The organism is Streptomyces sp. NPDC020422 (assembly GCF_044386705.1).
Lineage (GTDB): Bacteria > Actinomycetota > Actinomycetes > Streptomycetales > Streptomycetaceae > Streptomyces.
The window spans coordinates 504,845-561,964 of sequence record NZ_JBIRVJ010000001.1 but is presented as its reverse complement, the minus strand read 5'-3'; the positions used below and the strand labels follow the sequence as shown (position 1 = coordinate 561,964).

General features: G+C 73.1%; 46 protein-coding genes (2 of these 46 only partly in view). 17 read left to right on the top strand and 29 right to left on the bottom strand.

Features of this window, described 5'->3' with window-relative positions; all coding sequences use genetic code 11:
• The 3 genes in view from ACH414_RS02485 to ACH414_RS02475 are tightly spaced (at most 2 nt apart) and all read right to left on the bottom strand, a layout consistent with a single transcriptional unit that may run on beyond the window.
• Positions 1-39: the start of an amino acid ABC transporter ATP-binding protein gene (locus ACH414_RS02485; RefSeq protein ID WP_382534677.1), read on the bottom strand. 726 nt of this gene lie to the left of the window's left edge; 39 of the gene's 765 nt are visible here — the first part of the coding sequence; it begins with the start codon at positions 37-39; its stop codon lies beyond the left edge, outside the window.
• Positions 36-998: an amino acid ABC transporter permease gene (locus ACH414_RS02480; RefSeq protein WP_398940609.1), complete on the bottom strand. Its 963-nt coding sequence runs from the start codon at positions 996-998 to the stop codon at positions 36-38. The genes ACH414_RS02485 and ACH414_RS02480 overlap by 4 nt, the downstream gene beginning before the upstream one ends.
• A 2-nt stretch (positions 999-1,000) precedes the next feature.
• Complete coding sequence (locus ACH414_RS02475) at positions 1,001-1,942, bottom strand: ABC transporter substrate-binding protein (RefSeq protein ID WP_382534673.1); 942 nt, start codon at positions 1,940-1,942, stop codon at positions 1,001-1,003.
• Positions 1,943-2,253: 311 nt separating this feature from the next.
• On the opposite strand from ACH414_RS02475, the gene ACH414_RS02470 reads away from it, so the two are divergent.
• Positions 2,254-3,681, top strand: coding sequence for a pre-peptidase C-terminal domain-containing protein (locus ACH414_RS02470; protein WP_382534671.1), 1,428 nt, complete (start codon positions 2,254-2,256; stop codon positions 3,679-3,681).
• 60 nt (positions 3,682-3,741) lie between these two features.
• Here the strand turns inward: ACH414_RS02470 and ACH414_RS02465 are convergent, their stop codons facing one another.
• The 4 genes from ACH414_RS02465 to ACH414_RS02450 all read right to left on the bottom strand — a co-directional run bounded on the left by ACH414_RS02465 (position 3,742) and on the right by ACH414_RS02450 (position 9,476).
• On the bottom strand, positions 3,742-5,130 hold the full coding sequence (locus tag ACH414_RS02465) for an aspartate ammonia-lyase (RefSeq protein ID WP_398940608.1): 1,389 nt from the start codon (positions 5,128-5,130) through the stop codon (positions 3,742-3,744).
• A gap of 206 nt (positions 5,131-5,336) precedes the next feature.
• Positions 5,337-8,213, bottom strand: a complete 2,877-nt coding sequence (locus ACH414_RS02460; RefSeq protein WP_398940607.1) for a glycoside hydrolase family 3 C-terminal domain-containing protein — start codon at positions 8,211-8,213, stop codon at positions 5,337-5,339.
• A gap of 79 nt (positions 8,214-8,292) precedes the next feature.
• Entirely contained in the window at positions 8,293-8,601 is a 309-nt protein-coding gene (locus ACH414_RS02455) for a hypothetical protein (RefSeq protein WP_382535056.1), read from the bottom strand.
• 59 nt (positions 8,602-8,660) lie between these two features.
• On the bottom strand, positions 8,661-9,476 hold the full coding sequence (locus tag ACH414_RS02450; RefSeq protein WP_398940606.1) for a phytanoyl-CoA dioxygenase family protein: 816 nt from the start codon (positions 9,474-9,476) through the stop codon (positions 8,661-8,663).
• A 143-nt stretch (positions 9,477-9,619) separates the two neighbouring features.
• Between ACH414_RS02450 and ACH414_RS02445 the strand changes: the two genes are divergently transcribed.
• Positions 9,620-10,423: a helix-turn-helix domain-containing protein gene (locus ACH414_RS02445; RefSeq protein ID WP_386562147.1), complete on the top strand. Its 804-nt coding sequence runs from the start codon at positions 9,620-9,622 to the stop codon at positions 10,421-10,423.
• Positions 10,424-10,550: 127 nt separating this feature from the next.
• Positions 10,551-11,555: a LacI family DNA-binding transcriptional regulator gene (locus ACH414_RS02440; protein WP_382534661.1), complete on the top strand. Its 1,005-nt coding sequence runs from the start codon at positions 10,551-10,553 to the stop codon at positions 11,553-11,555.
• A gap of 61 nt (positions 11,556-11,616) precedes the next feature.
• Here the strand turns inward: ACH414_RS02440 and ACH414_RS02435 are convergent, their stop codons facing one another.
• From ACH414_RS02435 to ACH414_RS02415, 5 genes are all read right to left on the bottom strand, one after another.
• A complete protein-coding gene (locus tag ACH414_RS02435) occupies positions 11,617-13,854 on the bottom strand; it encodes a 1,4-beta-glucanase (protein WP_398940605.1) in 2,238 nt (745 codons plus the stop codon).
• A gap of 101 nt (positions 13,855-13,955) precedes the next feature.
• Positions 13,956-14,882, bottom strand: coding sequence for a carbohydrate ABC transporter permease (locus tag ACH414_RS02430; RefSeq protein WP_398940604.1), 927 nt, complete (start codon positions 14,880-14,882; stop codon positions 13,956-13,958).
• Positions 14,879-15,976, bottom strand: a complete 1,098-nt coding sequence (locus tag ACH414_RS02425) for an ABC transporter permease (protein ID WP_398940603.1) — start codon at positions 15,974-15,976, stop codon at positions 14,879-14,881. Before ACH414_RS02425 ends, ACH414_RS02430 begins: the two co-directional genes overlap by 4 nt.
• On the bottom strand, positions 15,976-17,652 hold the full coding sequence (locus tag ACH414_RS02420; RefSeq protein ID WP_398940602.1) for an extracellular solute-binding protein: 1,677 nt from the start codon (positions 17,650-17,652) through the stop codon (positions 15,976-15,978). The genes ACH414_RS02425 and ACH414_RS02420 overlap by 1 nt, the downstream gene beginning before the upstream one ends.
• Before the next feature lie 1,108 nt (positions 17,653-18,760).
• Positions 18,761-19,498, bottom strand: a complete 738-nt coding sequence (locus tag ACH414_RS02415) for a DJ-1/PfpI family protein (RefSeq protein ID WP_382534650.1) — start codon at positions 19,496-19,498, stop codon at positions 18,761-18,763.
• A 150-nt stretch (positions 19,499-19,648) separates the two neighbouring features.
• Here ACH414_RS02415 and ACH414_RS02410 point away from each other — a divergent pair, with 150 nt between their 5' ends.
• From ACH414_RS02410 to ACH414_RS02400, 3 genes are read left to right on the top strand one after another with little or no spacing between them, the layout of a single operon-like run.
• Complete coding sequence (locus tag ACH414_RS02410; RefSeq protein WP_382534648.1) at positions 19,649-20,284, top strand: metal ABC transporter ATP-binding protein; 636 nt, start codon at positions 19,649-19,651, stop codon at positions 20,282-20,284.
• A complete protein-coding gene (locus ACH414_RS02405) occupies positions 20,281-21,159 on the top strand; it encodes a metal ABC transporter permease (RefSeq protein ID WP_398940601.1) in 879 nt (292 codons plus the stop codon). Before ACH414_RS02410 ends, ACH414_RS02405 begins: the two co-directional genes overlap by 4 nt.
• Positions 21,108-21,917 (top strand): metal ABC transporter solute-binding protein, Zn/Mn family, encoded by an 810-nt coding sequence (locus ACH414_RS02400; protein ID WP_386562131.1) that lies wholly within the window; start codon positions 21,108-21,110, stop codon positions 21,915-21,917. Before ACH414_RS02405 ends, ACH414_RS02400 begins: the two co-directional genes overlap by 52 nt.
• Before the next feature lie 52 nt (positions 21,918-21,969).
• Here the strand turns inward: ACH414_RS02400 and ACH414_RS02395 are convergent, their stop codons facing one another.
• Together ACH414_RS02395 and ACH414_RS02390 are read right to left on the bottom strand one after the other, a co-directional pair.
• A complete protein-coding gene (locus tag ACH414_RS02395) occupies positions 21,970-23,628 on the bottom strand; it encodes a class I adenylate-forming enzyme family protein (protein ID WP_386562129.1) in 1,659 nt (552 codons plus the stop codon).
• Complete coding sequence (locus tag ACH414_RS02390) at positions 23,625-25,394, bottom strand: CoA transferase (RefSeq protein WP_398940600.1); 1,770 nt, start codon at positions 25,392-25,394, stop codon at positions 23,625-23,627. The genes ACH414_RS02395 and ACH414_RS02390 overlap by 4 nt, the downstream gene beginning before the upstream one ends.
• Before the next feature lie 119 nt (positions 25,395-25,513).
• Here ACH414_RS02390 and ACH414_RS02385 point away from each other — a divergent pair, with 119 nt between their 5' ends.
• The gene (locus ACH414_RS02385; RefSeq protein ID WP_398940599.1) at positions 25,514-26,707 is read left to right on the top strand and encodes an acyl-CoA dehydrogenase family protein; all 1,194 of its coding nucleotides are present in this window, start codon (positions 25,514-25,516) and stop codon (positions 26,705-26,707) included.
• On the opposite strand, the gene ACH414_RS02380 is transcribed toward ACH414_RS02385, so the two are convergent.
• Both ACH414_RS02380 and ACH414_RS02375 read right to left on the bottom strand, forming a co-directional pair.
• Positions 26,694-27,791 carry a sugar ABC transporter permease gene (locus ACH414_RS02380; protein ID WP_398940598.1) on the bottom strand — a complete coding sequence of 366 codons (1,098 nt, stop codon included), beginning with the start codon at positions 27,789-27,791 and terminating at the stop codon, positions 26,694-26,696. The two genes, ACH414_RS02385 and ACH414_RS02380, sit on opposite strands and share 14 nt — an antisense overlap.
• Positions 27,788-28,918, bottom strand: coding sequence for an MFS transporter (locus tag ACH414_RS02375; RefSeq protein ID WP_398940750.1), 1,131 nt, complete (start codon positions 28,916-28,918; stop codon positions 27,788-27,790). The genes ACH414_RS02380 and ACH414_RS02375 overlap by 4 nt, the downstream gene beginning before the upstream one ends.
• A 303-nt stretch (positions 28,919-29,221) precedes the next feature.
• Here ACH414_RS02375 and ACH414_RS02370 point away from each other — a divergent pair, with 303 nt between their 5' ends.
• The 4 genes from ACH414_RS02370 (at position 29,222) to ACH414_RS02355 (ending at position 31,791) form a co-directional block, all read left to right on the top strand.
• The gene (locus tag ACH414_RS02370; RefSeq protein ID WP_382534635.1) at positions 29,222-29,941 is read left to right on the top strand and encodes a hypothetical protein; all 720 of its coding nucleotides are present in this window, start codon (positions 29,222-29,224) and stop codon (positions 29,939-29,941) included.
• A gap of 154 nt (positions 29,942-30,095) precedes the next feature.
• Complete coding sequence (locus ACH414_RS02365; RefSeq protein WP_398940597.1) at positions 30,096-30,794, top strand: sigma-70 family RNA polymerase sigma factor; 699 nt, start codon at positions 30,096-30,098, stop codon at positions 30,792-30,794.
• A 213-nt stretch (positions 30,795-31,007) separates the two neighbouring features.
• The gene (locus ACH414_RS02360; RefSeq protein ID WP_382534631.1) at positions 31,008-31,466 is read left to right on the top strand and encodes a DUF6325 family protein; all 459 of its coding nucleotides are present in this window, start codon (positions 31,008-31,010) and stop codon (positions 31,464-31,466) included.
• Positions 31,467-31,497: 31 nt separating this feature from the next.
• On the top strand, positions 31,498-31,791 hold the full coding sequence (locus tag ACH414_RS02355; protein ID WP_386562118.1) for an SHOCT domain-containing protein: 294 nt from the start codon (positions 31,498-31,500) through the stop codon (positions 31,789-31,791).
• A 162-nt stretch (positions 31,792-31,953) separates the two neighbouring features.
• Here the strand turns inward: ACH414_RS02355 and ACH414_RS02350 are convergent, their stop codons facing one another.
• Positions 31,954-32,295 carry a HopJ type III effector protein gene (locus tag ACH414_RS02350; protein ID WP_382534628.1) on the bottom strand — a complete coding sequence of 114 codons (342 nt, stop codon included), beginning with the start codon at positions 32,293-32,295 and terminating at the stop codon, positions 31,954-31,956.
• 193 nt (positions 32,296-32,488) lie between these two features.
• Between ACH414_RS02350 and ACH414_RS02345 the strand changes: the two genes are divergently transcribed.
• A complete protein-coding gene (locus ACH414_RS02345) occupies positions 32,489-34,348 on the top strand; it encodes a cellulase family glycosylhydrolase (RefSeq protein ID WP_398940596.1) in 1,860 nt (619 codons plus the stop codon).
• A gap of 52 nt (positions 34,349-34,400) precedes the next feature.
• On the opposite strand, the gene xdhC is transcribed toward ACH414_RS02345, so the two are convergent.
• From xdhC to ACH414_RS02315, 6 genes are all read right to left on the bottom strand, one after another.
• Positions 34,401-35,210 (bottom strand): xanthine dehydrogenase accessory protein XdhC, encoded by an 810-nt coding sequence (gene xdhC / locus ACH414_RS02340; RefSeq protein WP_386562113.1) that lies wholly within the window; start codon positions 35,208-35,210, stop codon positions 34,401-34,403.
• Complete coding sequence (gene xdhB / locus ACH414_RS02335) at positions 35,207-37,573, bottom strand: xanthine dehydrogenase molybdopterin binding subunit (RefSeq protein ID WP_382534623.1); 2,367 nt, start codon at positions 37,571-37,573, stop codon at positions 35,207-35,209. Before xdhB ends, xdhC begins: the two co-directional genes overlap by 4 nt.
• Positions 37,570-39,033, bottom strand: a complete 1,464-nt coding sequence (locus ACH414_RS02330; RefSeq protein ID WP_398940595.1) for a xanthine dehydrogenase small subunit — start codon at positions 39,031-39,033, stop codon at positions 37,570-37,572. The genes xdhB and ACH414_RS02330 overlap by 4 nt, the downstream gene beginning before the upstream one ends.
• Positions 39,034-39,357: 324 nt before the next feature.
• Positions 39,358-39,888, bottom strand: coding sequence for a DUF2267 domain-containing protein (locus ACH414_RS02325; RefSeq protein ID WP_382534619.1), 531 nt, complete (start codon positions 39,886-39,888; stop codon positions 39,358-39,360).
• A 79-nt stretch (positions 39,889-39,967) separates the two neighbouring features.
• Positions 39,968-40,366, bottom strand: a complete 399-nt coding sequence (locus ACH414_RS02320) for a DUF2267 domain-containing protein (RefSeq protein ID WP_382534617.1) — start codon at positions 40,364-40,366, stop codon at positions 39,968-39,970.
• A 100-nt stretch (positions 40,367-40,466) separates the two neighbouring features.
• Entirely contained in the window at positions 40,467-40,901 is a 435-nt protein-coding gene (locus tag ACH414_RS02315; protein ID WP_382534615.1) for an Hsp20/alpha crystallin family protein, read from the bottom strand.
• A gap of 100 nt (positions 40,902-41,001) precedes the next feature.
• Between ACH414_RS02315 and ACH414_RS02310 the strand changes: the two genes are divergently transcribed.
• Together ACH414_RS02310 and ACH414_RS02305 are read left to right on the top strand one after the other, a co-directional pair.
• A complete protein-coding gene (locus ACH414_RS02310) occupies positions 41,002-41,670 on the top strand; it encodes a type III effector protein (RefSeq protein WP_382534613.1) in 669 nt (222 codons plus the stop codon).
• A 188-nt stretch (positions 41,671-41,858) separates the two neighbouring features.
• Positions 41,859-43,181 carry a cytochrome P450 gene (locus ACH414_RS02305; RefSeq protein WP_398940594.1) on the top strand — a complete coding sequence of 441 codons (1,323 nt, stop codon included), beginning with the start codon at positions 41,859-41,861 and terminating at the stop codon, positions 43,179-43,181.
• A 4-nt stretch (positions 43,182-43,185) separates the two neighbouring features.
• On the opposite strand, the gene ACH414_RS02300 is transcribed toward ACH414_RS02305, so the two are convergent.
• Positions 43,186-43,755 carry a hemerythrin domain-containing protein gene (locus ACH414_RS02300; RefSeq protein ID WP_382534609.1) on the bottom strand — a complete coding sequence of 190 codons (570 nt, stop codon included), beginning with the start codon at positions 43,753-43,755 and terminating at the stop codon, positions 43,186-43,188.
• A 222-nt stretch (positions 43,756-43,977) separates the two neighbouring features.
• On the opposite strand from ACH414_RS02300, the gene ACH414_RS02295 reads away from it, so the two are divergent.
• Positions 43,978-44,919 (top strand): hypothetical protein, encoded by a 942-nt coding sequence (locus ACH414_RS02295; protein ID WP_382534607.1) that lies wholly within the window; start codon positions 43,978-43,980, stop codon positions 44,917-44,919.
• Positions 44,920-44,997: 78 nt separating this feature from the next.
• On the opposite strand, the gene ACH414_RS02290 is transcribed toward ACH414_RS02295, so the two are convergent.
• Positions 44,998-48,120 (bottom strand): glycoside hydrolase family 3 protein, encoded by a 3,123-nt coding sequence (locus ACH414_RS02290; RefSeq protein WP_398940593.1) that lies wholly within the window; start codon positions 48,118-48,120, stop codon positions 44,998-45,000.
• Positions 48,121-48,165: 45 nt separating this feature from the next.
• Positions 48,166-50,079 carry a ricin-type beta-trefoil lectin domain protein gene (locus tag ACH414_RS02285; protein WP_386562102.1) on the bottom strand — a complete coding sequence of 638 codons (1,914 nt, stop codon included), beginning with the start codon at positions 50,077-50,079 and terminating at the stop codon, positions 48,166-48,168.
• A gap of 219 nt (positions 50,080-50,298) precedes the next feature.
• Here ACH414_RS02285 and ACH414_RS02280 point away from each other — a divergent pair, with 219 nt between their 5' ends.
• Positions 50,299-51,567 carry a lectin gene (locus ACH414_RS02280; RefSeq protein ID WP_382534601.1) on the top strand — a complete coding sequence of 423 codons (1,269 nt, stop codon included), beginning with the start codon at positions 50,299-50,301 and terminating at the stop codon, positions 51,565-51,567.
• A 4-nt stretch (positions 51,568-51,571) separates the two neighbouring features.
• On the opposite strand, the gene ACH414_RS02275 is transcribed toward ACH414_RS02280, so the two are convergent.
• The 3 genes from ACH414_RS02275 to ACH414_RS02265 form a co-directional block, all read right to left on the bottom strand.
• Entirely contained in the window at positions 51,572-52,792 is a 1,221-nt protein-coding gene (locus ACH414_RS02275; protein WP_386562098.1) for a glycosyltransferase, read from the bottom strand.
• A gap of 117 nt (positions 52,793-52,909) precedes the next feature.
• Positions 52,910-55,192 (bottom strand): alpha-xylosidase, encoded by a 2,283-nt coding sequence (gene yicI / locus ACH414_RS02270; protein WP_382534599.1) that lies wholly within the window; start codon positions 55,190-55,192, stop codon positions 52,910-52,912.
• Positions 55,189-56,205 (bottom strand): acetylxylan esterase, encoded by a 1,017-nt coding sequence (locus tag ACH414_RS02265; RefSeq protein ID WP_386562096.1) that lies wholly within the window; start codon positions 56,203-56,205, stop codon positions 55,189-55,191. Before ACH414_RS02265 ends, yicI begins: the two co-directional genes overlap by 4 nt.
• A gap of 309 nt (positions 56,206-56,514) precedes the next feature.
• On the opposite strand from ACH414_RS02265, the gene ACH414_RS02260 reads away from it, so the two are divergent.
• Positions 56,515-57,120: the beginning of a beta-galactosidase gene (locus ACH414_RS02260; protein ID WP_382534595.1), read on the top strand. The gene runs 1,383 nt beyond the window's last position; 606 of the gene's 1,989 nt are visible here — the first part of the coding sequence; the start codon lies at positions 56,515-56,517; the stop codon falls past the right edge of the window.

The following is a 57,120-nucleotide window of genomic DNA, read 5'->3' as shown; positions in this document are numbered from 1 at the left end:
CTTGCGTACGCCTTCGGCGCGCACCATGGGGGTGCTCATCGGTTCTGCTCCTTGCTGTTCTTGCCGAGCCGTTCCACGGTTCCGCCGAGGAGGCGCCGGAGCGGGGAGACGTGTCCGGCGCGGGCGGTGCCGCGTCCGTAGCGCCGCTCCAGCCATGCCTGGGGCAGGCTGAGGAGGGTGACGAGGGCGAGGTACCAGATGCTGGCCACCACCAGCATGGGGATGACCTGGTAGTTCTGGGCGTAGACGTCCTGGATGTTGGACATCAGGTCGTGGGCGGAGATGACCGAGACCAGCGCCGTCATCTTGAGCATGTTGATGGTCTCGTTGCCCATCGGCGGGATGATCACGCGCATCGCCTGGGGGAGCACGATCCGGCGCATGGTGAGCGCGGGCCGCATGCCCAGCGAGTGCGCGGCCTCGGCCTGGCCGGGGTCGACGGACTGGATGCCGGCGCGGACGATCTCGGAGGCGTAGGCGGCCTCGTTGAGGCCGAGGGCGAGCAGGGCCGCGATCGCCGGTGTCAGCAGGCTGTTCGTCTCGGCCTGGAAGAAGGTGACGTCGGTGAAGGGGATGCCTATCTTCACGTACTTGTAGAGCGCCGCGGCGTATCCCCAGAAGATGATCTGGACGAGCAGGGGGGTGCCGCGGAAGACCCAGACGAAGGCGTTGGCGAGTCCGTACAGCACGGGGCTGGCGGAGAGCCGCATGACGGCGATCAGCGTGCCGAGCGCCAGCCCGAGGAGCATGGCGGCGGCGGTCAGCCAGAGCGTGGTGGCCAGACCGTCGAAGATGAGGTCGGCGAAGAGGTACTCGCCGACGACGTCCCAGTGGAGGTTGTCGTTCTTCGCCAGTGACCCGACCAGTCCGACGAGGGCGAGCAGGGAGGCGACCGCGGCGATCCAGCGCCCGTAGTTGCGGACGGGAACGATTTCCAGGTCGGGCGTGCTCGTCGTACCGGTGGGGGTGTCGTGGGCGGGAGACTTGATGTCGATCATGCTCAGTCCACCGACGCGTTCTTGGTGGCTTCCTTCGACGCGATCGAAGCGACGCCGTACTTGTTGAAGATCTTGACGACGGTGCCGTCGTCGATGAGGGCCTGCAGGGCCTTCTGCACGGCGTCCGTCAGCTCGGGCAGTTGCTTGCTGATCGCGATGCCGTTGGGCGAGGCGTTGTAGCCGCCGGGCGCGGCGGGGTCCTCGACCAGGTCGAAGGCCTTGCCGGCGTCGGCGGTCTTGGCGACCCAGCCGGCGGCGGGCTTGGTCAGCACCTGGGCGACGACCTTGCCCGAGCGCAGGGCGAGCTGGGCGTCGGAGTCCTTGGGGAAGGTCTGGATGTCGATCTTCGCCTTGCCGGCCTTGGCGCAGGCGGCCTGGTGGGACTTGAGCAGGTCGAGCTGGTTGGTGGCGGCCTGGACGGCGACCTGGCGGCCGCACAGGTCGTCCAGAGTCCCGATCTTGGCGGGGTTGCCGTCGCCGACGAGGATGCCGGAGCCGGACTGGGAGTAGTCGACGAAGTCGACGACCTTCTGCCGGTCCTTGTTGTCGGTGATGGCGGACATGGCCGCGTCGAACTTGCCCGCCTGGATGGCCGGGACGATCCCGTCGAACTTCTGCGGGGCGAAGGCGAAGGTCACGCCCAGCTTGGCGCCGAGCGCCTGGCCGAGGTCGTAGTCCAGCCCGGTCAGCGCGCTCCCGCCCTCCTTCACGTACATCTCGAAGGGCGGGTACGGGACGTCCGTCGCCACGCGCACCTCGCCGGCCTTCTTGATCTTCTCGGGGAGCAGCTCGTGCAGCTTCTGGTCCTTGACGACCTCCACACCGGCGACGGCGACCTTGCCGGACGGGGCCGCGGTGTCGTCGCCCGCACAGGCGGACAGGGAGGCGAGCATGATCGCCGCGGCAGCGGCGGCCGCTGCGGGGCGGGCGATAGGAGCGTTCATCGCGTGGAACCTCTCGGTGGTTTTCTGCCGACGGAATCCGGCCGCCAGGCACAGCAGAGAAGTTACATATGGCGAGGCACCTTGACTAGATGTACTTCGCGTTACGTTCACGTAACGCGGCCCATTGAGGGGTCAAGGGTGCCGTTATGACCGCTTTGAACAGGTATTTTCGCGGGCTGCACGATCAGGGAAACGCGAAGTGGCCTTACATCTTCCTGTCGCGCCGCGTTACTTGTATGTTCCGCTACCAACCGGTCGCCCCCTCGGTGGGGCGCCGCGGAATCGATCCCCCTCTTCTCCCTGGAGCGCAGATGCCACTCCGTTCACCCAGGTTCGCCTCGGCGGCCGTCGTCCTCACCGCGATGGCCTCCGTGCTGACGGCGTATCAGCCCGCCCATGCCGCGGCCGACAGGATCAGACTGGGCAACACGGCCGACGTCGGCCGAAGCGCGTGGAACGGGCCGGCCTTCACCATGAACGGCGCCGGCGGCGTCGTCCCCGCCTCGATGACCCGGGCCATCGACGAGATCCGCGGCGGGACCGGAGCCCTCGACGTGGTCGTCCTGGCGGGCTCGGCGCCGACCTCGGGCAGCAAGACCCCCGAGTGCGACGCGATCACCGGGCTCCCCGGGGTCAACTCGTGTACGACGTGGACGCTGACGACAGCGGCCGACGGCAACAACAGCCAGGTCAACACCGACGTCCGCAACGCCGAGTTCGTCTACTTCGCCGGCGGCGACCAGTGCCGCTACGCCTCCTGGAAGGGGACCGCGCTGGAGGCGTCCGTGGAGTCGGTGGTCGCCAAGGGCGGCGGATCGGGCGGCGGCAGCGCGGGGCACCACATCAACAGCCCCATCGTCTACGACGCGTGCAACGGCAGCGTCACCAGCGCCGAGGCGCTCGCCAACCCCTACGACCGGTCCATCAGCTTCACCACCGGCATGTTCGAGTGGCCGAACTACGGGGCAGTCGTCAACGACTCGCACTTCGTCACCCGGGACCGCATGGGCCGGACCATGGCGTTCCTGGCCCGATCGGTCAAGGACGGCCTCGCGCCCGGCGGTGCCGCCTGGGGCGTGGGCGTCGAGGAGGGGGGCGGCTCCCTCTTCCTCGACCGCAACGGCATGGCCACCCAGTACGGCAAGGACGCGTACGTCGTCCTCGCCGACCACCAGCCCGAGCAGGCCGTCGACAGGAAGCCGCTCACCTACTCCGGCTTCAAGGTCTGGCGCCTGACGCCCGGCTCGACCTTCGACTTCAAGAACCGCCCGACGTGCGGCTACTACCTGCGGAGCGTCACCAACGGCGTCGCCGACCCGAACCTCTACAGCGGCACCCCCGTCACCGACTGCGGCAGCCAGGGCGCCGGGACCGCGCTCGCCGAGAGCGAGCCGAACGACACCCGGGACACGGCCGACGACGCGAGCGGGCTCGCCTCCCCCGCCTCCCTGACCGGCGGCATGAAGTCGAGCGCCGACCGCGACTACTTCAAGCTGTCCGTCGGCGCCGGGCAGACCGTCTCCGTGAACTGCGCCGTGCCCTCCGCCTACGACGCCGACCTCTACTGGCTCGACGCGAACGGAAGCACCCTGGAGCGCTCCGTCAACAACGGCGCCGGCACGGACGAGTCCCTGTCCTTCACCCGCACCGCTGCCGGTACGGGCACCTACTACCTCGACCTGGAGGCCTACAGCGGCTCCGGTTCGGCGACGTACACCTGCACCGTGACGAAGAGCTGAGCCCCCCGCGTCCTGCGCGGCCGCACCGCCCGCCGGCAGGACGGCCCCGTTCCCGGTGCCTCACCTGGGCCGCGCAAGACGCAGGGGGTCGAGCAGAAGGTCGAGCCCCTCCTCCGGGAGGACCCCGTCGCGCACCGCCAACTCCCGCACGGGAACGCCCGTCTTGCGGCACTCGCGCGCCAGGGACGTGGCCCGCTGGTACCCGATCACGGGGTTGAGCGCGGTCGCCAGACCGGCGCTCTTCTCCACCAGGCCGCGCAGGCGTTCCTCGTCGGCCTCGATGCCGACGACGCAGCGCGCGGCCAGCAGGCGGCAGGCCGCGTCGAGGCGGTTGACGGAGTTGAGCAGGTGGTGGGCCATCAAGGGCTCGAAGGCGTTCAGCTGGAGCTGGCCCGCCTGGGCCGCCGCGGCGACGGCGGCATCCGCTCCGACCACGTCGAAGCAGACCTGGTTGACGGCCTCGGGCAGCACCGGGTTGACCTTTCCCGGCATGATGCTCGACCCCGCCTGCAGCTCCGGCAGCCGTATCTCGCCGAGCCCCGCCCCGGGGCCGGACGCCAGCAGCCGGAGGTCGTTGCACACCTTGGACAGGCGCAGGGCGAACTGCCTCAGGGCTCCCGAGAGGCGGAGGAAGGCGCCCACGCCCTGAGTGCTCTCGACCAGGTCGCGGGCGGCTCGGACCCGGGCGGCCGAGACGGTGCGGAGGTGGTGCACGGCGAGATCGGCGAAGCCCTCGTCCGCGTTGAGGCCGGTGCCGATCGCCGTTCCCCCCAGATTGACCTCCAGCAGGGAATCGGCGGCCAGGCGGACGAAGTCGGCGTCGTCCCGCACGGTGAGGGCGAAGGCGTCGAACTCCTGGCCCAGCGTCATGGGCACCGCGTCCTGCAGCTGCGTGCGGCCGAGCTTGACCGTCTTCGCGAACGCCCCGCCCCGCTCGACGAAGGCGTTGCCCAACACGGTCATCCCGTCCAGCAGGTGTCCCGTGGCGGAGTGGAGCGCGAGCTTGACGGCGGTGGGGTACACGTCGTTGGTGCTCTGGGAACGGTTCACGTCGTCGTGCGGGTGCAGGTGCTCGTAGCTGCCGCGCGCGTGCCCCAGGAGCTCCAGGGCGCGGTTGGCGATGACCTCGTTGGCGTTCATGTTCGCCGACGTGCCCGCCCCGCCCTGGAGGACGTCGACGACGAACTGGTCCAGCAGCCGGCCCGCCCTGATCTCCCGGCAGGCGGCCACCACGGCACGCGCCCTCTCCTCGGGAAGGGTGCCGAGGTCGAGGTGAGCGAGGGCGGCCGCCTCCTTCACCGCGGCGAGCGCCGCGACGAGCTCGGGATGCACGGAGAGCGGCAGGCCCGTGAGGGGGAAGTTCTCCAGCGCGCGCAGCGTGTGAATGCCCCAGTAGACGTCCTCCCCGATCTCCCGCACACCGATCAGGTCCCTCTCCTCGCGGCGCATCTTCGGTCCTTCGCCCTCGACATCCCGGCTCCTGCCGTACGCCTTAGAGTTTCGTGCATTACAGATGCGATGCACAAGTGGGTCCACGAAATGCCTATTACTTACTCGCCGGTGTTCGACGACGACCGTCGGCGCGTGACGGCGGTGCCCGCCGTGGTGCGCGGCTTGTTCTTCGGCTCCCGGGGTGGGGGGCGACTCCGCCGGGGCTAGCCGAAGCGGAAGGAGGAGAGGCGGAAGTCGCCGTGCAGGGTCAGGTGCAGGTCGTGGACGCCCTTCGGCGGGCCGTCCAGTTCGCCCGCGACGGTCCCCCACGCGTAGCGGTCACCGGTGCGGGGGACGTCGAGCTCGGCCAGCACCCGGTCGCCCACCCGGACGACCAGCCGAGCCGCGCCGGGCCCTGCGGCCTCGCGGGCGGTCTCGGCCTCGATCCGCAGGGCCCCGGAGAGGTCGACGTCGCGGAAGAGGAGCGTCCCGGGCCGGTCGGGATCGGTGGGCGTGACGGCGTCGCCTTCGGCCCGGGTGGCGTCGACGATGGTGACGTCCGCGTAGTCGTCGAAGTCGACGGCCAGGGTCCGTCGTTCCACCACGGCCCGGGGCGCCGAGGCCGTCCCGGTCACGGTCAGCGGTGCGGTGAGGACCGGGTGCCCGGCGGAGCGTGCGACGACGATCTCGTAGTCGCCGGGCTCGACGGTGAACGCGGAGGTGGCGACGTCCCAGTGGGCGAGCCGCTCGGCGGGCAGGCGGAACGTCACCTCGCGGCTCGCCCCGGGGTCAAGACGCACCTTGCGGAAGTCGGCCAGGCGCAGTCCGGGCGCCTCGTGGCGGGCATCCAGCGCCCGGACGTAGAGCTGCACCACCTCGCTGCCGGCCCGGACACCGCTGTTGGCCAGGGTCACCGTGACGTCGACCGCGCCGTCCCGGCCGGTCGACGCCCGCGACAGCCGCAGGTCGCGGTAGGAGAAGTCGGTGTACGACAGGCCGTGGCCGAAGGCGTAGCGGGGCGCGGTGGCGTGGTACTGGTAGGTCCAGCCCGCCTTGATGATGTCGTAGTCGAGCGGGTCCGGCAGCGGGTCGTCGCCCCGGTACCAGGTCTGCGGAAGGCGCCCGGCGGGGTCGGCCGCGCCGATGAGCACGGCGGCCACCGCGTGGCCCGTCTCCTGTCCTCCGTGCGAGGTCCACGCCACTGCGGGCAGGTGCGCGTGGGCCCAGTCGACGGCGTACGGATAGCTGCTCATCACGATCAGCGCCGTTTCCGGGCGGACGGCCGCGACCGCACGCAGCAGCTCCTCCTGACCCTGGGGCAGGCGGATGTCCGCGCGGTCCTCGGTCTCGCGGCCGTTGATCAGGGGGTGGTTGCCGAGGACGACGACGGCGGCGTCCGCCGTCGCGGCGGCCCTGCGTGCCTCGGCGGCACCGTCGCGGACGAGTTCGCGCCGCCAGCGTTCGGCCGCGTCGGCGCTCTGGGCGGTGACGGTCACCCGGCCGTCGGCCGGGTCGACGGCGGCGTAGCGCCCGGTGTGGACGGAGCGCAGCAGCACGGTGTCCGCGCCGGCCGGTTCGAGGCGGAAGGTCTCCTTGACGAACCAGCTCTTGATCAGCGTGGTGTCGGCGGACAGGGTGTCGTCGTCCCGGAGGCTCAGATAGCGGCCGGTGTCGGCGGCGCGGAGCGTGAGGGCGCCGGCGCCCCAGTCCGTCACGTCGAACGCCGACGTGCCGAGGGGCTCGCCCGTGGTGCGTGAGCGCAGGATGATCCGGTCGGAGCCCTCCACGTGGACGACCTCGGCACCGTGGGCGCCGACGGCCTCGGCGAGGCCCGTGGCCACGCCGACCCGGTAGGGCATGGTGCCGCTGTACCAGTCCTCGCACAGGGTGTCGGCGAGGGGGCCGATCACGGCGATCCTGGGAGTGCGCGCCGGGTCGAGCGGCAGCAGGCCGTCGTTCTTGAGGAGTACCACCGACCCGGTCGCCGCGTCCCGCGCCAGGGCGCGGTGCTCGGGGCAGTCGACCGCCTCGGGGCCGATTCCGGCGTACGGGTCGAGGTCCGGGTCGAACTCGGCCAGGCGGAAGCGGAGTTCGAGCTGGCGGCGCACCGCGCGGTCCACGTCGGCCTGGTCCATCAGGCCGCGCTCCAGGGCCTCGCGCAGGCGGCCCACCGGCGTGGCGCTGTCCTCGGAGTGGTCGGTGAAGCTGTCGATGCCGGCCTTGAGGGCGGCGGCGTGGGACTCGGCGTGGTCGTCGAAGTAGTGCTCCGGGTCGACCAGGTTGGAGGGGGCCTCGGCGTCGCTCACCACGAACAGCTCGTGCCCGGTGGGCCCCGCCCAGCGGCGCAGCTCGGTCTCGATCAGCGGACTGACGTGGCAGGGGCGCCCGTTGACCAGGTTGTACGCGGCCATGGCGCCGGTCGCGGCGCCGGAGGCGACGACGGGCCGGAAGGCGGCCAGGTCGTACTCGTGGAGGACGCGCGGGCGCAGTCCCGAGGAGGTGGTGCAGCGGTCGTCCTCGTTGTTGTAGGCGAGGAAGTGCTTGAGGACGGGAGCCGCCCGCAGGTAGGTGGGGTGGTCCCCGGCCAGGCCCCGGCAGTACGCCTCGCCGAGCCGGGCGGTGTGCACCGGGTCCTCGGAGTAGCCCTCCTCGTTGCGCCCCCAGCGCGGGTCGCGCAGCAGGTTCAGGACGGGCGCCCAGGCCTGCAGGCTGTGGGGGCCGTCGCCGTTGGCGGGCCTGCGGTGGTGGTGGAAGGCCCGCAGCTCGGTCGAGACCGCCTCGGCGACCCGGCGCACCAGGTCCTCGTCCCAGGTGGCGCCGAGGCCGACGGCCTGCGGGAAGACCGTGGCCGTCCCGAGCCAGGAGACGCCGTGCAGGGCCTCGCTGCCGGTACGGAAGGCGGCGAGGCCGAGGCGTGGGACGGCCGGCACGTACTGGTGCAGCATCGCGATGCGCTCGTCGGGCGTGAGCCGCGAGAGCAGGTCGTCGACGCGCTTGTGCAGGGGCAGCGCGGGATCGCGGAAAGCCGGCGGCTCGGACGGCTCGGACGCGGACGGATCGGATGCGGACGGCTCGGATGCGGACGCGGACGCGGAACTCACGTGGAAACCCCTCGGGCGAGCTGGTGACGGTGACCGTTCATCGAAGCGCTTCGACGGTGGCACTCGGTTGCCTGACCTGTCAATGAAAGCGGCGGAGAAAGTGCGGGGACCCGGGCTGCGCCCGCACATCGACGACCCGTTCGAAGAAGAACTCGTGCTTGAGGAAGGAGACGTCGTACTCGTGACCCGGGTATGGCGGGATCAGCTGGGCGGCCTGGAACAACCGCCAGCCGTCCCGCAGCGCGGCCACCCCCGACTCGTACGGCGGCTCGTCGCCGTCGCCGGTGGTGGGCGAGGTGCGGCCGGTGCCGTCGTAGCGCGACCAGCCGACGACAGGGGAGTCAAGCGCCGAGCTCGCCAGGTACAGCACGAGCACCTGCTGCCGCAGCACCGGTTCGGCGGCGGCGCCCTCGGTGTCCGTCGGCGCGGGCCGGATCGCTTCGGGCGTCATGCCGGCTCCCCCTTCGGGCGGTTGGAGACCCGGGTCACCCAGTGGTCGAGGTCGAAGCCGTCGTCGCCGGTCAGCTCCCGCCACAGCAGGATGCGGTTGTACCGCTCCAGCCGGCCGGTCGCTCCCTCGTACCACGGGAACATCGCGTCCAGCTCCGCGCCCACGCGCGGGTCGTGGAGGTCCGAGGTGTCCCACAGGCGCCGTTGCCGCACCCGGGGATTGAAACGGATCTTGAACATGTGGCGGAGGACGTCGCTGTCGTTGCGCCGGCCCCCGTGCCAGATTCCGTGGTGCAGAAGCACCACCGTGCCGGCCGGGCAGACCAACCGGTCCTGGCCCCGCAGGTTCTGATAGCGGCCGGTGTCCGATTCGTTGATCCTGCGCAGATGACTGCCCGGGACGCTGAGCGTTCCGCCCATCTCCAGCGTCACGTCCTGCGGGTAGTACATCAACTGGACGTCGAAGGCGTCCGGTCGGACGTCGATGACGGCGTCCCCGTGCAGTGGCTGCGCGGCACCTCCGTGCGGCTCGCGGGTGTGCACGAAGTGGTGGTCCACCCACGGCTCGGGGCCGACCAGGCTGCGCAGGGCCCCCGCCACCCGCGGCAGTTCGAGCAGCCGCCGGACGAAGGAGCCCTTCGCGTAGGCGTGGGACAGCGGTGTCCCGTACGGCACCGGCGGCACCCCGGCCGCCAGCACCGCCAGGCCCTCGGCGTTCATCTCCGCCGGAACCACCGCGTCCATCCGGAGTGACCCGCGCGCCACGAAGCGCGCCATCTGCACCGAGTTCAGCAGTTCTCGTCCGTTCTCCATGACGGCCACGCTAGGTCGCGGCCGTCGCGCACCGCGTGGGCCGCGTTCACCCTCCCGTGGTCGGTTTTCACTTCCCCTCCCCCACGCACATCGATGAAGAGGCGCCCCGGTCCGGCCTGTCCACCGTGATAGAACACGTCCCCATGCACACGGTCCTCGCCCATCTCGACGACCCTCCCGCTCTCGCCGCCGTCGGGGTGGGCGTGCACGGTCCGGCCGGCCAGGTGGACGTGTTCTCGCTGCCGGACCTGTGGCAGCTTCATCTGTACGGCTACGAGGCCGACTTGACGGTCGACGGCACCGCGCACGCGATCCGCCCCGGGCGGGTCAGCCTCGTACCGCCGGGAACCGAGGTGCGCTACCGCTACCGGGGCCGCTCCGAGCACCTCTACGCCCACCTCCGCCTGAGCTCGACGGGAACAGCCCACAACATCCCGGTGATCCAGCGCGCCGGCGCCGAACTCCACCTGCTCACGGGCCAGTTGCGGCAGGCATTGGCCGCCTGGCCGCACACCCCGGCCCGGGCCACCGCCGAGGTGTGGGCCGCCCTGTGGCGGATCGCCCGGCTCACCCCGCCCCGGGAGCAGAGCGCCCGGGCCGTGCATCCTGCGGTGGCGGCCGCCACGGCCCTGATAGAGGCGCGGCTGGCGGAGTCCCTGACGGTGCCGGAGATCGCGAAGGCGGCCGGCGTCTCCCACAACCACCTGACCCGGCTCTTCCGTGCCGCCACCGGGCACACCGTCGTCGGCTACATCCGGGCCCGCCGGATGGAACGCGCGCGTCATTTCCTGCGGGCCACGACGCTCTCCATCCCCGCCGTCGCCGCCTCGGTCGGCATCCCCGACCTCCAGGCGTTCAACAAGGCCTGCCGCCGTGAACTCGGGGCGTCACCCCGCGGCATCCGCGCCGAAGGCCACCCCGCCCCAGGCGAGGGCACGCCCCCGTAGCCCTGAGTCGAAGCGCTTCAACGAAAGAATGGACAACGCACCCGGCTGGGGCTAATGTCGGCGTACATTTCGCGCGGGGACCGTACACTCGCATGATCGAAGCGCTTCACGAGGCTGGGAGAGCTGGATGGTAACCCTCGCCGAGGTCGCCCGGCACGCCGGAGTGTCGGCGAGCACGGTGAGCTACGTCCTCAGCGGCAAGCGGCCCATCTCCGCGGCCACCCGGTCGCAGGTCGAGCGGAGCATCCGCGATCTGGGTTACCACCCGAACGCGGGCGCGCGGGCCCTGGCCGGCAGCAGGTCGAGCATCATCGCGCTGATGGTCCCCCTGCGCACCGACATGTACGTGCCGGTGATGATGGAGATCGCCATCGCGGTCGCCACGACGGCCCGGACGCACGGGTACGACGTCCTGCTGCTGACCGGCGAGGAGGGCCCCGAGGCCCTCCGCCGCGTCACCGGCAGTGGGCTCGCCGACGCAATGATCCTCATGGACGTCGAGCTCGACGACGAGCGGTTGCCCTTGCTGCGCGGCACCGACCGGCCGTCCGTGCTGATCGGGCTGCCCGCCGACACCTCGGGACTGACCTGCGTCGACCTCGATTTCGGGGCCACCGGCGCGTTGTGCGTCGAGCACCTGGCGGACCTGGGCCACCGGGACATCGCCGTCATCGGCGAAGCGCCCGCGGTGTACGAACGCCACACCGGCTTCGCCGTGCGCACCCTCGACGGACTCCGCTCCCGGGCGCGCGACCTGGACGTCAGGGTGCTGCACCGGCCGTGCGGCGGCGGCTACGACGCGATGGCCGCCACCCTCGCCCGCATCCTCGACGAGCGGCCGGGCACCTCCGGGTTCGTCGTGCAGAACGAGCAGGCGGTCGAGCCGCTGCTCGCCCTGCTCCGCCGGGAGGGCCGCGCCGTCCCCGAGGACGTGTCCGTGGTCGCGATCTGCCCGGAGCAGGTGGCCGCCCAGGCGTCGGTGCGGCTGACCTCGGTCTCCATCCCCGCGCAGGAGATGGGCCGACAGGCGGTGGAACGCCTGGTCGCCAAGCTCGACGGCCACGGCACCGACGACGTCACCCTCATCGCACCCGAGCTGACGGTGCGGGCGAGCACGGGATCGGCGCCCTGACACGGGGATCGGCGCCCTGACACGGGAACGGCGACACGCACGGGGCGGCGCGAGGTCGTGATCAGGCGGGCTGCCCGTACTGCACGCCGCGCCCGTTGGTGCCGAGGTAGACGCGGCCGTACACGCGCGGATCGCCGGTGACGACGCGCCCGGTCCAGCCCCACTGGTGCCCGTCGTCGTTGATCCGCACCCAGCTCCTCCCCCCGTCGTCGGAGCGGTGGACGGCGTGGGGGCCCTCGGTCGCGCCGACCATGTAGACGGCCGGATAGGCGGCGCCGGGGGCGGCCTTCCCGAAGCCCAGGGTGTGCGAGGCCCGGCAGCTGCCGACCCTGGCGAAGGTGGCTCCCCGGTCGGTGGAGCGGTACAGCCCGGCCTCCTTCGCACTGAGCCACAGATCGCCGGAGCGTCCCGGTGCCGCCGTCAGCTGGAACTGCGCGTCGCCCGCGGGCAGTCCGGTGGCCGCGGCGCCGAAGGTCAGGCCGCCGTCGGTGCTGGCGTGGACCGTGCCGGCCGTCGTGTCGTAGGCGTAGAAGAGCATCGGTTCCACGGGGTCCGCGACCAGGACGGCGCCCCTGGGGACGGACGTGGCCTCGGACCAGGAAGCGCCGTTGTCCGTCGAGCGGTACGCCGGGTTGGCGCTGCCGTTCGAGGACCCGAGGGACCACAGAAGGACGCTTCCGTCGGCGTTGGTGACGATCGGGCCGGGCGCGTCCGCGGCCGCGGGCGGCTGTGACGCGAAGGGCGACCAGGTCCGGCCGCCGTCGTTCGACCAGGCGCCGTTGGCGCTCCCGCTCCAGCCGGTGCGCACGACGTACGAGGGGCGGGCCGCCGCCTGGGCGAGTCCCGTCGTCGAACCGAACACGGGGTTCGAGGCCATCCCGCGCGAGGGGGATGCCGTCAGCGAGTCGTGGTACATCACTCCGACGTCTCCGTTGCCGCTGATCAGATGCGCCTCTCCGGCCGGCGGCGAGATCAGGTGCAGGACGGAGGTCTCCTCCAGACCGCGGATCTGCGGCGCCCAGTGCCGGAGGTCGCGCGTGCCGTACAGGGTCGCGCCCGTGCCGTAGACGACGTGCCCGGAGTCGAACGGGTCGAGGGCCAGGGCCTGGATCCACCAGCCGAACTTGGGCTTGTCGCCACCCCACGTGAGGTAGGGGGTCTCGGAGACGTCGAGGACGGCGTCGTCCTTCAGACTCGTCCAGGTGCGGCCGCCGTCGGTGGAACGGAAGACGGTGTCGATCTCGGCCCAGCGGTTGTTGGTGGACACGACGAGCGTCCCGGGCCGGCGCGCGTCGACGGCGACGCCGCCGTAGCCGAAGGCGTCGGTCCCGCCGTCGCTCGTCGTACCGCCGGGCTGCACGGGGGTGACCTCGGTCCACCTGCCGCTCGGCGTCAGCAGCTTGTGCACGCTGCCGTCGGACTGGCCGTTGGGCCCGGGGGCGTTGGCGTACGTCACGTACAGCTCCCGGGTGAGGCGGTCGTACGCGGCGCGGATCGGCACCCGCGCGGCGGCGCCGGTGGGCTGCCCGGGGACGGGCTCCCAGTTCCTTCCGTCGGCGGTGCGGTACAGGTTGGGGTGGTCGGCGGTGCCGTCGGAGTCGCCCCAGCCGGCGTAGACGGTACGGCCGGCGGCGACCAGGAGGGTGATGCCCTGACCGGTGGCGCTCGGGGTGGCCGGGAAGTCGGCGGGCTGCCACGTGGCTCCTCGGTCCGTCGACCTGAGCAGTCCGTCGTGCCGGGTGCCGAGCCACAGCGTGTCGCGGTCACGCGGGTCCACGAGGAGCCGTTCACCGCAGCCGCGCCCGTCCTCGTTCGCGCCGAGTTTCACGGCGAGGTCCGTGCGCTGCCAGGTGGCGCCCCGGTCCTCGGACCGCAGCACGGCCCCGTTGCCGGCCCAGGGCTGCGTGTACGTGCCGAGTGCCAGGTACAGCCGGTTCGGGTGGGCCGGGTCGACGGCCATGGCCTCGACGCCGAGGAGGTTCCAGTCGTCCCAGCCGAGGTGGTCGGTCAGCGGGATCCAGCGGTCGGTGCGGTCGTCCCAGCGATAGGCGCCCCCGATGTCGGTCCTGGCGTAGGCGAGCCCTCGTACCGACGGGTGGAAGAGCACCCCGCTGACGAAACCGGTGCCGCCCATGACGGCGGTGCGCCACCGATAGCCGCTCCCGGCCGCGGCCGAGGGGGCGAGGGCCGAGGGGGCGGCGGCGTGCGCCCGGCCCGGGACCGCGGGCAGGGAGGCGACCGCGGCCGCGGCGGCGGAACCGGCGAGAACGGAGCGCCTGCTGAGGTGGAATGTGCTCATGACATACCTCGGTTCCTGACGAAAGCGGGAGAGTGGGCGGGGATCAGGGCGCGGGGCCGCGTCGGTGCGCGGCCGCGTCGCGGGGGCAGGACCGGGCCGCGTCAGCCCTTGACGGCTCCGGTGAGCATGCCCTTCTTGAAGTGGCGCTGGACGAAGGGGGAGGCGACCGCGACCGGGATCAGCGCGAGGACCATGACGGCCATCTGCAGCCCCAGGGAGGAGAGTTGTCCGGTGCGGACGGCCTGCTGGAGGCCGGTCGGCGCCTCGGTGTTCTTCTGGACCAGCTGGATCAGCACGTTCTGCAGCGGCATCATCTCCTGGTCGGACAGGTAGATGGAGGCGTTGAACCAGGCGCTCCAGTAGCCGACCGCGTAGAACAGCGAGATGACGGCCAGCACCGCGCGCGACAGCGGCAGGACGATGGTCAGCAGGATGCGCAGCTCGCCGGCCCCGTCGATGCGGGCGGAGTCGATGAGCTCGGGCGAGATCCCCATGAAGAAGGCCCGCAGGACGAGGATGTTGAAGACGCTGACGGCGCTCGGCAGGACCAGGGAGAGATAGGTGTCGGTGAGGCCCAGCGACTGCACCAGCAGGTACGTCGGAATGAGCCCGGCCCCGAAGAACATGGTCGCCATGATGGTCATCAGGAGGAAGCGATGGCCCAGGCTCCTCGGCCGCGACAGTCCGTAGGCCGCGAGCACCGACACCGTCATCGAGAACAGCGTGCCGAAGAGCGTGACACCGACCGAGACCATGATGGCCCGGCTGACCTGGCCACCGCCGAGCAGTTCCGTGTAGTTGACGAAGGTGATGCCCTGGGGGACCACGACGAGGCCGCCGGCCCGGTCGATGACGGGCTTCGGCGAGAGGCTGGTGACGATCACGATCCAGAGCGGACCGAGCACCCCGAGGCAGCAGAGCACGAGGAAGCCGCCCTTGGCGGTGAGGCCCGCCTTGCTCGGCGGCTCCTCCCACACGGGGCGGGCGGGCGCCTTGAGGCTGCGGACGAGCCGGGTGTCGGGACTCACTTCTTGTACACCCCCTGCTCGCCCAGCAGGTGCGCGAACTTGTTCGCACCCAGGACGAGGCACACTCCGATGAGCCCCTTGGCCAGGCCGACCGCGGCCGCGTAGCTGAAGTCGCCGTTCTGGATGCCCACGTTCCACACGTAGGTGTCGAGGACCTCGCTGGCCCCCGCGCCGACCGCGTACCGCTGGAGCAGGAACTGCTCGAATCCGACGCTCAGCGCGTCGCCCACCCTGAGGACGAGCAGCAGGGCGATCACCGGGCGCAGCGCGGGCAGCGTGACGTGCCACATGCGTCGCCAGCGTCCCGCCCCGTCCATGGCGGCGGCCTCGTACAGGTCGGTGCTGACGGCGGACAGGGCCGCGAGGAAGACGATGATCCCCCAGCCGGCGTCCTTCCACACGGCCTGCGCGGTGACCAGGTACTTGAAGAGGTCCGCGTCGGTCATCAGGTCGAAGCCGCTCCACCCGTGCTTCTCGAGGGTCTGCGCGATGACGCCGGCGCCGCCGAGGATCTGCTGGAAGACGGTGACGACGAGGACCCACGAGAAGAAGTGCGGCAGATACATGATCGCCTGCGCCACGGCCCGCACCCGGGGCCGGATCACGCTGTTGATGAGCAGCGCGAGGACGATGGGGACCGGGAAGAACAGCGCCAGCTGGAGCACGAACAGGACGACCGTGTTCTTCGTGGCGCTCCAGAACAGCGGGTCCTGGAGCATCCGCGAGAACTGCTCCACGCCCACCCACGGGCTGTGGAGGATCGCCGTGATGCCGTTGCCGGAGACGTAGGGGTCGTAGTCCTGGAAGGCGATGACGTTGCCCAGCAGCGGGAGGTAGTTGAAGAGCAGGAGCAGGATGACGACGGGCAGGACCATCAGGATGAGGGCGCGGTCGCGGCGCCAGCGCACCCGCAGGGGAACCCGGTGCGCCCTGCCCGCCCTGCCGACCCTGCTCGTCCTGCGGACCCTGCCCGCCGTTTCCGCCCCGCGCGGCACGCTCCTCGTCACGGCAGCCGCGGCGACCGCGGCCTCCGGCTCCTCGACGGCCGCGGGGGGACGTGTCCCGTCGGGGCGGCTCCCGGCCGTGAGGGCCATCAGTTGCCGCTGCCGTTCTTGTCGAGGAGCTCCTTGTACCAGTCGCGCAGCTTGTCGCCGCCGGACGACTTCCAGGTGGAGATGGCCTGCTGGATGTCGGAGAGCTTCTTGTTGCCGCGCACGAAGTCGATCTCCAGCTGCTCGAACTGGCTGGAGAGGGTGGCGTAGCGGGTCGGCTCGACGATGTTCATGCCGTAGGTGGACGTCTTCCTGACGAAGGCGCCCTGCCGCTGCTGCCACTCGACCTGCATGCGGGTGATCCCGGGCAGGTCGGGGTGGGCGGTGAAGGGGGCCGGGGCCGCCAGCAGCACCCAGGCGTTGTTCACCTCCTGGATGCCCAGATCGTTCTTGACCGGGGCGCCGTTCTCGACCGTGTAGTGGGTGCCCTCGACCCCGTAGTCGACGAACATGCGCTCCTTGGTGCCGTAGGGTGCCGCCGCGAAGTTGGCCGCGGCCAGCGCGTTCTCGACCGTCTCCTTCGAGGCGCCCTTGCGGATCATCGACCAGATGGCGGCGGGCTGGCCGGCGTACAGCGTCGGGCTGCCGCCGTCGGCGCCGAAGTAGTCCATGCCAAAGACCTCGAAGTCCGGGTGGGACTTGGCCTGTTCGGCGGTCTTGCCGTACCAGGAGGACATGTCGTCGTTGTAGACCAGGGTCTGTCCTGAGGTGAACCGCTGGCTCGCGTCGCCGGTGTTCGCCCTGTCGTCGGGATGGACGACGCCCGCGGCGAACAGCTTGCGGACCCACTCCAGGTGTTCGAGGTACTCCGGGTGCTCGATGCGGTACGTCAGCTTGCCGTCGGCGCCGATGTTCCAGCCGAGCGAGCCGGCGGGCGGGACGCCGAAGAAGCCCGCCGCCGACCACCTCAGGTCGCCGCAGGCCCATACCTTCGCCTTGGCGCTGGTGGCCTCCTTGGCCCAGCCGAGGAACTCGTCGGCCGACCTGGGTACCGCGTACCCCTTCTTGTCGAAGACGTCCTTGCGGTAGAAGGGCACGATGCCGGGTACGGGGGCGGCGGGCATCGGGATCCCGCGCAGCGCGCCGCCGAAGATGCTCATGCGCCAGGAGTCGGACGGGATCGCGGCCAGGTTCGGGTACTTCTTGACCTTGTCGCCCGCCAGGTAGGGGCCGAGGTCCATGAACTTCGCGGTGACCGCGTTCGAGATCTTGCCGACCAGTTCCCAGTTCGGCACGACCACCATGTCGGGTATGGAGCTGGAGGCGAGGACGGCACCGAGCTTCTCGCCGTAGGTGGTGCCGTCCTGGTTCTGCCAGGTGATCCTGGTGCCCGCCGCGGCGTCGAGCGCCGTGTAGTACGCGCACCCCGCCTTGGGCGGGGTGCCCCAGAGCGGGGCCATGATGGTGAGCGGGGCGCCGGTGCCGAGTTTGGTCGGGACCGAGGAGGCGAGGGCGTCGAGGTCGACCTTGCCGGTGTACCCCGCCGAGGAGCCGTTCCTCGACGGGATGTCCGGCTTGGCGACCGTGCTGGCGACGTAGGTGGGGAGCAGCTTGTCCGCGGCCTTGCCCGACGTCGCGCCCTCGCGCGAACCGCCGCCCCCCGAGTCGCTGCAGGCGGTCAGCAGCGGCATTCCGCCGGCGACCGCTGCGGTGGCGACCGCCGTGGAGGCGAGGAAGCTTCTCCGGCTCAGTCCGGAGGGGGCGGCGTTCGGCGTCATTGCGTCAACCCTTCGTGGCGCACCTGGACATCCGGCGGTGGGCCGTCGGCTGCGGTGTCGAGACTGGAACTGGCTGAGCTGAAAGCGGGCACCCGACCACGGCGAAACGCTGCGCAGTCGAAGCGCTTCGATGTTGCAGTGAGGTTAAGTGAACACCCAGGGGCGCACAAGAGTCGCCACCAACATTGCCTGTAGCAGGCGGCATATGACGTCCAGTCGACCCTGCGTACGCCCTCCTAGACGCAATGGCACTGCTTTCTCGCCACTCAACTGCCGATCGGAATCGAAGCGCGTCGACGATTCCATTCCGCCCAGGCCCGCGCGCGACGCGCCGGAACGGGTCGCCCCCACTCCGTCGCCGCCGAGGGCCCGAAGGTTGCCGCGAGGGACGCGAAAACCTCCGCCGCGACGTGCTCGCCCCCGCGGGCACGGGGCGGCGGCGCTCGCCGTGACACTGGTCTCCTGGTAGCCGCTCTCGCTCCGGGCGGTCGGCGGGCGGTACGTCGCCTGCCGTCACCGCTTCTTCGGGGAGGCGCCGTGAACCCGCGCCTCGCGGTGCCCGACCTGGTCGTGCGGTATGGGGAACGGCAGGTCGTCGACGGGGAGTCCATCACCGCCGGCGCCGGGGAGGCGGTCGGCCCTTCGGGGTGCGGCACGTCCACGACGACCCTGGCGGTGCTACGGCCGCTCCGCCCGCCCGCGCCGGGTCGGCGCGCTTCGCCGGGGTCGAGCTGACCGGCGCGCGCGAGCGCGAACTCCCGCGCCTTGGGACCCGGTTGCAGCCGGTCTTCCAGGATCCGTACCCCCCGCTGAGCCCGCGCCGCCGGGTGCGGCGTCAGATCGCGGAGCCCCCGCGCGTCCACGGGCGCCGGCCCGGTGCGGACGGCGCGGGGGCCGAGGAACTGCCGGACCTCGTCGGCCTGACCCCGCCCACGGCGACCGGCTCCCGCACGAGCCGACCGGAGGCCGGTGCCGGCGCGGCGCCATCGCCCGTGCGCCGGCGCCCCGTCCGGACCTGCTCGTCCTCGACGAGCCCCCCTCCGCGCTCGACACCGCGCCGCGGGCCGGCATCCTCGACCTGCTGACGGACCTCCAGGTGGACCTGGCCTCAGCCGACCCGGGGCGACGTCCAGACGGTGCCGCGGGCCTCGTACTCCAGCATCTCCTCGAGGTTCGCGGCGGCGTCCGGGCCGAGTTCCCGGCGGACGAGCCAGAGGGCCAGGTCGAGGCCGGAGGTGACGCCCGCGGCGGTGACGAGGTCGCCGTCGTCGACGACACGGGCGTTCTTCAGAGAGCCGCCCTGCGCCTGGAGGTCCGGCTTGGCCTTGTGGTGGGTGGTGCAGGGGCGGCCCTTGGTGAGGCCGGCGGCGGAGAGGAGCATCACTCCGGTGCACAGGGCGCTGACGGTGAGCCCGGGTCGGACGGCGGCCGCCAGGGCGTGGGGCAGGGTGCCGCGGTCGATCTCGGCCCAGACGCCGGGGCTGTCCCGGCGGGCGTAGCCGCCACCGGGGACGACGAGCAGGTCGGCCTCGCCGGGGGCCCAGGGGCGGATGCCGCGGACGACCGTGCCGTAGGCCGCGGTGACGGCGCGGGCGCCGGTGGCGGAGACGTAGTCGACCTCGACCGGGCGCGGGGTGAAGAAGCCGGCGGCGGTAAGGACCTCGTACGGGGCGGCGAAGTCGAGTTCCTCGACGCCGTCGAACATCGCGATGTGGATGCGCAGCGGGCGGGTCGGGCCCGGGCCCGGGGCGGTCGCGGTCGCGGACGCGGGTGAGGCCGCCGTCGCGGCGAGCGCGCCCGCGGCACCGAGGGCGGTGGTGGCGCGGAGTAGTGCCCTGCGGTTCATGGGGGGGCTCCTGGTCCTGGAGTGGCGGGTGACGACGTGACAGGGGTCGGGCGGCGGCACTCGACGGTTCCCGCCGCACCCCGGGAACCCGGCACCCCTCCCGTCCGACTCCTCCGGCGCACGAGCACGGCGGCGACGAAGGGCAACGGGATGGGCGGACTGGACATACGCATGCGGGCGGTCGCCTGCCGGCACGGCCGCAACGAGGCGGTCGCGGACGTCGATCTGGAGATCGCCGCCGGCGAGCGGGTCGCGCTGACGGGGACGAACGGCTCCGGCAAGACGACCCTGCTGCGTGCGGTCCTCGGGCTGCACCGGCAGGTCAGCGGCACCATCGAGGTCGGCGGGCGGGCCGCCCGCACCGCGGCCGAGTGGGCGTGGCGGCGGCGGTCCTGCGCCTGGATCCCGCAGAAGCCGGCGGCCGGCAGGTTCCCGCTGCGCGGGGACGAGCTCCTGGCGAGCAGCGGCGCTCCGGCCGACGCGGCCGGTGCGGCCGAGCGACTGGGGGTCGAAGCGCTCGTCGGCCGGCCCGTGGACACGCTGTCCGGCGGACAGTTGCAGCGCCTGTACCTGGCGCGGGCCATCGGCTGCGTCGCGGCCGGGGCGCAGGTGCTGCTGGCCGACGAGCCGACCGCCGCCCTCGACTTCGCCGGGCAGGAGGAGGCAGCCGATGTGCTGACCGCGCTGCCGGTGACACTCGTCGTCGTGACCCATGACCGGGCGCTCGCCGAGCGGTGCGACCGGGTCCTGGAGATGGCCGCCGGGCGCCTGCGAGAGGTCCGGTGAACACGCTCGCGGCGGCCGACCTCGGCGCCATGCTCCAGCTCGTACCGGTGCAGCGGGCCGGGACCGCCCTGCTGCTGGCGGCCGTCGGGCTTCCGGTGATCGGCGTGATCATCGTCGGGCTGGACATCATGCCGGTGCGCTTCGCGATGATGCACGTGGCACTCCTCGGCATCGCGATCGGTCTGATGACCGGGATCGATCCGATGCTGTGCGCGCTGGCGGCCTGCGCCCTGTCCGGAGCGGGGGTCGCTCCGCTCGCCCGCACGCCCGACGGACTGTCCGGGGCCATGGGCCTGCTGATGAGCCTGGCGATCGCCGCCGCGCTGCTCGTCCTCGCCGTCTCCGGCGTCAACGCCTCGGGCGCGTTCGCGCTCCTGTGGGGCTCGATCCTCTCGGTCGGCACCGCCGACCTGGTCGTCCTCGGCGCGCTCGCCGTGGTCGTCCCGGCCCTCTTCCGGTGGAAGCGCAGGGACGTGGCCCTGCTCCTGTACGACCGGGAGCTCGCCGAGTGCTCGGGCGTACCGGTCCGCTTCCTCACCACCGCGCTCCTCGTGCTCGTCGCCGTCGCGGTGGCCGGCGCGATCAAGCTGACCGGGGCCCTGCTCGTCGACGCGCTCACCCTGCTGCCCGCGCTCGCCGCGCGACGGCTGGGCCGCTCGCTGTGGTCGATCACCCGCTGGGCGGTCGGCATCGGCATCGCCGTCAACCTCACCGGCTTCCTCCTCGCCCTCTGGCTGGACTGGCCTCCGGGCCCGGTCCTCGTCCTCACGGCGGGGGCCGTCGTCCTCGCCGCGCACCTCGTCCCCGAACGGAGAAACAGCTCATGGCGCGCATCCGCGTCCGTACCGCCCGCGTCCCTTCCCTCCTCGCACTGACCGCGGCCCTCCCCCTCCTCGCCGGGTGCGGGAGCGAGGACCCCGCAGGCCCGGCGGAGCACCAGGCGGCGGGGCACAAGCCCGTGGTGGTCGTCACGACCACCTGGGAGGGCGCCTTCGCCAAGGCCGCCGGGGCCGAGGACGTCACGGTGATCGTGCCGCAGTCGGTCCACCATGCGCCCGACTACGACCCGAAGCCCTCCGACCTCGCCGCCGTGGCCAAGGCAGACTTCGTGCTGTACGCGCCGTTCGAGCCGTACGCCGCGAAGATCAAGGAGGCCGCCGGGTCGAAGGCGAGGCTGGTCGAGGTCGACCTCGACAACGACCCGGCGAAGGCGGGTGCCGAAATCACCAGGCTCGGTGGGCTGTTCGGTACGAAGGGCGCCGCAGCACGGTTCAGGACGCGGCTCGACGGGGAGGTCGCCAAGCTGAACGGCGAGCTGAGGTCCGCGTGGCCGGGCGGGAAGAGCCCGTCCGTCGTCGCCCAGGTCTTCAGCGGGTGGGCGGCCCGCCTCGCCGGCGCCACCACGGTGGGGACGTACGGCCCCGAGCCGGTCACCCCGGCCCTCCTGGCCGCGCTGTCCTCGAAGAAGCCCGCGTTCGTCCTCGACAACGCCCACATGTCGACGGGAACCGTCCTGCCCGACACCGGTGCGAAGCAGGTGGAGATCGTCAACTACCCGGGCGAGGACCTGGACCTGCTCGCCGTGTACCGGGGCGCGGCCGCCGAGTTGAAGAAGGCGATGAGCGGGGCCTGACGCCGTGCCGTGAGGGGGAGGGTCGCGCGCAGGCGCGGCCCTCCCCCTTCGTTCATCGCAGGGCCGCCGCGGTGGCCCGCTCGTCCTCGGCCCGGCGTCCGAGTGCGGCCCGGTCCGGCTTGCCCGCGGCGGTGAGCGGCAGCGCGTCGAGGACGATGACGTGCTCCGGGTGCTTGTACCGGTCCAGGCCCTGCGCGGTCAGATACGCGCCGAGGTCGTCCGGCGTCGGACGCACCCCGTTCCTCGTCACCACGCAGGCGACCAGCCGCTCCCCCATCAGCGGGTCCGGGACGCCCACGCAGACGACGTCGCGCACCGCCGGGTGCCCGGCCAGTTCGCGTTCCACCTCGGCCGGGCTGATGTTGGCGCCGCCGCGTATGACGACGTCCTTGAGGCGTCCCACGACGTGCAGCACGCCGTCCCCGTCGAGGTAGCCGAGGTCTCCGGTGCGGACCCAGCCGTCGGGGGTGCGGTAGCGGGCGTCGAGGTCCGGGGAGGCGACGTAGCGGAGCGGGGTCATGGGGCCGCGCGAGACGATCTCGCCGATCCGCCCGTCGGGCAGCGGCTCGTGGGTCTCGGGGTCGGTGACCCGGATCTCCGCGACGCGCGGGTCGGGCCGTCCGGCGACGACGCCGGAGCGGTCGGTCGGCGGGACCTTGTGGTCCAGGCCGGTGTGGCAGTTGACGCCGTCGGCCGATCCGTACAGGTTGACGACCGGGCATCCGAACGCGTCCGCGGCAGCGGTCGCGGTGGCCTCGTCGAGCGGGGCGCCGCCGAGGACGAGCGCGGTCGGGGCGGGGACGCGCTCGCCCGTCCGCTCCATGTGTTCCAGCATCATCCGGATCATGGTCGGGACGCCGAGGACATGGGTGGGCGCGTGCTCGCGCACGGCCGTGAGGGCGGCCTCGGGGGTGAAGTGGTCGATCAGGACGAGGGAGCCGCCGTGGCGCGCGAGGGTGACGGGGGTGCCGTTCGAGCCGAACGCCGAGCCGAGGGGGACGAGGAAGAGGCACCGGGGCGGGGTCCCGTCGGGGATGAGGGAGGCGAGGAAGTTGCCCCGTCCGCCGGCCAGGGCGTTGTGGGAGTACGCGATCATCTTCGGCTCCGCCTCCGAGCCGGAGGAGACGAGGATGCGGGCCGCGCTGTCGGGGTCGGGGCGGGCCGGGACGAAGCCGGTGGGGTCCGTGCGCAGAAGACCCTTCAGGGGAATCGTTCCTGCGGGCGGGGTTCCCGGTCCGGCGGCGATCACGTGCCGGAGGGCCGGCAGCACGGGCAGGAGTGTGACGAGGCCGGCGGCATGAGCCTGACCGCGGTGTTCGGTGGCGACGATGACGGCGACGGCCTCCGCGCGGCGCAGCAGGCACTCGGCCTCCCTCGCCCCTCGTCCGACCGGGAAGGGCAGGGCCACCGCTCCGAGGGCGGCGACGGCCAGGTCGGCGACGACGGCGTCGCGCCGGTTGGGGAGCTGGACGGCGACGACGTCCCCGGGTCCGATGCCCAGCCCGCGCAGCGCCTCGGCCAGACTTCTGACCTTGCGGTCGAGAGCCGTGTAACAGAGCGTGCCGTGGGCGTCGAGGAGCGCGGTCCGGTGCGGATCGGCGATCTGCCGCGCCCGGAACAGGCTGTAGAGGTCGAGGTCCGGGCAGGTGCCGTCCGCCGCCCACGCGCGGCGGAGTGCGAAGGGCAGCAGGTCGGTGAGGGTGACGGTCACGCGAGGCTCCAGGGATCGGGAACGGCGGGGGCACCGTGCGCGTCCCGGCCGATCGGGCCGGACAGGCTCGGGTGGTGGTCGAGGTCGGACAGGTCGGTGGTGACGGCGGTCGCGGTCAGGCCGTGGGAGCGGAGCTGGTGCAGGGCGTCCTCGGTGCACATGCCGGTCAGGTCGTACGCGGAGACGGCCGCCGCGCAGGAGTCGCTCGGCGCGATCCAGCCGTCCGAGGTGCGGAGCGGGTGCCGGAATCCGGCCGGCGGCCGGGGGGCATGCCCGCGCCTGAGCCGTTCCAGGGCCGGGGCGAGCAGCGTGTCGGCCGCACCGAGGAGCGAGGAGTCGACCCGTACGCCGTGTCCGGTGCGCTCGCGCAGGAACAGCCCGGCCAGGACGGCTTCGGCACCGTGCAGTCCGCCGAGGACGTCGAGCAGGGTCATGAGGGAGGGGGCGGGCGGTTCGTCGGCGGGGTGCACGGCCTCGCCCACTCCGGTCCTGGCCTGCACCATGAAGTCCGTGCCCATGGGGGCGTCCTCGATCCGGTCCGCCCAGCCGCCCGTGTAGGCGTAGACGAGGGCGGGGTTGGCGGCGGCGAGGTGTTCGGCGTCGAGTCGGAGCTCGGCCGCCTTGCCCGGCGCCCAGTTGTGCAGGAACACGTCCGCGTCGGCGGCGAGTTCGCGCAGCCGGCGCCGGTCGCCGGGCGACTTGATGTCGATCTCGACGGCCTCCTTCCCCCGGTTGAGGGCGAGCCACCGCGCGGAGACACCCGAGCAGCTGGGCGGCATTCCGCGCAGCGGGTCGCCACCCGGCGGCTCGACCCGGATCACCCGGGCGCCGAGGAGGCCCAGCAGGTGGGCGGCGAGGGGTGCTTGGATGCGGCGGCCCGCCTCCAGGACCGTCAGCCCCTCCAGGGGTCGGGTCGGGGAGACCGGGCGCGTGGCCGCGGGAGCCCCGGGCCGGAGTCGGCGCAGCGACCAGGGATCCGCCCCGTCGTCCTCCTTCGCGCGTTCCGCGAGCGTGCGCAGCGGACACACTTCGGCTCCGGAGGAGGTCGCCGCCTGCCGTATCCGTGCCAGGGAGTGCGTACGGGTGGTCCGGTGCAAGACCTCGGGGAAGGGCGCGCAGGCCGTCGCGTACCGGAACTGGAAGGGCCGCCAGCCCGCCCGTATCGCCTCGGCGGGAGCCCCGAGTGCCCGCCAGAAGTCGGCCCAGGCTCCCGGGTCGAGCGTCTCCAGCTCGAAGACGGTGCCGTCGGCCGAGGTGAACGGCGGCCCTCCGGGCTTGAGTTCGACGGCTTCGGGCTCGTCGGCACCGGAAGCGGCCAGGTACTGGGAGACGGCGAGCAGACCGGCCCGGTCGGCCGTGGTGGTCACGTGGCGGGGGCCGTCGCCGCCGCGGGCCTGGGCGACCAGCGCGGCGAGGAGCCCCTGCGTGGTCAGCACACCGGTGGCCGTGGCCAGGTAGTCGACGCCCAGGCCGCGCGGCGCTCCGTGGCGGCGCCCGTGCACGGCCATCACGCCGGTGACGGCCTGGGTCGTGGCCTCGTCCTCGATCCCGGAGCCGTGGGCGCCCCAGGCGGTGCGGGCCGTGACGGGCGCGAACCCGGCGCCGGCGAGGACGATCCCCTCGGAGTGCGGTTCGCGCGGCCGCCCGCCGAGCCTCCGCAGGTGGTCGGCGACGACGCGGGTCACGGCCCGCGGCCCGGCGATGCCGAAACCCAGTCCGTCGAGCGGGCGGCGAACCGCGGTGTCCGTGGTCGCTGGTGACGCCATGCCTGTCCTTTCGTGGTGGCCCTCGCGATGGTGGGAACTGGCGGGCCGGAACGCGCGACCAATTCCACGGACAGGCAGTCGGAAGCATGTTCTGTCGAGTTCCCAGGACGGAGGAAACAGTGACGGATCATGACGTAAGGGATGCCGACCCGGCCGACCTGTGGGTGAAGCGGGTGTCGCTGTTCGTTCGCGAGCGGGTGTTCCCGTACGAGACGCAGCTCGACGCCGGCGGGGCGCCCGCACGCGACCTGCGGGCGCGACTGCGCGCGGAGGCACGGGAGGCCGGTCTGTGGGCGTTGCCGCTGCCCTCGGAACTGGGCGGCGGCGGCCTTTCGTTGAGTGCGTACGCGCCCGTCGCCGAGGCCGAGGGGGCGAGTGACCACGGTCCCGCGGCGCTGGGGTCGGCGACCCTGCTCGACGTGACCATGCTGGCGCGGCACGGCTCCTCACGGGTGCGCTCGGAGTACCTCCGCCGCCTGGTCTCGGGCGAGCTGCGCACGTGTTACGCGATGACGGAGCCGGACACCCCGGGCACCGAACCGTTCCTCACCGCCACCCGGGCGGAACGACGCGCCGGCGGCGGCTGGACCGTCACGGGACGCAAGTGGTTCGTCTCGAACGCGGCCGACGCGGACCTGGTCACCGTGCTCGTCCGCACCAGCGGCTCCGCCGGGGACCGGGAAGGGCTGTCCCTCGTCCTCGTCCCCACCGGCTCGCCCGGCTTCCGGGTCGTCCGCGAGCTGCCCGTCCTGGGCGCCACCGGCCAGCACGAGATCGAGTTCGACCACGTGGACGTCGGCGAGGACCAGCTCGTGGGCGAGGCCGGACAGGCCCTCGCCATCGCCGGCGAACGCCTGCAACTCGGCCGGACCCTGCGGGCCTTGCGGTGGATCGGCCAGGCCCAGCGGGCCTTCGACCTGCTGTGCCGGCGCGCCGTGGAGCGGCGGGGGGTGCGCGGACCGCTCGCGGACCGGCAGCTCGTACAGCAGCACGTCTTCGAGTCGCTGTTGGCGCTCCGCAGCACCCGTCCGCTGGTGTACGAGGCGATGGCGCTGGTCGCCGAGGGTCGCGACGCGCATGTGGAGGTGGGTCTGGCCAAGACCGCGGCGGCCCGCACGCTCCAGGAGGTCGCCGACCGCGCCGTCCAGGTCTTCGGTGCCGCCGGTCTCGGTCCGGACACGCCGCTCCCCTCCCTGTTCCGGACGGGGCGGACGGCCCGGATCCTCGACGGGCCCGACGAGCAGCACATCTCCTCGGTCGCCCGGCGCGTACTGCGGAGCCGGCAGCCGGGACCGGGCGTCACACCCGTGTGAGGTCGACGCGGCCGAGGAGCGCGGCCAGGCCCAGGGCGAGGAAGAAGTCTCCCCAGACGAGTTCGTGACGGACGGCGGTGCCGCTCCGTGCTTCGTAGCAGCCGTCCAGGAGCATGCCGGCCGGGCGGGCGCCGCCCGGCCGGGTGAGGTGGACGTCCACCAGGTGGTGCAGCACGGCCTCGGCACGTGCCGCGCACGCCGCCGCCCGCCCGGCCCCGGAGAGCCGCGCGAGCTTCAGCAGCGCGACCGCGGCGATGGCCGCCGCGGAGGTGTCCCGAAAGCCCCCGGGGTCGCCGGCCTCCGCGGGCGGGACGGGCGGTCCGTCGAGGAACTCCCCCTGATGGAGCAGGCGTTCCGCGGCCGCGGCCAGCCGGTCCGGACGCCACGGCGTTCCGCCGTCCGCTCGCAGCAGGCCGTCCGCGACCGCCAGCAGCAGCCACGCCTCGCCCCGGGCCCAGCCGGGCGCGGGCTCGGTCTCCGCCGCCCAGCGCCCGCACGCCTCGTCCCAGCGCCAGGCCGGTCGGGGCCGCCCCGGTCCCCCTCCCCACAGACACAGCTCCAGGTGCCGGTGCAGGTGCGCGGCGGCCGCCGTCCGCCCTTCCGGTCCGGCGCACGCCACGAGGGGGACGAGGCCGGGAACGGCGTCGGCGCGGGCCCGTAGCCGTGGGCCGCCGAGGGCCGCACCCCACGGGACCAGGCCGAGCCCCGGGTCCCAGCAGGCGAGCGCGGTCCTCGCCGCACGCTCGCGCAGGGCGGCGGCGCCGTCGTCCTCGGCGGCCAGGGCCGTGCCGTACCAGAGGACGAGGCCGCGGGTCGCGGTGTCGGCCTCGGTCCAGACGGCGAGCCGCGCGGTGGCGGCGGACGCCGCCGATCGGTCCGCGGCGGCGCCGGTGTGCCGGGCGCGCAGCCAGAGCAGCCCGGCCCAGAAGCCGCCGGTCCACGACCCCCGCCCGGTGGTCGTCCAGCGCCCGTCGCCCGGGTCCGCGTACAGCGGGAAGCGGGAGCCCACCTGCGCGGCGGTCTCCGCCACCCGCCCCAGCAGCAGCTCCAGCGCCTCCCCGGCCCAGCCCGTCGGGCCGGTCACGCCGCTCCGCCCCGTCCCGTACGGCGGTCCCCGACCGCCCAGACGAAGGCGACGGCCGCCGCGAGGGCGAACTCCCCCGCGACCACGGCCCATCCGGCGCCGTACCGGCCGCGCTCGGCGAGCAGTCCGAACAGCGGCGGTCCCAGGGCGAACCCGGCGAAGAAGCCGGCCGCGACGAGCGCCGAGTCCTGGCCGGCCCGCCCCGGTGCCGAACGCTGCAGGACGAGGACCATCGACACGGCGTTGCCGGACACCGCGAACACCCCCACCCCCACGGCCCCCGCCCACACCAGCGGCTCGACCCGGCCGGCGGCGGCCAGCAGCACGGCCGCGCCCACCGCACCGGCAGCGAGCAGGCCGGGGAGCCACGGGGCCCGGCCGGGCGTGGCGGCGCGCGACCAGCCGATCCGGCCGGCGATCCCGGCCACGCCGAGGACCGCGACGAGGGCGCCCGCCACCGACGGCCCCATGCCGAGCCGCTGCGCGCCGAACAGCGCCAGGTAGGTGTTGACGGACGCGATGCCGGCGCCGAGGAAGAGCGAGAATCCCGCGAGCCACGGCACGGGGCCGGCGGACGGGGCCGGTGTGGAGACCGGGGCGGAGGTCCTCGGCGGCGGATCGGCCGGCAGCGCCCGCCAGGTCCACAGGGCGGCGGCCGCCGCGGCCACGGCCGCCAGCCACACCGCGCCCCGCCAGCCGACCAGGCCCGCCACCGCCGCGAGGGGCAGCCCGGCCGCGAAGGCGCCGAGCTGCACGCCGGACTGCTTGGCTCCGGTGACGGCGCCCCGCCGCGGGGCCGGGACGGCCGCGAGGATCGCCTTGTTCGTCGCCGGGTTGGCGAGCGCCTGCGGGAGACCGCCGAGTGCGACCGCCGCGAGCAGCAGGCCCGGCCCTGGGGCCGCCCCGATCAGCCCGAGCGCCGCCGCGGAGACGGCGAGCAGCGCGACGAGCGCGCGCCGGGGGCCGACGCGGTCCACGGTCCGGCCGCCGACGGGCGAGAGCAGGGCGGCGGTGCCGAACCCGACGGTGGTCGTCAGACCGAGCAGCGTCTCCGACAGGCCGAGGCCGTCGACGAGTCGTGGTCCGAGCGCCCCGAGCAGGAAGAGCTGCATCATCGAGAAGGCCATGGCCGTCGTCAGCAGTGCGGTCAGCCCGCGCGGCGCGACGCGCTCGGCATCGCCTGCCGTGGCCGCCGCGGCTGCCGAAGCCGCCTCTCTTGCGGACCTCACGCGGTGTCCTCCCTCCCCTGCGACGACGGGTCGGATCGCCGCCGGCACGGAGAAGTCGTCGCGAACGGGCCGGAAGTTCCCGGGGCGTACTTGTGGGACGCGCCACGGTCGCGTACTCATGAGACGACAGGCCGAGGGGGCGGCTGTGCTTGCCGTACCCACCCTCATGCCTCCGGAAAGGGGTGCAAGGATGGGCGCGCCATGACACCAGGCCGATGTTCGCGAGGGGTGCGGGCCGCGTTGTTCGCGGCCGTCTGCGTGCTGCTCGCCGCCACCGGCCACGTCCTGATGTCGGGTCAGCACCTGTCGGGCCGGGCGCTCGGTCTCGCCTTCGCGGGGACGACCGTCGCCGCCTGGACCCTGGCAGGGCGCGAGCGCGACCTCCTCTCGGTCACGGCGGCGGCCGTGACCGTCCAGGGCCTGCTGCACGTGGCGTTCTCCTGGTACGAACAGGACAGCGCCGTGTCGTCGCCCCCCGTGCGGGTCGGGCGGGCAGAGGCGGGCAACGCCGCCGCGGCGCACGCCGGCATGGGGCACGGATCCATGGACCACATGTCCATGGCGCACGGGACCATGGGGCGGGACACCATGGGGCACGGCACCATGGACCTCGCGACCACCGCCCACGACATGACGGACATCTCCTCGTCCGTCGGCATGCTGTCCGCGCACCTTCTCGCCGCGCTCCTGAGCGGTCTGTGGATGGCGTACGGCGAACGGGCCGTCTTCCGCCTCCTGCGGGCGCTGCCCCTCGGGCTCTTCCGTCCCCTGCGACTCCTGCTCGCCGCCGTCGTCCCCGTGCCGGCGCGGGCTCCTCGCCTCCGGCGCTTCCGCGCCGGTGACGAGCGCGCTCCCCGGCGCCTCCTGCTCGCCCATTCGGTCGTCTCCCGGGGCCCGCCAGGGGTGGTCGCTGTCGTCTGACAGCCGGATCCCCGAGCCCGACGGCACGCGCCTCGCGCCCCCGTCGCTCGGGCACCGGTCCTGCCGCGCCGGCAGGCCGTGACCCCTCACCGGAGGGCGCCCCGATCCGCGGCGCGCCCGCCGGATTCCCCTTGCCTCGTAAGGACGTGTGGCGATGACTCCTGCCCATGACCCCCTTCCTCAGGGACCCACCAGAGCGTCCCGCTCGGCGCACGCGCCGGACGCCGACACCGACGCGGCGACCACCCGGCTCGCCCTGGCCGCCCGCGACGGCGACCCCGCCAAGGCCGATCTGTTCGTCCGGGCGCTGCACCGCGACGTGTGGCGGTACGTCGCGTACCTGAGTGCCGACCGCCAGGCGGCCGACGACCTCGCCCAGGAGGTCTTCCTCCGGGCGATCGCCGCGCTGCCCCGCTTCCAGGGGCGGTCCTCGGCCCGCACCTGGATCCTGTCGATCGCCCGGCGGACCGTGGTCGACAGCCTGCGGCACGCCGCCGCCCGCCCCCGGCTGTCCGACCGCGACGACTGGCAGACGGAGGCCGAGCACACCCAGCCGCTCGGGTTGCCCGGGTTCGAGGACGGGATCGTCCTCGCCGAGCTGATGGACTCCATACCCGCCGAACGACGCGACGCGTTCGTCCTGACCCAGCTCCTGGGCCTGCCCTACGCCGAGGCCGCCGAGGCCATCGGCTGCCCGGTCGGCACGGTCCGCTCCCGCGTCGCCCGCGCCCGGAGGTCCCTGGTCGCCCTGCTGCGCGGCGACGAGGAAGCGGCCCCGGCGACCGGCCCGACGGCACCCCGAGCCGCCGAGCCCGCCGGGCGACGGGGCGCGGCGGCACTCGCGCCGGTCTGACGTCCACAGCGGGCGGACGAGGGGCGGGGCCGCCTTCGCGGGGGCTCCCGCGCCTCCCGCGAAGGCGGCCCCGCCCCTCCCCGCACACGCAGGCCCGGCGTGGACGTGCGGGGCGCACCGGCCGGTGCTGGAATGGGGGCGGGACTGCGTCCGGCGCGACCGGCTCGTCCGACGCGACGCGGCCAGTCCATCCCAACTGCGTGTGGAGTGGTCATGAGCGATGAATTCGAGGACATGGGGCCGGTGGACTACCTGGTCATCGAGTTCCCCGGCAACCGCATGACGGGCAAGGGGCTGCCCCTTCTCCTCGATCTGGTCGACAGAGGGATCATCCGCATCCTCGACCTCTCGTTCGTCCGGAAGGACGCCGACGGCAGTGTCGTCGCCGTGGAGCTGCGGGACATCGACGCCGACGGCGAGCTCGACCTGACCGTGTTCGAGGGCTCGTCGTCGGGGCTCCTCGGTCAGGACGACCTCGACGAGGCGGGGACGGCCCTGGAGCCGGGGAACTCGGCAGGCATCCTCGTCTACGAGAACCTCTGGGCCGCGCCCCTCGCGCGGGAACTGCGGCGCGGCGGTGCGCAGCTCGTGGCCGGCGGGCGTATCCCCGTGCAGGCCCTGCTGGCCTCGCTGGACGCGGTGGAGGGAACGGACGGCAGCGCCGCCGCCTGACGCCGACGGACGACAACCAAGGAGGACCGACATGCCAGGACTTCTTCGCGGCGTGGCGCGCACCGCGGTGGTGGCCGGAACGGCGACCGCCGTCTCCAACAGGGTCTCGCGACGCCAGGCGGGCCGCTGGGCGCGACAGGAACCGGCACCGGAGCAGCAGTATGCCCCGCCGCCGCCACCCCCGCCGCCGCCCGCGGCCCCCGCCCCGGCCGACGACATGAGCAGCAAGATCGCCCAGCTCAAGGAACTCGGCGAGCTGAAGGAACAGGGTCTGCTGACCGAGGAGGAGTTCGCGGCCCAGAAGAGCAGACTCCTCGCCTCCTGACGCCTGCGGCGGGGCCCGCGGCGAGCCCGTGGCGAGCCCGCACCCGCCCGGACCGCGGGGCGCCTCATCCGGCGCCCCGCGGCTCTCACCTGCTCATCCGCGAGGGCGGGCGACGGCGCGACGGTCGAGCGGGCGCCGTAGGCGGCGGGGCGCCGCGGCCGCTCAGTTCGTGCGGGTCAGCGGCTGCCCCGCGAAGCTCACACCGGCCAGGCCGTGGGCCATGAGGTTGCGGATGTTGGCGTGGTCGGTGCCGTCCGGCGTCGCCAGCACACCGCGGTAGTGCTCGCCGAACGCCAGCAGCGCCTCTTCGTCGCTCAGCCCTTCCAGCAGGGCGAGCCCCAGCGTCTTGCAGGAGCCCTCGTTCTCGCCCGCGGCGTTCTCCAGGTCCCCGTTGCGGAACGCCTGCGGCCGATACGCGTAGTGCGCGGCGACGAAGGCCAGCGTGTCGGCGAACTCGTGCTCGCCGGACGCGAGGCTCGCACGCAGGGCGTGCAGATCAGTCATGTGGTTCCCCTGGGTTGCGCAGACGATCCGATCGCCGTCCGTGACCGCACGACGATACTCCCTCGTGGCAGGCCCGGCGGAATCGGGCGGCCGGCCGTGCCGGGGTCCCGATCCACCGGCTTCGCCGGCCCGTCCGCCGCGTGCGGCGACCCGGGTATTGACGGCCCGTCAGTTCTTGCGGACAGTGGCGCACATGGCTACCCGTCGACGGACCGTCGTGCTCGCGGTCCTGGCCTCCAGCGTGCTGTGCCTGCTGCCGTCGTTCCCGGGCGCCGCTGCCGCGCGCGGCACCGAGCCCGTCCCGTACGACGCCCGTGCGACCGAGGTGACGGTCGACGGGACCCGGTTCGTGGACGGCTACGGGCGCGAGGTCGTGCTGCGGGGCTTCAACGTGTCGGGCGGGACCAAGCTCGCCGAACACGGGGGGCTGCCGTTCGCCGGTGTCGAGGACGCCCGCAAGGCGGCGCGGGCGCTGCGTGAGCGGGGCGGGGCCAACTCGGTGCGTTTCCTGCTCTCCTGGGCGGCGGCCGAGCCGGCGCGGGGAACGGTCGACGAGGCGTATCTGGCCGCGGCGACGGCGCAGATCCGCGAGTTCCTGGCCGTGGGACTGCGGGTGTACCCCGACTTCCACCAGGACCTGTTCTCCCGCCACCTCTTCGACGCCGACAGCTGGTACCAGGGCGACGGGGCGCCGCGCTGGGTCGTCGAGGCGGGCGGCTACCCGCGCGAGTTCTGCGGGATCTGCGCCCACTGGGGGCAGAACATCACCCAGAACCAGACGGTCAAGGACGCCATGCGGGACTTCTGGACCAACCGCAACGGCGTCCAGGACGCCTTCCTCGACACGGCCCAGGCCACCATGGCGTACCTCGCCGGCCATCTGGATCCGTCCGAGTTCGCGGGTGTCGTCGGCTTCGACCCGTACAACGAGCCCTACGCGGGGCAGTACGCCGGCGGCCAGGACGGCGCCGGCTGGGAGCGGGAGCTGCTCTGGCCGTTCTACGAGCGGTTCCGCGCCCGGATGGACGCGGCGGGCTGGCAGGACAAGCCGGCCCTGGTCGAGCCGAACATGTTCTGGAACTCCAACCTGTCCTTCATGAAGCAGCCGGGCGGGCTGGCCGGCCTGGCCGCGCACGGGCCCCGCTACGTCTTCAACACGCACTTCTACGACCAGGCCCGGATGTCCGGGTTCTTCGACCTGACCAAGGCCCGGGACGGCGCCTACGCCGCGGACTTCGCCGCCGTGCGCGGGCGCTCGGCCGCGCTCGGCGCCCCGGCCGTGGTGAGCGAGTTCGGGCACCCGCTGACCGGCACCGCTTCGGACAAGGCTCCCTCCGTCCTCAAGGGCATGTACCAGGGGCTCGACAGCGGGCTCGGCGGGCGGGCCTGGTGGCAGGCTCCCGCCTCGGCCGGGCCCGTGCTGTCCGCGACGCAGTGGCAGTGGGACGTCCACAGCGGGCGCCACCAGGAGGCGATGAACGGCAACCCGCGGAAGATCCTCACCGAGGGCGACGCCTGGAACGGCGAGGACCTCTCGGCCGTGCGCCTCGACGCCGCCGGCAATCCCGTGCTCCGCCAGGACGCCCGGCTCCTCGACCGGCTCTACCCGACCGCCGTGGCCGGCCGCACCCTCGCCTTCCTGTACGAGGACCGTTCGCGGGACGCGGGCGGCACGCAGAACTGGAGCCCGGTCCCCGCCTCGCTGCCCGCCGTGGCGGGGCTCGTGGGCACGGAGCTGCCGTACGGCGTCCTGGTGTGGCGGGCCGACGGCGGCCGGGCGCCCACGGAGCTGCACCTCCCGGCCGGTTTCGACGCCGCTGCCACCACGGTCGTGTCCGACCTCGGCACGGTCACCGGGCCCGCCGCGGGCGCGCCGTTCGCCGTCGCGCCCGAACCCGGCGGGACCGCGGCCCGCCGGCTGCTGGTGTCCGGGGCGCCCGCGGGCCTCCACGTCGCCCTGGTGAGCGCCGCCCCGGCCACGGCCGAGCAGCGCGGCTCCGCTCAGCGGGAGCTCGTGCGGTGGCTGGCGGGGGCCGGGTTCGGGCAGGGCTGAAACCGCCGCTCGCCGCGCTGCCCGCCGCCGCGGACCCGGTGCGCGGCGGAGCTCACGGGCCTTCCGTCTCGAAGGTGCGCAGCAGGTCGGCGGCGACGCTCACGGCGATGGTCGCCGGTTCCTTGCCGGTGATGTCGGACAGGCCGATCGGGGTCTTGATCCGGTCGACCGCGGCCTCGTCGTGGCCGCCCTCCGTGAGGAGGCGCCCGCGGAAGCGCGCCCACTTGGCCGCCGATCCGATCAGACCGACGGAGCCGAGGTGGGGCGTGCGCAGGGCCGCGTCGCACAGGGCGGCGTCCTCGGCGTGGTCATGGGTCATGATCAGGACGTGGGTGCCGTGCGGCAGCTGTTCGAGGACCTCCTCGGGCAGCAGCGGCGTGTGGTGCACCCGTATCGCCGCGACCGCGTCCTCCAGGGCGGCGAGCCGCTCCTCCGCGAGGACGTCGGCGCGGCTGTCGACGAGGTGGAGGTCGAGGTCCTGGCGCGCCAGGATGCGCGCGAGTTCCAACCCGACGTGCCCGACGCCGAAGATCGCCACCGCCCGTGCCACCGGGAGGGGTTCGAGCAGTACGGAGACCGTCCCGCCGCAGCACTGGACGCCGTGGCGGTTGGTCACCTTGTCGTTGAGGGCGAAATCGAGCAGCTCGGGTTCGGGGGCGGACGCGGCGATCAGCTCCCGGGCGCGGTCGATGGCGACCGCCTCGACGTTGCCGCCGCCGATCGAGCCCCATGTCCCGGTGCGGCCCACGACGAGCTTCGCGCCGGCCTTGCGGGGGGCGTGGCCCCGTACGGTCGCGACGGTCACGAGCACGCCGGGCTCCCGGCGTGCCCGCAGCCGTGCGACCGCGGTGACCCAGGTCACGTCGGGCACTGCTCGGCGTTTCCGCCCCGGTCGGCGTCGCGTGCCGACCGGATCGCCCAGTACACCGCCTCCGGCGTGGCGGGCGAGGCGAGTTCCACGGCGACCCCCGGCGGCCCGAACGCCGCGGCGGCCTGCCGCAGCGCCTCGCGTACGGAGAACGCCAGCATCAGGGGAGGCTCGCCGACCGCCTTGGAACCGTAGACCGCGCCCTCCTCGGTGGCGTTCTCCAGGAGCCGGACGTGGAACTCCTCGGGCATCTCCGAGAAGCTGGGCAGCTTGTACGTGCTCGCCGCCTGGGTCAGCAGCCGGCCGCGGCCCGGCCCGTCACCGGTGTCCCAGCGCAGGTCTTCGAGCGTCAGCCAGCCCGCGCCCTGGACGAAGCCGCCTTCGACCTGGCCGACGTCGATCATCGGGGAGAGGCTGTCGCCGACGTCGTGCACGATGTCCACCCGCCGGATGCGGTACGCGCCGGTGAAGCCGTCCACCTCGACCTCGGCCGCCGCGGCGCCGTAGGAGAAGTACTTGAACGGCGATCCGCGGAAGGTCTTCGCGTCCCAGTGCAGGCCCTCGGTGCGGTAGAAGCCGGCCGCCGACAGCTGCACCCGCTGGAGGTACGCGGTGCGCACCAGGTCGTCCCAGGCGACCTCCCCGTCGGTGCCGAGGGCGCGCGCGACGCCTTCGACGATACGCACGTCCGAGGCGTTCGCTCCGAGCCGGGTGGCGGCCACCTGCGCCAGTCGCTCGCGCAGCTGTTCGCACGCGTTCTTGACCGCCGCGCCGTTCAGGTCCGCGCCGGCGCTGGCCGCGGTGGCGGAGGTGTTGGGGACCTTGTCGGTCCTGGTCGGAGCGAGGCGCACCTTGTGGAGCGGGATGCCCAGGGTGGTCGCGGCGACCTGCAGCATCTTGGTGTGCAGCCCCTGGCCCATCTCGGTGCCGCCGTGGTTGATCAGGACCGAGCCGTCCTTGTAGATCAGCACGAGCGCGCCGCCCTGGTTGAAGGCGGTGAGGTTGAACGAGATGCCGAACTTGATGCCGGTGACGGCGAGTCCGCGCTTGGTGTGCGGGTGCGCGGCGTTGAACGCGGCGATCTCCCGCCGGCGGTGCTCGACGTCGCCGTCGGCGTGGACCTGCCGCCAGACGGTGGTGATCCGCTCGGGGTGGGTGACCGGCTGTCCGTACGGTGTGGTCTGGCCCTGTCCGGGCCGGTAGAAGTTGCGTTCCCGCAGTTCCGTCGGGTCGAGGCCGAGCAGCGGCGCGCACCTGCCCATGATGTCCTCGATCACGAGCATGCCCTGGGGGCCGCCGAAGCCGCGGAAGGCGGTGTTGGAGACCTTGTGGGTCCTGGCGATGCGGCCGGCGACGCGCGCGTTCGGGATCCAGTAGGTGTTGTCGATGTGGCACAGCGCGCGGGCGACCACCGGCTCGGACAGGTCCAGGCTCCAGCCGCCGTCCGCGGTCAGGGTGGCGTCCAGGGCCTGGATGCGCCCGTCGGCGTCGAAGCCGATCCTCCACTCGGCGTGGAAGCCGTGGCGCTTGCCGGACATGGTCAGGTCCTGGGTCCGGGTGAGGCGGACCCGCACGGGGCGGCCGGTCAGCTTGGCGCCGAGCGCGGCGACGGCCGCGAAACCGTGCGGCTGCATCTCCTTGCCGCCGAAGCCGCCGCCCATGCGCAGGCACTGCACGGTGACCTCGTGGCTGGGGACACCGAGGACGTGCGCGACGATCTCCTGGGTCTCCGAGGGGTGCTGGGTGCTGCTCTGGACGAACATCTGCCCGTTCTCGTCGACCTGGGCGAGTGCCGCGTGCGTCTCGAGATAGAAGTGTTCCTGGTCGGAGAAGTCGAACTCGCCCGAGAAGACGTGCGCGGAGTCGGCGAAGCCGGCGTCGACGTCGCCGGTGACCATCACGGGGCGGGCGCCGTGGAAGCTCCCGGCCGCGATCGCGTCCCGCAGGGCGATGAGGGAGGGCTGTTCGTCGAGTTCCACCTCGACGGCCTGTGCGCCGACGCGCGCGGCCTCCAGGGTCTCGCCGAGCACCCAGGCGACCGCGTGGCCGTGGAACATGACCTCGTCGGGGAAGAGCGGTTCGTCGTGCTTCATCCCGGCGTCGTTGACTCCGGGAACGTCGGCGCCGGTCAGCACGCGGACCACGCCGGGGACGGCGAGCGCGGGTTCGGTGCGCAGGGCGGTGATCCTGCCGTGGGCCTTCATGACCTGGACCGGGTGGGCGTGCAGCACGTCCTTGGTGCGGTGCACGAGGTCGTCGGTGTAGAGGGCGGCGCCGGTGACGTGCAGGTGGGCGCTCTCGTGGGGCATCGAGACGCCGACGACGGGCTTCTCGGGGCGTTCGGACAGCCGGCTCATGACGACACCGCCTCGGTGGTTCGCACGTACAGCTTCCTCAGGCTCTGGCCGAGCATCTCGGCGCGGTAGGCGGCGCTGGCCCGGTGGTCGTCCATGGGGGTGCCCTCGGTGCGGAGCACCCGGGCCGCGGCTTCGACGGTCCGCTCCGTCCACGGCTCGCCCTCCAGGGCCGCCTCGGTCGCGTAGGCGCGGATCGGGGTGGCGGCCACGCCGCCCAGTCCGATGCGGGCCTTGCGGACGGTTCCGTCCGCGACGTCGAGCGCGAAGCCGACGGCCACGCTGGAGATGTCGTCGAAGCGCCGCTTGGCGATCTTGTGGAAGGCGGTGACCGGCGCCAGGGGCAGCGGGATGCGCACCGCGCGGATCAGCTCGCCGGGGCGGCGCACGCTCTGCCGGTATCCGGTGAAGTAGTCCGCCAGCGGGACCTCGCGCTCGCCGTCGGCGTCGGCGAGCACCACGGACGCGTCGAGCGCGAGCAGGGCCGGCGGGCTGTCGCCGATGGGGGATCCGGTCCCGAGGTTGCCGCCGAGGGTCGCGCCGTTGCGGATGAGCCGGGACGCGAACTGGGGGAACAGTTCGGCGAGGAGGGGAACGGAGCCGTCGAGGCGGCGTTCGATCTCGGTGAGCGTCAGCGCCGCCCCGATCTCGATGTGGGTGTCCGCGAAGCGCAGTTGACGCAGTTCGGGCAGCCGGTCGACGGCGATGACGCGATCGGCGCGCCGGGCACGGATGTTGACCTCGACGCCCCAGTCGGTGGAGCCGGCGACGATCACGGCGTCGGGGTGCTCGCGCAGCAGTCGCAGGGTCTCGTCCAGGGTCCTCCTGCGCAGGAACGTGCCGGCGTCGCGGGTGTACGTGGTGGCCACCGGTTCCGGCGGGGACTGCGCGCGGCGACGGGCCAGGGGGTCGTCATCGGCGGGCGTGCCGACGGCGAACGCGGCGTCGCGGATGGGGCGGTAGCCCGTGCAGCGGCAGAGGTTTCCGCTCAGCGCGTGGAGGTCGAAGCCGTTGGGGCCGTGCTCGGGTCCGGTGGCGTCGGCCGGTTCGGCGGGGGCCGAGCGGTCGGGGCGGTAGTACTCGGCGGCCATGCTGCAGACGAACCCCGGGGTGCAGTAGCCGCATTGGGATCCGCCGCGGACCGCCATCTCCTGCTGCACGGGGTGCAGCGTGGTCGGAGTGCCGGCGCCGTCGGTGGTGGCGAGGCCCTCGGAGGTGACGAGTTCCTGTCCGTCGAGCGCCGCGGCGGGCAGCAGGCAGGCGTTGACGGCCACCCAGTCGGTGGGCTCGTGCGTGCCCGGGCGGGCGACGAGGACGGCGCAGGCGCCGCACTCGCCCTCGGCGCAGCCCTCCTTGGTGCCGGTGAGGCCGCGTTCGCGCAGGAAGTCGAGCACCGTGGTGTGGGGGGCGGCCGGGGCGATCGGCAGTTCGCTCCCGTTGACCGTGATCCGTGGCTCCGTCACGACAGGCACTCGTTTCGGCGCACGGTCGACGGGGGCATCGTGTTCTTCATTTTTCGGGCAGCTTTCTGTCTGCGGAGGCGCCAGGTGGGGAGAGCGGGCGCAGGAAGGCGCACGGCGGCGATGTGCCGTGCAAAGAAAGGGAAAGACCGGGAAAACCCGCGCCGTGCCGCGGTAGGGCACGTGGAAGAGAAGGGGGCGCTCAGCAGCCGTGGGCGATGCGGCCCGGAACCCAGGCGGTGCACTCGGCGAGGCGACCGAGGTCAGAGTAGGTGAGCATCTGCTGGTCGCCTCCTTCCGGGTGCTACGGGTCGATGTGGACGCAAGTTAGTGGCTCGCGCCACGAGGGTCAAGAGGCCGGCTCGACCTCGGCCGGTCGACGGGCCCGCGGACCGTGCCGCCCGGGCGGGCGGGCAGGAGTTCGGCCTTGCCGAAGAGGAGGGCGTAGCCGGGGGGCAGCTGACGGATCATGCGGTCGGTGAGGTCGGGACCGGCCAGCCGGGCGATCGGGGCGAGGACCGCGCCGACGTCCCAGCGGGTGGTGGCCGGGCTCCTGCCGGTGCGCTGGGCGAGGTCCTTGACGAACTCCCAGCCCGTGAGCGGCGTGGTGGCGGGGATCTGCGCGGTGAGGTCCATGGCCGCTTCGAACGGCAGCAGGGCGGCGAGCTCGACGCGTTCGTCGCCGACGAGCTGGCGTCCCAGCGCCCCGAGTACGGAGCGGACGGCGTGCTCGGCGCGCTCGCGGGTCGGGTAGGCGCCCTCGTAACGGACGCGTTCGAGTAGGCCGTCGAAGGAGGCACCGCTCCGGTCGGTCGCGGACCGGACGGCCGGGGTCGGGAGGTCGGTCTGGAGGGTCATGGCGGTACGGGTGGCCGTTCTCTTCGGGCCCGGCCTCACGGCCGGGCGGGGCGAACAGATGTCGACGGGAGGGCCGGGCTCAACGTGGGAGGTGCGGCCGGCCGAAGAGGAGGTCGTATCCGGGAGGGAGTTGCAGGAGCATCTGGGCGGTGAGTTCCTCGCCGGCCGCGTCGGCGGCGACGCTGAGCACGGCGCTGACGTCCCAGGCCGCAGTCCGTTCGGTGGCTCCCTCGATCCAGGCGGCCGTCGCGCGTACGAAGCGTTCCGGCGAGAGCGGTTCGGCGGCCTGGAGCGGGTTGAGCAGGACGACGGCGAAGGTCTCCGGGAGGCGGGCGGCGAGCGAGGCCCGTACGTCGCCGACCAGGTGGGCGCCGAGCAGCGCCAGGACGACCCGGGCTGCCCGTTCGGCCTCCTGCGGCGTGTCGTAGTCGCCTCGTTCCTGCACCTGGTCGAGGAACGTCTGCCATCGCAGTCTCATCGAGACCCCCTACGTGCGCGAGGTAGCCGGGGTGCCGGGAGCGGAGGGGAACAGAGGGGGGGGAGGCTGTCGCCCTCCGCTCCCGGTCTGGGGGGGTGGCTCAGCCGCTGATCTGCTTGCGGTCGTCGCCCCTGCTGATGGCGATCTTCCGGGGCTTGGCGCGCTCGGCGATCGGAATGCGCAGGGTGAGCACGCCCGCGGTGTAGTCAGCGGTGATCTTCTCGGTGTCGAGCGTGTCGGCCAGCATCAGCTGGCGGGAGAAGACGCCGAGCGGCCTCTCGGACAGCTCCATCTGGACGTCGTCGGCCTTCTGCACCGGCCGGCGCTCGGCCTTCACCGTCAGCATGTTCCGCTCGACGTCGATGTCGATCGCGTCCGGGGAGACACCGGGGAGATCCATCATGATCACGTAGTCGTCGCCCTCGCGGTAGGCGTCCATCGGGACGGCCGCGGGACGTGACCAGGTGCCGGTCGAACCCAGCATCTGCTGCGTGAGGCGATCGAGCTCACGGAACGGGTCGGTGCGCATCAACATGGGGAAACACCTCCATCGAATCCGGCAGTGATTGCCAATGCGCGTCATCTGACACCGTTGTAACATGTCAACGGATGGACGACAACTCCACCGTCAACGGATGGACGACAAATCGAAGGATGACGACGTGACCCAAGGCGACACCGTCACGTTCCGCGCGGCCGTGGCGGCACTCGCCGCCATCGAGGAGACGGTCCGAGCGGCCCGGTCCGCGCCCGCCCCGGCCGCGGCTCCGCGGGCCTCCTCCGAGGAGGCGCTCGCCGCGCTCCTGCTCCTGCGCGAGCTGCGCGAGCAGCTGGCCGACTGGGAGCCCGGCCTCATCGAGGCCGCCCGGGAGGCGGGCGCCAGCTGGGCCGAACTGGCCCCACCCCTCGGCGTCACCAGCCGGCAGGCCGCGGAGCGCCGCTATCTGCGCGTACGTCCGGGCCGCCCCGGCGCCACGGGAGAGCAGCGCGTCCAGGCCACCCGCGACCGTCGCGCCGCCGACCGCAGCGTGACGAGCTGGGCCCGCGACAACGCCGCCGACCTGCGGCAGCTCGCCGGACAGATCACGGCCCTCGACGCGCTGCCGGCCGCCCTGAGGCACGAGCTCAGCCAGGCCCTCGCCGCCGACGACCCCGCGGGCCTGCTCGAACCGCTCGCCCGCACCCGCACCGCCCGTCCCCCGCTTCCCCCCGACCTCGCCGGCCGCGTCGACACCCTCGCCCGCCGGACCACGGACGTTCGCAACGAGAGCGACCAGCGCCGTTCCGGCACGCCCCAGGCCTGACGGGCGACGGGCCGTCACCGGGCGCCGGCCCGTCAGCGAGATGGCGGCTCCGGCACGTGCGGCCCTCCCACCTGCGCCTTCGCCCCCGCGTACGCCCCCGGCCGCGCCCTCGCCGCCGCCCTCGGCTTCAGGGAGTGACGCCGGGCACATCCGGCGAAGACGGCTCTTCGGCGTGTTAACTTCCGGCCGTGACTTCCCCGGCCCTGGAGGCGTTCCCACCCGACACCGCGGCAATCCCGGGCAGCGCGGCGGCGTGCCCGGCGCCTCCCGGGGTCCCGGACCCGCTCGGGCTGCTCGACGTGTTCGGGGAGGACTTCGTCCGGGAACCGCACCCCTGGCTCGAGCTGCTGCGGACCGAGTCCCCCGTCCACCACGACCCCGGCACGGGGCTGTGGCTGGTCAGCCGACACGAGGACATACGACGGGTCCTGCTGGAACCGGAGGACTTCCTGCCGGACAACGCCCAGCACGCCGTCACCCCGCTGCCCGTCTCCGTGCTCAGGATCCTCGCCCGCGCCGGCTTCACGCTTCCGCCCGCGCTCGCCAACAACGGCACCGAGAGCCACGCGGGACTGCGCCGCCTGGTCACCCGCTTCTTCCACGCGCGGCGCGTCGAAGAGGCCGTGCCGGTGATCGAGCGGACCGCCGAAGAGCTCCTCGCCCGGGCGCGGACCCCGCTCGACACCGCCGGCTCCTGCGACCTGTTCGCCTCGTACGCGCAGATCCTTCCGTGCCGGGTCCTGATGGAGCTGCTCGGCATCGAGGGCATCGAACCGGCGACCCTGATCCGCTGGAGCGACGCCTCGCTGGAGCTGTTCTACGGCAGGCCCTCGCCGGAGCGGCAGCCCGAGCTGGCCGCACTCGTCGGGGACTTCCACCGGTGGCTGACCGCGACCGTCCGCGGCGGCGCCGTTCCCGAGGACTCCTTCATCGGGGCGCTCCGCCGCCATCGGCTGCCCGGCGGCGAACCGCTGGACGTCCGGACGGCCGTCGCCGCCTGCTTCTTCGTCTTCATCGCCGGCCAGTCCACCACCGGACAGCTCATCGCCACGGTGCTGCGCCGGGTGTCCACGGAGCCGGGCCTGTGGGTGCGGGCGGGCGCGGAGCCCGGCCTCGCCGAGGCATGGGTGGAGGAGGTCCTGCGCCGGGAGCCTCCGGTCACGACGTGGCGCCGGGTCACCGCCCGGGACCTGTCGCTGGGCGGGGTGCGCCTGCCGGCCGGGGCCCCGCTGCTCCTCATGCTGATTGGCAGCGGGTCCGATCCGGAGGTGTTCCCCGAGCCGGCGACGATGTGCCCCCACCGGCCCAACATCCGCCACCACCTGGCCTTCGGTGCCGGCCGGCACCGGTGCCCGGGCGCGTCCCTGGCCCGCACGGAGGCGGCGGTGGCCCTGCGGGTCGCGGCCCGTGCCCTCCCCGGCCTCCGCCCGGCCGCCGGACCGACGGAGCCCCCCATGCTGGGGCTGCTGTCGTTCCGGGCGCCGCTGGAAGTTCCCGTGTCGGTGGCGTAGGCGGTCAGCCCCGCATGGCGTCCCTGGCGCGGTCGAGGAGCGCCGCGAAGGGGCCCATCGTCCACTGGGCGACCGTCGAACCGGCGGCCGTGGGATGCGGGTGGGTCGGAGCCATCCGTTCGGCGGCCCGCAGCCTGCGGCCCATCGAACGGCGCTCGTCGATGTCGCACGCCTCGCGGATCCGCGGGAACTCCTCCCGCTCCTCGTGCTGCGCGTGGTGCTCGACGGCCCGCTGGAACTCCGCCAGCTTCGCGTCGAACTCGGCGCTGTGCACGTCGAGGTCCTCCAGCGCGGCCAGCTCCTTGTTGGCCTCGGCCTCCTCCTCGTTGCGGGCTTCCGCCTCGTCCTTGCCCGCGACCCGCTTGGCCACGGGGCGCAGGATCATCTCCTCGGCGGTCTCGTGCACGGCGAGCAGCCCGCGCAGCTCGTCGAAGCACTGCTTCTTGGCCTCACCTTCGGATTCCATGGTCTCGGCGAAGAGCTGCCGGATGCGCTCGTGCTGCTCCAGCAGCTGTTCCAGGATGTCGTCGTCCCGCTCGACCGTGTGCTGCGGGCCGGTCGTCATGCTGCTCATGGCCTCTCCTTGGCATCGGGGTGATTCGGTACTCGTCTCCGCGTCTCGCCCACGACGGCGGAGCCAAACCCCCGCTCGCTGCCTGCGCGCAGGGCGTGCCCGGGTGACCCCCGGATCCGGCACGTCGCGGGCCGGAGGCAACGCGGGCGCCCTCAGGGACGTCTGGCAAGCGGAGACGAAAGGGGCGGACCACCGCCCGACCGTGTGAAAGGGAGCCATCCGGTGCTCATAGGACTGCTGACCGCCGTCGCCGCCTCGATCTGCTACGGCACGGGATCCGTGCTGCAGGCCGTCGGCTCCCGCAGGTCGGCCCGGCTCCAGGCGGTCACCGCCGGACAGCTCACCCAGCACGGCGGACCCAGCCTGTCGTCGACCGCCAAGGCGGCGATGACCTGGGAGTTCATCGTCGGCACCGGGCTGGACTTCGTCGGCTTCGGCCTCGGCGCGCTCGCCGCCCGGATGCTCCCGCTGTTCCTCTCCCAGACCGTGATCAGTGCCAATCTGGTCATCACGGCCGTCCTCAGCGTGAAGCTGCTCGGCATCCGGCTGACGCGCGCCGAGTGGGCCTCCATCGGAGTGGTCTGTTCGGCGCTGGTGCTGCTGGCGAGCGCGGCCGGCCCCGAGGGCAGCGGGCACACCCCGATCTCGACGCACTGGTGGCTGCTCGGGGTCTCGCTGCTGCTGATGGCCGGCGGCACCGTCCTCGTGCGGGTGCTCGGCGCCCGGGCGGCGATCCTCGCGGGCCTGCTGTCGGGCCTCGGCTTCGGCGCGCTCGGGGTCGGGGTGCGCGTCCTGAACGGCGTCGATCCCCTGGCACCGGGTGCGCTCCTGGCGGATCCGGCGCTGTACGCGATCCTGGTCGCCGGTGTCGGCGGGATGTATCTGCACACGGTCGCGCTGCAGCTCGGCTCGGTGAACGGGGCGACGGCGGCGCTCGTGGTCGGCGAGACCGTGCTGCCGGGGGCGATCGGCGTGTGGTGGCTGGGTGACGCCTCCCGTCCGGGCTTCGCCTGGGCGGCCGTCCTCGGCTTCGTACTGGCGGTCGCGGGCGCGGTGGCGGTGGCGTGGTTCGGGGCCGCGGAGGGCCACGGGGCGGAAGCCGAGAGCCTGCCGGAGCAGCCGGGTGAGCCCGGCCGCCTCGGTGACTCCGAGCTCCTGGTGTAGGGCCGCGGCACCCGCCCGGCAGGGGCCGAGCGCCGCGCACGGCGGCGGATTCGGCCCCTGCGGGGAGTGCCCGGCGGCTCAGCGGGCCGCGCGGAACGCCTCGGTCAGCTTGCCGACCGCGCCGGCGGGATCACCGAGGAGCAGCAGATGGTCGGCCTCGGCGAAGGGCTTCGCCGATCGTTCGGTGACGTTCCGGCCGATGCGGTCCTGGACGATCAGCCGGGCGCGTCCCACGAGGCCGCGGGCGGCGGCGGAGGTGCCGTGCCCGGCCTGCTGGAGGGCGCGGGCGGCCAGCCCGATCCCGCGCAGGGCCGGCTCGCCCCCGCGCGGGGTGCCGCGGAGCGTGGTCAGGCCCCAGCCGTACGGGAACTGGGGGTCGTAGCGCGTGTCCCCCACGTTCAGCGGCAGCTGGCCCTCCGACCTCGGCCAGCTCACCGGCAGCTGCCCGGTGAAGGGCCGGCGGCCGTAGAGGACGTCGGCCACGCCGTCGCCCTCCGTGCCCGGCAGCCAGGACGCGACCAGGGCGTCGATCGCGGGCAGCCGGTCGCCGACGAGCTGCGGGCGGCCGGAGACGACGAGGACCGCGCAGGGCATCGCGGCGCAGACCCGGTCGACGGCCGCCTTGTCCGCCGCGGACAGTTCCAGGTCGTGGCCGTTGCCGACGTCGCCCACGCCCTCGGCGTACGGCGTCTCGCCGACCACGACCACGCCGACGTCGTGGCCCTCGGTGGGGGCGGTGGCGTCCTTCGAGTAGGTGAGCGTGGTCCCGGGGTCGGCGGACTTCCGCATGGCCTCCAGGATGGTGGTGCCGGTCGTCGTCCGGCCGGAGGCGCCCTGCCAGGTGACGGTCCAGCCGCCGGCCTGGTTCCCGAGGTCGTCCGCGTTCGAGCCGGCCACGTACACGTTCTGGCTCGGCCTGAGCGGCAGCACCCCGCCCTCGTTCTTCAGCAGGACCTGCGAGGCGGCGGCCGCCTCGCGCGCCACCGCCCGGTGCTCCGCCGAGCCGACGTCGGCCAGGCGCGTGGTGTCCGCGTACGGCTTCTCGAAGAGGCCCAGGCGGAACTTCTGGGTGAGGATGCGGGCGACGGCGTCGTCGATCCGGGCGGTCGGGATGCGGCCCGCCTCGGTCTCGGCGACCAGGGTGCGGGTGAACTCCTGGTAGTTCGTCGGCACCATGATCATGTCGAGGCCGGCGTTGACCGAGGTCCGCACGTCGCTCGGGTAGTCGCCGGGGATCTGGTCGATGGCCTGCCAGTCGCTGATGACGAAGCCCTCGAAGCCCATCCGGCCCTTGAGCACCCCGTTGATCATCTCGGCGTCGGCGTGCATCTTCACGGGGCCGCGGTCGTCACCGATGACGTCGAGCGAGGAGTACGAGGGCATGACGGTGCCCACGCCGCGGCGCACCGCCTCGGCGAACGGCGCGAGATGCACCGCCTCCAGTTCCTCGCGGGTGACCCGGGTGACGCCCTGGTCGATCGTGTACGAGCCGGTCGTCGACGAGCCGAAGGCCGTACCGCCGTCGCCGACGAAGTGCTTGGCGGTGGTCAGCACCTTGTCGTTGCGGTCGAGGTCCCGGCCGTCCGGCGCGCCCTGCATGCCGTCGATGACGCTCTCCATGGCGGACACGAGCGCCGGGTCCTCGCCGAAGGACTCGTAGGAGCGTCCCCAGCGTTCGTCCCGGGTCACGCACAGGCAGGGGGCGAAGTCCCAGGGCACGCCGGTGGCCCGGACCTCCTTCGCCGTCACGGCGCCGGTGCGGGCGGCGAGGGCGGCGTCGCGTCCGGCGCCGATGCCGATGTTGTGCGGCATGATCGTCGCGCCGATCACGTTGTTGTGCCCGTGCACGGCGTCCACGCCGTAGAGCAGCGGGATCTGCCAGCGGGCGGCCTGGGCCCGCAGCTGGTACGAGTCGACCATCCGGGCCCAGGCCTCGGGCGTGTTGGGGGTCGGGACGGAGCCGCCGCCGGAGAGCAGCGAGCCGAGGCCGTAGCCCGCGATGTCGCCGGGCGAGCGCAGGGCGTTGCGCTCGGCCTGCGTCATCTGGCCGGCCTTCTCGCGGAGCGTCATCCGGGAGAGCAGGTCCGCGACCCGCTTCCGCACGGGGAGCCGCCGGTCGAGGTAGGGCAGTCCGTGGGCGTTCACGGTCACGACCGGGGTCTCGGCGGGCGCCTTGGCGCCGTCGACCGTCAGCTTCACCGGGATGGTCTCGGCCGCTTCCCCGGTCCCGTCCTTCAGGGTGGTCACGGTGATCGAGCGGGTCGTGCCCGAGGGCGTACCGGCGGGGAAGACGAGGGTGCCGTTGACCGGGGTGTAGTCCGTGCCGGGCTGCGCGGGACCGCCGTCGTCCGTGGCGTAGGCGACGGTGACCGGCTCTCCGGTGGGCCGGGCTCCGGTGGTGGCGACCGCGATGTCGATCCGGGCGGTGCCGCCCTCGTCGACGGGGTGCACCACCGCGCCCGTCACCACCCGGGTGCTCAGGGCCGGTTCGGCCCTGCCGTACAGCTCGACCGCGTCGAGGGCGAAGCGGCCGCCGGGTGCGCCGGTGGGCAGCGTGAGCGCGTAGCCCCACATCCTGTCGAGGCCGAGGACCTGGTCGATGCCGCCGACCGGCTGGTAGTCGGTGCGGTAGTGGAACTCCGAGAAGGGGATCTCGACGAGGTGCCAGCCCTCCCAGTCGTCGGTGAACGAGGTGGTCCAGAGCTCGGACGCCTCGCCGTCGGCGCCGCCGTCCTTGATCTCGAAGTTGATCCGCTTGCCGGATCCCGGCGGCAGCGGGGCCGTGTTCTGGCCGTACCACCAGAAGCGGACGCCCTTGTACGCGGTCCAGTCCTGCGCCGGCTTGTCGAAGGCGAAGTCGTGGGTGAAGCCGCCCCAGCCGCTGATGTCGTAGCGGCCTTCGAGGACCTTCGCGCCCTCGGGGGCGTCGGCGCGCTCGGCGAGGGTGAGCCGCGGGTGGTCGTCGGCGTCGCTGCCCCAGGTGAACAGGCCCTCGGCGGGCGGTCCGGCGAACGGGACCTCGCCTTCGAAGCGGTCGACGGCGCGGGGGGCCGGATCGGCCTCGGGCGCGGGGGCGGCGGTGCTCGGTCCGGCTCCGGCGAGCAGCCCGGCGAGGACGGCCGTGACCGCGGTGGCGGCGGTGACGGCGCCCGGCAGGGTGCCGCCGGTCCTTCGTCGGCGGCGGGGGTGCGGGTGTGACATGCGGTGGTCTCCTGGAGAGAGGGGGTGCGGGTGGCTGCCGGTGCGTCAGGAGGGCTGGTGGGTCCACTTCTGGTTGGCGGCGCCCGTGCAGGACCAGATCTGGGCGCGGGTCCCGTCCGCCGAGGTGTTGCCGGTGACGTCGAGGCACTTGCCGGAGGCCGTGTTGACGACGTCGTGCGTGGCCGCGTCGTACGACCAGCGTTGGGCGCCCGTCCCGTTGCAGGTGTAGAGCTGGACCTTGGTGCCGTCGGCGGTGCCGCCTCCGGTGGCGTCCAGGCACTTGCCGAGCGCGCGGACGGTGCCGTCGGCGGCGAGGGTCCACCGCTGGGCCGTGGTGCCGTTGCAGGTGTAGAGCTGGACCGGGGTGCCGTCGGCGGTGGCGGCGCCCGCCACGTCCAGGCACTTCCCGGCCAGACCGGTCAGCGGCCCGGTCGGTGCGCTCGCCGTCGTACCGGACCAGGTGAACGTCGCGGTGGTGCGGGCCGGCAGGGTGTACGTGAAGGACTGGCCGCCCCAGTCGACGCGGACGGACTGCGCGGAGGCGCCTGCGTTGTGGGCGATGAGCGCCTTGGATCCGTCGGGGTTGCGCCAGGCGACGTTCTGCACGGTGGCGTCGGCCGTGGACGCGATGCGGTACGCGCCGGGGCGCACGAACTTGGTGAGGTGGCCGGTCGTGTAGTACTCGATCGTGTAGTCCACCTGCCCGGCGCGCGGGCCGCCCTGCTGGACGGTGATCAGCCCCGTACAGGTTCCGCAGCCCCCGTTGTGCGGGCCCATGTCCTGGTTGAGTGCCAGGCTCCACTTCGTCAGGCTGCTGCTCCAGTTGCGGGCGTACTCGACGATGTCCTTCAGGTCCTCGTTGTGCTGGTTGGCGATCCAGGTGCCGCCGGAGTGCTCGGTGCCGAACTGCCTGACCGCCGGGTACCGGTCGTGGACCTGGCTGCCGACGGCGGGGTCACCGGCGTATCCGTGCCAGGCGATGCCGCCGAACAGCGGATCGTTGCGCACGCCGGCGTCGTCGAGCACGCCGGAACCGAAGTTCGCGTAGTCGCCGTAGTTCCAGTCGTGGACCAGGACCTTGGTGGTGATCCCGGCGGCGCGGAACGCCGGGTAGACGTGGTTCTTGGTGAACTCGACCAGGCCGGAGGGGTTCCAGCTCATTCCCGGGTAGTTCATGGCTGTGGGGTTGCCCGCCTGGCAGCAGTTCGGCTCGTTCTGTACGGAGAGGTAGTCGACCTTGACGCCGGCCGCCTGATAGCTCTGGATGTACTTCACCAGATACTGGGCGTAGAGCGGGTAGTACTCCCACTTCAGCCAACCCATCTGGTCCATCCGGCCGTTGTCCTTCATCCAGCCGGGTGCACTCCAGGGCACGGCCTTGAGCCGGAGTGCCGGGTTGAGCTGCTTGGCCTGGACGGTGAGCAGCCGCACATCGGTGTCGTAGCCGTTGGTCCCGAAGTCGCCCAGGTCGCAGCAGGTGTCGTCGAGGGAGACGTTGCCGGGCCGGGACAGGTCGGAGGCGCCGATGGGGTTGCGGACGAAGGAGAGTCCGATGCCGTCGGTCGGCGAGAACAGCCGGCGCATGACCTCGTCGCGGGTGGCCGCGCTGATCGCGCCGCCCCGCAGGAGGTAGGCGGTGGTGTCGGTGATGGATGCGCCCCCGCCCTCGAACTGCTGGTAGGTGGTGTTCTCGTCGACGCTGATGGTGCGGTTCGCGCTGCCGCCGGCGGGGCCGAAGGCGATCGGCGTCTGCGGGGCGAGGCCCCGGGTGACGGTGCGGCCGCCGGCGTCGGACGTGGTGGTCAGCCAGACGTCGACCCGCTCGCCCGCGGCCTCGGCCACGTCGGGACCGGTCATGACCAGGCCGCTTGCGAGGAGGGCACCGGCCACGAGGGCGGCGAGACGGCGGGGGCGCCGGCCGCGGCGGGGGCCGAACCAGAAGCTGCTTCTGTAATGCACCTGACAGACCTTTCGACGGGGGCCCAGGCCTTCGGGCTTTCTTTAAGGTGTGAAGCTAGGGAGGCCCCTCCTGCTCGTCAACCCCTCCCGCCTACAACTCCCGAACGCGGAAGGACGGTTGAGAGCGGTTTCAGCGCAAGGTCTTGTCGACGCCGTCCGGACCGTGGCACTCTTCGTTGCCGTCCACGACCCCCTCCCCCACCGTCGGCGGTGACAACGATGTCCGCACCTCCCTCTCGACGATCACGCCTTCTGCTGGCCCTCGGCCTCGGATGCGCCACCGTGGCCGCGCTGGTGAGCCCCACGACGCAGCCGGCCGCGATGGCCGCGACCCCGGCGGCCGCGGCCGAAGCCGGCGTCCAGGCCACCACGTTCAGCGACGAGTTCAACGCCCCGGCAGGCACCCCGGTCGACGGCTCCAAGTGGAACCTGGAGACTGGCGACAACGTGAACAACCACGAGCGGCAGTACTACACGAACTCGACCCGCAACGCCGTGCACGACGGCCAGGGCAACCTGGTCATCACGGCCCGGCGCGAGAACCCGGGCAACTACAACTGCTGGTACGGGCGTTGCGAGTACACCTCGGCCCGGCTCAACACCTCCGGGAAGTTCACCCAGGCGTACGGCACCTTCGAGGCCCGGATCAAGATGTCGCGCGGCCAGGGCATGTGGCCGGCGTTCTGGATGCTCGGCAACGACATCGGCGGCGTGGGCTGGCCGCAGAGCGGCGAGATCGACGTGATGGAGAACGTCGGTTTCGAGCCGAACACCGTCCACGGCACCATCCACGGCCCGGGCTACTCCGGATCGGGCGGCATCGGCGCCGGCTACTCGATCGGCTCGCCGTTCGCGGACGCCTTCCACACCTTCCGGGTCGAATGGGCGCCGGACAAGCTGGTCTGGAAGGTCGACGGCGTCACGTACCAGACGCGCACCCCGGCCGATCTCGGCGGCCGGCAGTGGGTGTTCGACCACCCCTTCTTCCTCATCCTCAACCTCGCCGTCGGCGGCGACTGGCCGGGCAACCCGGACGGCAGCACCCCCATGCCGAACACCCTGACCGTCGACTACGTCCGGGTCACCAACGACCAGCCGGCCCCCTCGACCGGAGGCCCGATCACCGGCCTCGGCGGCAAGTGCGTCGACGTGGCCGGGGCGAACCCCGCGAACGGCACCCCGGTCCAGCTCTACGACTGCAACGGCACCGCGGCCCAGAAGTGGACCGTGAACGCCGACGGATCGATCCGCGCACTCGGCAAGTGCCTGGACGTCTCCGCCGGATCCACGGCGGACGGCGCCAAGCTCCAGCTCTACGACTGCAACGGCACCGGGGCCCAGAAATGGCGGGTGGAGGCCGCCCGCGACATCGTGAACATCGCGGCGGACAAGTGCCTGGACGTCCCCAACAGCAACGCGGCGAACGGCACCCGGCTGCAGATCTGGACCTGCAACGGCACCGCGGCCCAGAAGTGGACCGTGGGCTGAGCGGTCATCGCGCCAGCCGGGCGAGGGCGGCCAGCACCGGTGCGACGCCGTCCTCCCCGGCCAGCCGGTCGGCAACCGCGCGGGCACGGACGCGGTGCGCGTCGTCCTCCGTCGCCCGGCGCAGCGCCCGGGCCAGCGCCCCGGAGGTGAGCCGGGGCAGCGGCACCGCCCCGGGGGCGGTGCCCAGCGCGGTCAGCCGGGAGGCCCAGAACGCCGCGTCGAACTGGACCGGCACCGGAACGGTGGGCACCCCGGCCCGCAGGACCGCGCCGGTCGTGCCCGCACCGGCGTGGTGGACGACGGCGGCCGTCCGGGGGAACAGCAGGGAATGCGGCACCTCGTCGACGGTCAGGATGTCGTCACCCCGGGCGGCGAGCCCCGCCCAGCCCCGCTGGACGATTCCGCGCACCTTCGCCGCGCGCAGGGCGGTGACGATATCGCGGCTCACCCGCTCGGCGTCGGGCACGGTGGCGCTGCCCAGACCGACGAAGACCGGCGGGGGCCCGGCCGCGAGGAAGTCCTCCACTTCCCCGGGCAGCCGCGCGGTCTCGTGCGGCCACCAGTAACCGGAGACCTCCAGCCCGGCGGGCCAGTCCCGGGGCCGGGGAACGACGACCTCGCTGTAGCCGTGCAGCACCGTCCGGAAACGCCCCCCTGGGCGGGCCGCCACCCGGAGGCCGTGCCGCCGCAGGGACCGTACGGCGTCGAGGAACAGCAGCTCCACCATGGTCATGACGGCGCGTCCGCTCAGCCGGTTTCCCACCGTGCCGAGCGACCGCGTCCCGAGGACCGGGGCGGGGAACTCCCCGGTGGGGTGGAGCGGCTGGAGGTGCAACCCCAGGGCGGGCACCGACAGGCCGTCCGCGATGGCGTACCCGAGGGGCCCCAGCGACCCGCCGACCAGCAGGACGTCGCCCTCACGGGCCGCCTCCACCAGGGCCGCCGTCATCGCGTCGACCGCGCCGCGGGCCATGGACGCGAGTCGCAGGAGCTTTCCCGCGCCGGTCCTCGCCTCGTGCAGCCGCCGGCCCCGCGCGGAGTGCAGCTCGGCACGGGGGTCCACCGGCAACGGACGGAACCGGACCCCCGACCCCGCCACCAGCGGTTCGAACAACCCGTGCGCCGCCAGCGTCACCTCGTGCCCCGCCCGTACGAGTCCGGCACCCAGACCCGTGTACGGCGCGACGTCGCCCCGCGATCCCGCCGTCATCATCACGATCCGCACGCCGCCAGTGTGCCCCAGACGGACACGGCGCGACAGGCGGACCCCGCGCCGCGGACCGGGCGCGACGGCGGGGGCGAGGCCCCGCACCCTCGGCGCGCGGCCACGCCCGCGTACGGCTCACAGCGGGTAGGGGACCTCCGTCTCGCCGGTGCCGGCGGGGACGGCGTACGGGATGCCCGCGGGTCCGCCGACGCGCAGCTGCCACGGATGCGGGCTGTCGGTCGTGACCCGCAGCCGGTCGCCGGTGCGCCGCACGTGGAAGCGGGCGCTCTCACCGGGACCCTCGGGCCGCGGGACGACGACGGTGCGCTCCGCGCCGTCCGCGAAGGCGTGGACCCGGAGTTCGACGCCGTCCGCCCAGGCGGAGACCGGGTGCCGGTCGTCCGCGGCGAGCGGCAGGACGGAGTCGGGGCGGGCGAGCAGCGGCAGGGTGTCGAAGCCGTGCCGCTCCCGCACCCAGCGCGGACCGGTGACCTGGTGGCCGGTCAGGACGTTGGTCCAGGTCCCCTCGGGGACGTAGTAGTCGACCGTGCCGTCCTCGGTGAAGACGGGGGCGACGAGCAGGTCGTCGCCGAGCAGGTACTGCCGGTCGAGCGTGGCGGCGGCCGGGTCCTCGGGGAACTCCAGGACCATGGCCCGCATCACCGGGACCCCGGTGGTGTGGGCCTGATGGGCGGCTCGGTGGAGGTAGGGCGCGAGGCGGTGCTTGAGGAGGGTGAAGGCGCGGGTGACGTCGACGGCCTCCTCGCCGTAGTCCCAGGGCACCCGGTACGACTTGCTGCCGTGCAGCCGGCTGTGGGACGACAGCAGGCCGAACTGCACCCAGCGCTTGAAGACGGTGGGCGTCGGGGTGCCCTCGAAGCCGCCGATGTCATGGCTCCAGAAGCCGAAGCCGGACAGGCCGAGGGAGAGTCCGCCGCGCAGGGACTCGGCCATGGCGTTGAAGTGGGACTCGCAGTCGCCGCCCCAGTGCACCGGGTACCGCTGGCCCCCGGCGGTGGCCGAGCGGGCGAACAGCAGCGCCTCCCCCTCGCCGCGTTCGGCGCGCAGGAGGTCGAAGACGGCCTGGTTGTAGAGGTGGGTGTAGTAGTTGTGCATGCGCTCCGGGTCGGAGCCGTCGTGCCAGACGACGTCGGTGGGGACGCGCTCGCCGAAGTCGGTCTTGAAGCAGTCGACTCCCATGTGCAGGAGGGTGCGCAGCTTGTCGGTGTACCAGTCGCGGGCGGCGGGGCTGGTGAAGTCCACGAGCGCCATGCCGGGCTGCCACAGGTCCCACTGCCAGACGCTGCCGTCGCGCCTGCGCACCAGGTGGCCCTCGCGCATGCCCTCCTCGAAGAGGGCCGACTTCTGGGCGATGTAGGGGTTGATCCAGGCGGAGACGCGCAGGCCCCGCTCCTTGAGCCGGGCGAGCATGCCGACCGGGTCGGGGAAGGTGTCGGCGTCCCACGTGAAGTCGCTCCACTGGTAGCCGCGCATCCAGAAGCAGTCGAAGTGGAACACGCTCAGCGGGATGCCGCGCGCGGCCATGCCGTCGACGAAGCGGTTGACGGTGACCTCGTCGTAGTCGGTGGTGAAGGAGGTGGTGAGCCACAGGCCGAGCGCCCACGCGGGAGGCAGGGCGGGGCGGCCGGTGAGGGCCGTGTAGCGCTCCAGGACCTGCTTGGGCGTGGGGCCGAGGACGACGAAGTACTCCAGGGTCTGGTCCTCGACGCTGAACTGGACCTGCCCGACGGACTCGGAGCCGACCTCGTAGCTCACCTTGCCGGGATGGTTGACGAAGACGCCGTAGCCGCGGTTCGTGAGGTGGAAGGGGATGTTCTTGTAGGCCTGCTCGCTGCTGGTGCCGCCGTCCGCCTGCCAGATGTCCACGGACTGCCCGTTCTTGACGAACGGGGTGAACCGCTCCCCCAGCCCGTAGACCAGTTCGCCGACGCCGAGGGAGAGCTGGGCCAGCATGTGGTGCCGTCCGTCGGCATCGGTGACGAATCCGGTCCCCCGGTCGCCCACCGAGGTCAGCACCTCTCTCCCGGCCGTGAACTCCAGGCGCCACGGCCGTGCGGTGTCCACCCGCAGGGCCAGTCCTCCGGAGACGAGCTCGACCACGTCGCCGTCGCGGCGCACCTTGCCCGCGTGCGGCTCGGCGCCGGGCAGTCCGAACTCCGGCCCGTGGGCGCCCGATCCGGCGTGGTGGGTGGTGCGCACCCCGATCACGCCCTCGGCCGGCGACCAGCACTCGACGGTGAGCAGCGGGCTGTTGAGCGTGTCACCGCGGTCGCGCACGTGCTTCACGGGCGCGTACAGGGTCATCCGGTGCGTGTCGGTCCGGACCTCGGCGACTTCGGCGGCGTAGCGCGCGGTCACTCCCGGGCGCATCAGCCAGTAGCCGTCGGTGAACTTCATCGGGCGGTTTCCTCCGCCCGGGCGCGGTCCGCGGGGATCGGCGCGAGGGCACGCTCGTGCAGCCAGGACAGCTGGACCGGCGGGTTCGAGCCGAGGCCGCCGCCGTGGTCGCCGAAGGGCCAGACGGTCATGGTGCGGTCCTCGCCCCGGTAGTGGTTGAAGGCGGCGTACACCGTGGAGGGCGGGCAGATCGGGTCCATCAGGGCGACGCTGAACAGCGCCGGCGCGGTGGCCCGCTGGGCGAAGTGGGCACCGTCGAAGTAGTCGAGGGTGGCGAAGGTCCGCTCCACGCGGTCGCGGCTGTGCCAGCGCAGGTATTCGGCGATCTCCGGGTACGGGCCCTCGGCGGTGATCCGTACGGCCCGGCGGTAGTGGCACAGGAAGGGGACGTCCGGCATCACCGCCGCCACCCGGTCGCCGACGAGACCGGCGACGGCGAGTGCGAGTCCGCCGCCCTGGCTGCCACCGGCCACGACGATCCTGCCGGTGTCGAGGCCGGGCAGCTCGGCGACGGCGTCCACGGCACGGACGCAGTCGGTGATCAGCCGCCGGTAGTAGTAGTTCTCCGGGGAGTCGATGCCACGGGTCATGAATCCGTGGGACCACTGGGTGCCGTCCCCCTCCGTGCGGTCCGGGGTGTCGTGCCCCATGCCCCGGCTGTCCACGACGAGCTGGGCGTAGCCGGCGGCGGCCCACAGCAGGTGGTCGGTGGGCAGACCGCGGCCGCCGCTGTAGCCGATGTACGTGACGACGACCGGCAGCGGCCCTTCGGCGCCGCGCGGACGGAGCAGCCAGGCCGCCACCGGCTCGCCGTTCCAGCCGGGGAAGCGCACGTCGTCGACCTCGACGGCGTGCAAGCGGTGGGCCCGCGTGACGCGTTGGGCCTTGACGGCCCCCTCGTAGGACCGGGCCTCGGCGAGCGTGTCCCGCCAGAACGTGTCGAAATCCTCCGGGGCGGACAGCTCGGGGCGGTATCCGGCGAGGTCGCCGGGCTCGAGGTCGGTGAGCGGCATGCGGACTCCTGTGGTGGAACTTCTGTGGTGGAACTCCTGGGGTGGAACTCCTGGGGCGGCAGGGGTGCGGGCGTGGGCGCGGAGCCCATGGGGCAACCCCTCCGACCGGTGGACACGGCGGCCGTCGTCGAAGCGCATCGACGGTCCCATCCGCCATGACAACCTGTCAATGAAAGGCACAAAGAAAGCTTCTTTCCGTGGGACCTCTTGTTCCGCGCGAAACGAGTCCGATACGTTCCGCTGTCACGCCAAGCGCTTCGATGCCGCTTCGACGGCCCTTCGACGGCTCCTGTGGAGGATGGGTCCGCCATGGACGTACGCCGGTTGACCGACCGCCTGGGCGGGCTCGCCTTCGGCGGGGACTACAACCCCGAGCAGTGGGGCGAGGAGGTGTGGCAGGAGGACGACGAGCTGATGCGCCGGGCGCGGGTCAACCTGGCGACGCTCGGCGTCTTCTCCTGGGCCCTGGTGGAACCGGAGGAGGGGCGCTACGACTTCGGGTGGCTCGACGCCCACGTCGACCGCCTGCACGCCAACGGGATCGCCGTCGACCTGGCGACGCCCACCGCCTCACCGCCACCGTGGTTCACCCTGGCCCACCCCGACGCCCTGCCCGTGCGCCCCGACGGCGTCCGGCTCACCCACGGGAGCCGGGACACGTACTGCCTGGCCGCACCGGCCTACCGGCGGGCCGCCCGCCGCATCGCCTCGGCGCTGGCCGAGCGGTACGGCGACCACCCGGCCCTGGCCCTGTGGCACGTGCACAACGAGTACGTGACCCTGTGCTGGTGCGATCACACGGCCGCGGCCTTCAGGGTCTGGCTACGGGCCCGGCACGGCACGCTCGACGCGCTCAACGAGGCCTGGGGAACCCGGTTCTGGAGCCAGCGGTACACCTCGTGGGAGCAGATCCTG

Excerpts from the sequence above, each read along its gene's own strand:
- ACH414_RS02480 (WP_398940609.1), bottom strand. The coding sequence starts at position 998 with ATGATCGACATCAAGTCTCCCGCCCACGACACCCCCACCGGTACGACG.
- ACH414_RS02475 (WP_382534673.1), bottom strand. The coding sequence starts at position 1,942 with ATGAACGCTCCTATCGCCCGCCCCGCAGCGGCCGCCGCTGCCGCGGCG.
- ACH414_RS02470 (WP_382534671.1), top strand. The coding sequence starts at position 2,254 with ATGCCACTCCGTTCACCCAGGTTCGCCTCGGCGGCCGTCGTCCTCACC.
- ACH414_RS02465 (WP_398940608.1), bottom strand. The coding sequence starts at position 5,130 with ATGCGCCGCGAGGAGAGGGACCTGATCGGTGTGCGGGAGATCGGGGAG.
- ACH414_RS02450 (WP_398940606.1), bottom strand. The coding sequence starts at position 9,476 with ATGGAGAACGGACGAGAACTGCTGAACTCGGTGCAGATGGCGCGCTTC.
- ACH414_RS02445 (WP_386562147.1), top strand. The coding sequence starts at position 9,620 with ATGCACACGGTCCTCGCCCATCTCGACGACCCTCCCGCTCTCGCCGCC.
- ACH414_RS02440 (WP_382534661.1), top strand. The coding sequence starts at position 10,551 with ATGGTAACCCTCGCCGAGGTCGCCCGGCACGCCGGAGTGTCGGCGAGC.
- ACH414_RS02435 (WP_398940605.1), bottom strand. The coding sequence starts at position 13,854 with ATGAGCACATTCCACCTCAGCAGGCGCTCCGTTCTCGCCGGTTCCGCC.
- ACH414_RS02425 (WP_398940603.1), bottom strand. The coding sequence starts at position 15,976 with ATGGCCCTCACGGCCGGGAGCCGCCCCGACGGGACACGTCCCCCCGCG.
- ACH414_RS02420 (WP_398940602.1), bottom strand. The coding sequence starts at position 17,652 with ATGACGCCGAACGCCGCCCCCTCCGGACTGAGCCGGAGAAGCTTCCTC.
- ACH414_RS02415 (WP_382534650.1), bottom strand. The coding sequence starts at position 19,498 with ATGAACCGCAGGGCACTACTCCGCGCCACCACCGCCCTCGGTGCCGCG.
- ACH414_RS02410 (WP_382534648.1), top strand. The coding sequence starts at position 19,649 with ATGGGCGGACTGGACATACGCATGCGGGCGGTCGCCTGCCGGCACGGC.
- ACH414_RS02400 (WP_386562131.1), top strand. The coding sequence starts at position 21,108 with ATGGCGCGCATCCGCGTCCGTACCGCCCGCGTCCCTTCCCTCCTCGCA.
- ACH414_RS02390 (WP_398940600.1), bottom strand. The coding sequence starts at position 25,394 with ATGGCGTCACCAGCGACCACGGACACCGCGGTTCGCCGCCCGCTCGAC.
- ACH414_RS02375 (WP_398940750.1), bottom strand. The coding sequence starts at position 28,918 with ATGGCCTTCTCGATGATGCAGCTCTTCCTGCTCGGGGCGCTCGGACCA.
- ACH414_RS02370 (WP_382534635.1), top strand. The coding sequence starts at position 29,222 with ATGACACCAGGCCGATGTTCGCGAGGGGTGCGGGCCGCGTTGTTCGCG.
- ACH414_RS02365 (WP_398940597.1), top strand. The coding sequence starts at position 30,096 with ATGACTCCTGCCCATGACCCCCTTCCTCAGGGACCCACCAGAGCGTCC.
- ACH414_RS02360 (WP_382534631.1), top strand. The coding sequence starts at position 31,008 with ATGAGCGATGAATTCGAGGACATGGGGCCGGTGGACTACCTGGTCATC.
- ACH414_RS02355 (WP_386562118.1), top strand. The coding sequence starts at position 31,498 with ATGCCAGGACTTCTTCGCGGCGTGGCGCGCACCGCGGTGGTGGCCGGA.
- ACH414_RS02350 (WP_382534628.1), bottom strand. The coding sequence starts at position 32,295 with ATGACTGATCTGCACGCCCTGCGTGCGAGCCTCGCGTCCGGCGAGCAC.
- ACH414_RS02345 (WP_398940596.1), top strand. The coding sequence starts at position 32,489 with ATGGCTACCCGTCGACGGACCGTCGTGCTCGCGGTCCTGGCCTCCAGC.
- xdhB (WP_382534623.1), bottom strand. The coding sequence starts at position 37,573 with ATGAGCCGGCTGTCCGAACGCCCCGAGAAGCCCGTCGTCGGCGTCTCG.
- ACH414_RS02325 (WP_382534619.1), bottom strand. The coding sequence starts at position 39,888 with ATGACCCTCCAGACCGACCTCCCGACCCCGGCCGTCCGGTCCGCGACC.
- ACH414_RS02320 (WP_382534617.1), bottom strand. The coding sequence starts at position 40,366 with ATGAGACTGCGATGGCAGACGTTCCTCGACCAGGTGCAGGAACGAGGC.
- ACH414_RS02315 (WP_382534615.1), bottom strand. The coding sequence starts at position 40,901 with ATGTTGATGCGCACCGACCCGTTCCGTGAGCTCGATCGCCTCACGCAG.
- ACH414_RS02310 (WP_382534613.1), top strand. The coding sequence starts at position 41,002 with ATGGACGACAAATCGAAGGATGACGACGTGACCCAAGGCGACACCGTC.
- ACH414_RS02300 (WP_382534609.1), bottom strand. The coding sequence starts at position 43,755 with ATGAGCAGCATGACGACCGGCCCGCAGCACACGGTCGAGCGGGACGAC.
- ACH414_RS02290 (WP_398940593.1), bottom strand. The coding sequence starts at position 48,120 with ATGTCACACCCGCACCCCCGCCGCCGACGAAGGACCGGCGGCACCCTG.
- ACH414_RS02280 (WP_382534601.1), top strand. The coding sequence starts at position 50,299 with ATGTCCGCACCTCCCTCTCGACGATCACGCCTTCTGCTGGCCCTCGGC.
- yicI (WP_382534599.1), bottom strand. The coding sequence starts at position 55,192 with ATGAAGTTCACCGACGGCTACTGGCTGATGCGCCCGGGAGTGACCGCG.
- ACH414_RS02265 (WP_386562096.1), bottom strand. The coding sequence starts at position 56,205 with ATGCCGCTCACCGACCTCGAGCCCGGCGACCTCGCCGGATACCGCCCC.